At 33.0% G+C, this 57671-nt stretch carries 41 protein-coding genes and 2 CRISPR repeat arrays; of the genes, 35 read left to right on the top strand and 6 right to left on the bottom strand.

Annotated features, from left to right (window positions below; genetic code table 11):
- The first annotated feature begins 76 nt into the window (after positions 1–76).
- The 4 genes from ald to BLV68_RS00455 all read left to right on the top strand — a co-directional run bounded on the left by ald (position 77) and on the right by BLV68_RS00455 (position 4511).
- A complete protein-coding gene (ald, locus tag BLV68_RS00470; RefSeq protein ID WP_093749774.1) occupies positions 77–1198 on the top strand; it encodes an alanine dehydrogenase in 1122 nt (373 codons plus the stop codon).
- 156 nt (positions 1199–1354) lie between these two features.
- A complete protein-coding gene (locus BLV68_RS00465; RefSeq protein ID WP_093749772.1) occupies positions 1355–2518 on the top strand; it encodes an AI-2E family transporter in 1164 nt (387 codons plus the stop codon).
- 157 nt (positions 2519–2675) lie between these two features.
- Complete coding sequence (locus BLV68_RS00460; protein WP_200773577.1) at positions 2676–3134, top strand: hypothetical protein; 459 nt, start codon at positions 2676–2678, stop codon at positions 3132–3134.
- On the top strand, positions 3135–4511 hold the full coding sequence (locus BLV68_RS00455) for a tripartite tricarboxylate transporter permease (RefSeq protein ID WP_093749770.1): 1377 nt from the start codon (positions 3135–3137) through the stop codon (positions 4509–4511).
- 31 nt (positions 4512–4542) lie between these two features.
- Here BLV68_RS00455 and nfsA read toward each other — a convergent pair whose 3' ends face one another.
- Positions 4543–5319, bottom strand: coding sequence for an oxygen-insensitive NADPH nitroreductase (gene nfsA / locus BLV68_RS00450; protein ID WP_143035227.1), 777 nt, complete (start codon positions 5317–5319; stop codon positions 4543–4545).
- A gap of 223 nt (positions 5320–5542) precedes the next feature.
- Here nfsA and BLV68_RS00445 point away from each other — a divergent pair, with 223 nt between their 5' ends.
- The 6 genes from BLV68_RS00445 (at position 5543) to BLV68_RS00420 (ending at position 20245) form a co-directional block, all read left to right on the top strand.
- Positions 5543–6241: a M48 family metallopeptidase gene (locus tag BLV68_RS00445; RefSeq protein WP_093749766.1), complete on the top strand. Its 699-nt coding sequence runs from the start codon at positions 5543–5545 to the stop codon at positions 6239–6241.
- 402 nt (positions 6242–6643) lie between these two features.
- Positions 6644–7441 carry an S-layer homology domain-containing protein gene (locus tag BLV68_RS00440; RefSeq protein ID WP_159428565.1) on the top strand — a complete coding sequence of 266 codons (798 nt, stop codon included), beginning with the start codon at positions 6644–6646 and terminating at the stop codon, positions 7439–7441.
- 24 nt (positions 7442–7465) lie between these two features.
- Positions 7466–8731, top strand: coding sequence for a hypothetical protein (locus BLV68_RS00435; protein WP_093749762.1), 1266 nt, complete (start codon positions 7466–7468; stop codon positions 8729–8731).
- An 89-nt stretch (positions 8732–8820) separates the two neighbouring features.
- The gene (locus BLV68_RS00430) at positions 8821–13080 is read left to right on the top strand and encodes a S8 family serine peptidase (protein ID WP_093749760.1); all 4260 of its coding nucleotides are present in this window, start codon (positions 8821–8823) and stop codon (positions 13078–13080) included.
- Between the two features lie 114 nt (positions 13081–13194).
- The gene (locus BLV68_RS00425; protein ID WP_093749758.1) at positions 13195–19359 is read left to right on the top strand and encodes a S8 family serine peptidase; all 6165 of its coding nucleotides are present in this window, start codon (positions 13195–13197) and stop codon (positions 19357–19359) included.
- A 115-nt stretch (positions 19360–19474) separates the two neighbouring features.
- Complete coding sequence (locus BLV68_RS00420; protein ID WP_093749756.1) at positions 19475–20245, top strand: alpha/beta hydrolase family protein; 771 nt, start codon at positions 19475–19477, stop codon at positions 20243–20245.
- Positions 20246–20271: 26 nt separating this feature from the next.
- Here BLV68_RS00420 and BLV68_RS00415 read toward each other — a convergent pair whose 3' ends face one another.
- Positions 20272–21132 (bottom strand): MurR/RpiR family transcriptional regulator, encoded by an 861-nt coding sequence (locus BLV68_RS00415; protein ID WP_093749754.1) that lies wholly within the window; start codon positions 21130–21132, stop codon positions 20272–20274.
- 140 nt (positions 21133–21272) lie between these two features.
- On the opposite strand from BLV68_RS00415, the gene BLV68_RS00410 reads away from it, so the two are divergent.
- The 3 genes from BLV68_RS00410 (at position 21273) to BLV68_RS00400 (ending at position 24734) form a co-directional block, all read left to right on the top strand.
- On the top strand, positions 21273–21968 hold the full coding sequence (locus tag BLV68_RS00410; RefSeq protein ID WP_093749752.1) for an N-acetylmannosamine-6-phosphate 2-epimerase: 696 nt from the start codon (positions 21273–21275) through the stop codon (positions 21966–21968).
- Positions 21969–21991: 23 nt separating this feature from the next.
- A complete protein-coding gene (locus tag BLV68_RS00405) occupies positions 21992–23590 on the top strand; it encodes a PTS transporter subunit EIIC (protein WP_093749750.1) in 1599 nt (532 codons plus the stop codon).
- Positions 23591–23795: 205 nt separating this feature from the next.
- Positions 23796–24734: a linear amide C-N hydrolase gene (locus tag BLV68_RS00400; protein WP_093749748.1), complete on the top strand. Its 939-nt coding sequence runs from the start codon at positions 23796–23798 to the stop codon at positions 24732–24734.
- Between the two features lie 70 nt (positions 24735–24804).
- Here BLV68_RS00400 and BLV68_RS00395 read toward each other — a convergent pair whose 3' ends face one another.
- Both BLV68_RS00395 and BLV68_RS00390 read right to left on the bottom strand, forming a co-directional pair.
- Positions 24805–26190, bottom strand: a complete 1386-nt coding sequence (locus BLV68_RS00395) for a methyl-accepting chemotaxis protein (protein ID WP_093749746.1) — start codon at positions 26188–26190, stop codon at positions 24805–24807.
- Positions 26191–26347: 157 nt separating this feature from the next.
- On the bottom strand, positions 26348–27205 hold the full coding sequence (locus BLV68_RS00390) for a VOC family protein (protein ID WP_093749744.1): 858 nt from the start codon (positions 27203–27205) through the stop codon (positions 26348–26350).
- Positions 27206–27526: 321 nt separating this feature from the next.
- Between BLV68_RS00390 and guaB the strand changes: the two genes are divergently transcribed.
- The gene (gene guaB, locus BLV68_RS00385) at positions 27527–28978 is read left to right on the top strand and encodes an IMP dehydrogenase (protein WP_200773576.1); all 1452 of its coding nucleotides are present in this window, start codon (positions 27527–27529) and stop codon (positions 28976–28978) included.
- 11 nt (positions 28979–28989) lie between these two features.
- Positions 28990–30495, top strand: coding sequence for a glutamine-hydrolyzing GMP synthase (guaA, locus tag BLV68_RS00380; RefSeq protein ID WP_093749740.1), 1506 nt, complete (start codon positions 28990–28992; stop codon positions 30493–30495).
- A 644-nt stretch (positions 30496–31139) separates the two neighbouring features.
- Positions 31140–32037: a CRISPR direct-repeat array (repeat unit 30 nt; unit sequence GTTATTAGATTACCTATAAGGAATTGAAAC).
- Positions 32038–32296: 259 nt separating this feature from the next.
- Here the strand turns inward: guaA and BLV68_RS16205 are convergent.
- A complete protein-coding gene (locus tag BLV68_RS16205; protein ID WP_093749738.1) occupies positions 32297–32566 on the bottom strand; it encodes a GNAT family N-acetyltransferase in 270 nt (89 codons plus the stop codon).
- A gap of 20 nt (positions 32567–32586) precedes the next feature.
- The gene (locus tag BLV68_RS15340; protein ID WP_159428564.1) at positions 32587–32724 is read right to left on the bottom strand and encodes a hypothetical protein; all 138 of its coding nucleotides are present in this window, start codon (positions 32722–32724) and stop codon (positions 32587–32589) included.
- Between the two features lie 336 nt (positions 32725–33060).
- On the opposite strand from BLV68_RS15340, the gene BLV68_RS00370 reads away from it, so the two are divergent.
- The 20 genes from BLV68_RS00370 to BLV68_RS00275 all read left to right on the top strand — a co-directional run bounded on the left by BLV68_RS00370 (position 33061) and on the right by BLV68_RS00275 (position 56366).
- Positions 33061–34032, top strand: a complete 972-nt coding sequence (locus tag BLV68_RS00370) for a methionine ABC transporter ATP-binding protein (RefSeq protein ID WP_093749736.1) — start codon at positions 33061–33063, stop codon at positions 34030–34032.
- A complete protein-coding gene (locus BLV68_RS00365) occupies positions 34025–34684 on the top strand; it encodes a methionine ABC transporter permease (protein WP_093749734.1) in 660 nt (219 codons plus the stop codon). Before BLV68_RS00370 ends, BLV68_RS00365 begins: the two co-directional genes overlap by 8 nt.
- Positions 34685–34704: 20 nt before the next feature.
- Positions 34705–35520, top strand: a complete 816-nt coding sequence (locus BLV68_RS00360) for a MetQ/NlpA family ABC transporter substrate-binding protein (RefSeq protein WP_093749732.1) — start codon at positions 34705–34707, stop codon at positions 35518–35520.
- Between the two features lie 260 nt (positions 35521–35780).
- A complete protein-coding gene (locus BLV68_RS00355; protein WP_093749730.1) occupies positions 35781–36893 on the top strand; it encodes a uroporphyrinogen decarboxylase family protein in 1113 nt (370 codons plus the stop codon).
- A 53-nt stretch (positions 36894–36946) separates the two neighbouring features.
- Positions 36947–37618: a corrinoid protein gene (locus tag BLV68_RS00350; RefSeq protein ID WP_093749728.1), complete on the top strand. Its 672-nt coding sequence runs from the start codon at positions 36947–36949 to the stop codon at positions 37616–37618.
- Positions 37619–37633: 15 nt separating this feature from the next.
- Positions 37634–38653 carry an MtaA/CmuA family methyltransferase gene (locus BLV68_RS00345; RefSeq protein WP_200773575.1) on the top strand — a complete coding sequence of 340 codons (1020 nt, stop codon included), beginning with the start codon at positions 37634–37636 and terminating at the stop codon, positions 38651–38653.
- A 14-nt stretch (positions 38654–38667) separates the two neighbouring features.
- Positions 38668–39618, top strand: a complete 951-nt coding sequence (locus tag BLV68_RS00340) for a CobW family GTP-binding protein (RefSeq protein ID WP_093749726.1) — start codon at positions 38668–38670, stop codon at positions 39616–39618.
- A gap of 21 nt (positions 39619–39639) precedes the next feature.
- Positions 39640–40494 carry a uroporphyrinogen decarboxylase family protein gene (locus tag BLV68_RS00335; RefSeq protein ID WP_093749724.1) on the top strand — a complete coding sequence of 285 codons (855 nt, stop codon included), beginning with the start codon at positions 39640–39642 and terminating at the stop codon, positions 40492–40494.
- Positions 40495–40514: 20 nt separating this feature from the next.
- Positions 40515–42239: an ASKHA domain-containing protein gene (locus tag BLV68_RS00330; RefSeq protein WP_093750385.1), complete on the top strand. Its 1725-nt coding sequence runs from the start codon at positions 40515–40517 to the stop codon at positions 42237–42239.
- A gap of 534 nt (positions 42240–42773) precedes the next feature.
- Positions 42774–43967 (top strand): sensor histidine kinase, encoded by a 1194-nt coding sequence (locus tag BLV68_RS00325; protein ID WP_234949792.1) that lies wholly within the window; start codon positions 42774–42776, stop codon positions 43965–43967.
- Complete coding sequence (locus tag BLV68_RS00320; RefSeq protein WP_093749722.1) at positions 43936–44583, top strand: response regulator transcription factor; 648 nt, start codon at positions 43936–43938, stop codon at positions 44581–44583. The genes BLV68_RS00325 and BLV68_RS00320 overlap by 32 nt, the downstream gene beginning before the upstream one ends.
- A 95-nt stretch (positions 44584–44678) precedes the next feature.
- The gene (locus BLV68_RS00315; RefSeq protein WP_093749720.1) at positions 44679–45617 is read left to right on the top strand and encodes an ABC transporter ATP-binding protein; all 939 of its coding nucleotides are present in this window, start codon (positions 44679–44681) and stop codon (positions 45615–45617) included.
- 12 nt (positions 45618–45629) lie between these two features.
- Positions 45630–46799 (top strand): ABC transporter permease, encoded by a 1170-nt coding sequence (locus BLV68_RS00310; RefSeq protein ID WP_093749718.1) that lies wholly within the window; start codon positions 45630–45632, stop codon positions 46797–46799.
- Complete coding sequence (locus tag BLV68_RS00305) at positions 46796–47896, top strand: ABC transporter permease (protein WP_159428563.1); 1101 nt, start codon at positions 46796–46798, stop codon at positions 47894–47896. The genes BLV68_RS00310 and BLV68_RS00305 overlap by 4 nt, the downstream gene beginning before the upstream one ends.
- Before the next feature lie 319 nt (positions 47897–48215).
- Positions 48216–49298 (top strand): RAMP superfamily CRISPR-associated protein, encoded by a 1083-nt coding sequence (locus BLV68_RS00300; RefSeq protein WP_093749714.1) that lies wholly within the window; start codon positions 48216–48218, stop codon positions 49296–49298.
- A gap of 4 nt (positions 49299–49302) precedes the next feature.
- The gene (locus BLV68_RS00295; RefSeq protein ID WP_093749712.1) at positions 49303–50562 is read left to right on the top strand and encodes an RAMP superfamily CRISPR-associated protein; all 1260 of its coding nucleotides are present in this window, start codon (positions 49303–49305) and stop codon (positions 50560–50562) included.
- A complete protein-coding gene (locus BLV68_RS00290; RefSeq protein ID WP_093749710.1) occupies positions 50555–53815 on the top strand; it encodes a CRISPR-associated protein Csx11 in 3261 nt (1086 codons plus the stop codon). The genes BLV68_RS00295 and BLV68_RS00290 overlap by 8 nt, the downstream gene beginning before the upstream one ends.
- Before the next feature lie 12 nt (positions 53816–53827).
- The gene (locus BLV68_RS00285) at positions 53828–55021 is read left to right on the top strand and encodes an RAMP superfamily CRISPR-associated protein (RefSeq protein WP_093749708.1); all 1194 of its coding nucleotides are present in this window, start codon (positions 53828–53830) and stop codon (positions 55019–55021) included.
- Positions 55022–55048: 27 nt separating this feature from the next.
- Positions 55049–55492: a hypothetical protein gene (locus BLV68_RS00280; protein WP_093749706.1), complete on the top strand. Its 444-nt coding sequence runs from the start codon at positions 55049–55051 to the stop codon at positions 55490–55492.
- Entirely contained in the window at positions 55485–56366 is an 882-nt protein-coding gene (locus tag BLV68_RS00275; RefSeq protein ID WP_093749704.1) for an RAMP superfamily CRISPR-associated protein, read from the top strand. The genes BLV68_RS00280 and BLV68_RS00275 overlap by 8 nt, the downstream gene beginning before the upstream one ends.
- Positions 56367–56570: 204 nt before the next feature.
- A CRISPR array of direct repeats spans positions 56571–57606; the repeat unit is 30 nt; unit sequence GTTATTAGATTACCTATAAGGAATTGAAAC.
- Positions 57607–57671 lie beyond the last annotated feature (65 nt).

The following is a 57671-nucleotide window of genomic DNA, read 5'->3' as shown; positions in this document are numbered from 1 at the left end:
AAGGGCTATGCAAACATTTTCTTATTATGATAGAATATAGTTTGATAGTACAATTATTTAAGGAGGACTGATAGTAATGATTATTGGTGTTCCAAAGGAAATTAAGGAACAGGAAAACCGAGTGGCCCTAACACCTGCTGGCGTAGATGCTTTCGTTAGAGCTGGACATAAAGTATTAGTAGAAACAAATGCAGGGATGGGTTCAGGTTTTACAGATGAAGAGTATGCTGCCTTAGGTGCTGAAATCATGCCTGATGCTTCTAAGGTTTGGGAACAGGCGGATATGATATTAAAAGTTAAAGAACCCCTTAAATCAGAATACAAATACTTCAGAAAAGACCTTATAATATTCACTTACTTACATTTGGCTGCAGAAGAAGAATTGACAAAGGCTTTAATGGATTCTGGTGCTGTAGCTATTGCTTATGAGACTGTACAAAATCCAGATGGTTCATTACCATTACTTACCCCTATGAGTGAAGTTGCTGGACGTATGGCAGTTCAACAGGGCTCAATTTATTTAGAAAAGACCCGTGGCGGAAAAGGTGTATTAATTGATGGCGTTCCAGGAGTACCTCCAGCCCATGTAGTTGTTGTTGGTGCTGGTGTAGTTGGTACTGGTGCTATTAGAAGAGCCATTGGCTTGGGTGCTAGAGTTACCGTACTTGATGTTAACGTAAATAGGCTTCGTTATCTAGGCGAAGTATTTATGGGAAGATTAGAAACCTTATATTCCAATAATTATAATATTATGCAAGCTGTTAAAACTGCAGATTTAGTAGTAGGTGCTGTTCTAATTCCTGGGGCTAAAGCGCCAAAATTGATTACAGAGGAAATGGTAAAACAAATGGAACCTGGCAGCGTAATAGTGGATGTGGCCATTGATCAAGGTGGTTGTGTTGAAACTATCGAACATCCAACTACTCATGCTGATCCTATTTTTGAAAAACATGGAGTAATTCACTATGCAGTTGCCAACATACCTGGTGCTGTTCCAAGAACATCTACTTTTGCACTAACCAACGTAACTTTACCTTATGCAGTTAAAATAGCTAATAAGGGTTGGAAACAAGCTTTAATAGATGATGAACCATTAAGAAAAGGCGCTAATGTACTAGATGGAAAGATTGTTTATAAGTCTGTAGCTGATGCTTTCAATATGCCATATACACCTGTAGAGGAAGTATTAGGCATTTAAGATATGATTATAACCCCATCTTAGGGAAACCTAAGGTGGGGTTTATTATTTTGTTGAAATTATCATAAAATAGTAGTTGTTATCTGGATTTTTTGTTAATATAATTATATAAACTAAACCTAAACAAAAGATACATAAAGATAAAGAGGTGAATTTATGAAGGTAAACTGGAATACCAAATATACAACAATAGCGGTTTATGCCTTTATCGTAGTCGTATTAAGCATTATTTTTTATTTGATTGTATCTGAGGTAAGTTTATTTAAGATTCAAGTAAACAAATATTTAAGCATATTCCAACCAATTATAATAGGATTTGTAATGGCTTATATATTCAATTTTATATTAGAATTTTTTGAAACAGTCCTATTATCCAAGATATTTACCGCTGAGAAACACAGAAAGATAAAGAGGATTGTAGGAATCGTATTAACCTATTTAGTTGTTGCTTTATTATTCTACCTATTTTTAAAATTTGTGCTGCCCCAGCTAATATCCTCTATTATGGGATTAGTCAATGATATACCTGGCTACTTTACAGCTATAACCAATAAAATTGGAGAAATTACTAATGATTTCTATATAGGGGAAGAGTACTACGATATTATTCTCGCCAAATGGAATGAGTTTGTTGAATATATATTAAGATTTGCGACTGATTTAGTGCCAAAGCTTGGCTATTTAACTAAGGCAATAATTTCCAGCATATGGAATATAGCGTTGGGGATAATCATTTCCATATATCTATTATTAGACAAGGAAAGGTTTAAGGCTTTAAGCAAAAAGATGATACTTTCCATTTTTTCAGAGAAGAATGCAAATAGAATAATGGTGCTGGTAAATAGAATTGATCATATATTTGGCAGATTTTTAAGCGGCAAGATATTGGATTCATTAATAATAGGGGTGTTGACCTTTATAGTATTGAAAATAGTAAAGATGCCTTACGTTATTTTAGTATCCTTTATAGTTGGAATAACTAATATAATTCCTTTTTTTGGACCTTTTATTGGAGCCATACCTTCCTTCTTCATAATATTTTTTGTTTCACCTGTGAAGGGGTTTTGGTTTTTACTCATAATATTAATAATACAACAGATCGATGGTAATATTATAGGTCCGAAAATATTAGGAGATTCCCTTGGTATTTCAGCATTTTGGATCCTCTTTTCCCTTCTAGTGGCAGGAAAGATATTAGGATTTGTTGGAATGATAATAGGTGTACCGTTATTTGTATTCATTTATTCCATAATAAAGGATATAGTAGAATATAGATTAGAAAAAAAGGAGCTACCTAGGGATACAAAGGAATATTACTAAAATAAACCGTCTATTGGATTGATCCATTAGACGGTTTATTTAATAAATTTGAATCAAAAAGGGTATATTTATATAGAATTTTCCTTAAAGGTATCATAAGGGTTAATAGAAAACCTTTATTAACACAAGATTTTTTCTTTATAAAGGAGGAAGTTAAGTGGAACATAAAAGAATGGATAAGAAATATATTGAGGTTTGGGGAGATACGGTAGACTTAAAGGAGCTGGTCTATGCAAGTATTATAGGTATAGTACTGACTATGGGTATGTTTTTAATTGGAAGAAAAATCTTTCTAAATATGAATAATATTAATCTAGACCTTGTAAATGGATATTCCCTATTATTCGGGGTTCTAGGCTGTATTTTATCAGGTATAATATCTGCCAGACTGTTTAAACCTAAGAGAATAATAGAAGTAAGGCACAGTAAAGAGAATACAGAAGAGGTTATTTCTGCAGCAGGTATGACTGTGGAAGAAGAGATAGAGGCTTTATCCAATATAGATTCCCAAATTATTAAAGAACTTGAAGGGTTAAAGTTGTACGGGTTATTGGCTTTAATTCCAGAGGATTCAAAGAATTATAAGCCAGAATATAGATTTAGGGAGGATATATAGATGACTATAGAATTAATAATACAAGGCTTTGTAGTGGCCTTTTTAGGAGGACTTATATTTTCAATCATAGGCATAATTCCTGGTACTGATGAAACAGCTACTATGGTCCCGATTACATTGGTATTGGTTTTACTGGGCTTAAATCCTTTGGTGTTATTCTCCTGGACCATTGGAGTAATTGTAGCTATGCAAATCACCCATACTATACCAACCTCCATGGCAGCCTTGCCCGGTAGTACCATAGCCGTCCCCATGGTATACTATAGTTCAATTGCAAAAAGGTTAGGAATTCCTCATATAGGAATGAGAAAGATGGCAGCTGGATCATTAATAGGTTCTTTTATTGCACTGCCGATATCAATAATATTTGCATATTTTCTCGCACCCTTAGGAGATGTTGTAAAGCCCTATATTGGACTAATCTTCACTATAGGAGCAATTATAATAGCCTATATGTCAAGTGCTAAATGGGCAGCGATTATTTCACTAATACCATATTCTTTCTTAATACAAGGACTGCAGCGTATAGCTGTGGAAACAGTAGATAAGACTTTATTCATATCCATCTTTATGGGCATAACCATAGGTCCCATGATTTCAGAACTGTTCAATGTATTTGTACCTAAGGTGAGAAGCAAACAAAGGAAAGATAAGCCCAATGAGATTTGGCTTGCTCCCGATATTAAAGAGAATTATGGATATTATCCAAATCCATTAAGATTCTTTACAAGGAAACAGAGAAGAAGCGTAATTCTTGCATCGCTAGTAAGTTCGTGTATGTTTACCTTTTCACCAGTAGGTACCACCGTATTGTTTGGAGAATTAATTTCCGGTAGGAAGAAAGAATTATATGATAAGATAACTACCACTTTAGGGGTACAAGATGCAGTAAGCAATGCCACCTACATTGGAGGTTTGATAATCCCTCTATTAGCCTTTGGACTACCATTAAGTCCTGTAGCCTTAGGGCCAGCAGCCCCCTTATTCAATGCACCACCAGTTTTCACAATAGAGCCTATCCACAACCTTCATAACTATTTAAGCTTTAGGGATTATATTGTTTTTGGTCTTATAGGTATAATTGGTGGTTCTTTATTAGCCTATCCAATATCTATACGAAAGGCCCGAGTTTGGACGGAGATAATGTTAAAAAAAATCAGTCATGAAGCATTAATAGGTTCATTTTTGGGATTAATATTCATGCTTGCATTTTACGAAGCAGGAATAATGGGGATAATAATTGCTTTATCCATTGGATTATTTGGTGGAATACTACACAATCTATTCGATATTCATACTGGAGTTCAATTCATGGCCTATTATGCTTCCAGTTGGATAGTAAGCCAATTAATATCCCTATCTGTGCTGATAAAATAGATAAAGTAGAACTCACTAAAGGAGTTCTACTTTATCTATTTAGAAATCCTATACTTCTTAAGAATATTCCAGTGGAATTCCTGCTACTTTTAGAGAAGGCTTTTTCACAACTTGTTGTCCAACTTTCCCTAACTTGATTACTTGATCTTTTACTATAGTATTCTTTCATTATCTCATCATATTCTTCTATTAATTTGCTATCCTTATGTTCATCGTAATAATCTATTTTATGAATTATGTCCTTTGGCAGCCTTGGTTTTAATTCTGGGCTTTGGTCTGGATATCCTAAGCATAGTAGGAATAATGGTGCAACTAAATTTGGCAATTTAAACATATCATGAACTGCCTTCATATCATTTCTTATACCTCCTACAATAACTCCACCTAATCCTAAACTTTGAGCAGCTATTAAAGCTTTCTGGGTTGCCAATGCTGTATCCATAACAGCTACCGTATATAATTCAGCATTACTAAATATTCCCGGGTCGTCAACCTGGATATACTTTTTACTCCTATGTAAATCAGCACAGAACAACAAAACTACTGGTGCTTCAGCTACCCAAGGCTGGTTTCCAGCTATTTTAGATAAATCTTCTTTTTTCTTCTTATCTCTAACTTCGATTATTGTATAGGTTTGAAGATTATTAGATGTAGGTGCCATCTGCGCACATTCGATTATGGTATCAATCATATTTTTGTCTATATCCTTATCTTTAAATTTCCTAATAGAAACGTGATTTTTAAGCAATTCTATGGTAGTATTGCTAATTGTAATCAACTCCTTTGCAAAATTTTTACACAGTTTCATTATACCCAAATTTAATATGCCCAAACTATTCTGGCTTATTGATGAATTATAATTTTTAATATTATTTCCTTACTTTGGACAATAGGAATAAAATATTGTAAAATATAGATTATATAAATGCTTAAATGGTACATATTGGCTTTAAAGAAGAGCGATTTATACTTTCTCTTGTTAGATATATAGATAAGATTAAGGAAGTAGTATAAGGTTAGGAAGGATATCAATGGAAAAGATAATTATAAACGATGTAGAAATTGAATTGACAAAGAAAAATATAAAGAATCTCTATCTGTCAGTCCATCCTCCCAATGGGGAGGTGAAAATTTCTGCACCAAAATGGATGGATGAGGATGCCATTCGGTTATTTGCCATTTCTAAACTATCTTGGATTAAAAGACATCAGAAAAAATTTAAAGACCAGCAAAAGTTCCCAGAAAAGGAGTATATATCGGGAGAAAAACATCATTTTCTAGGCCAGTGCTACCTATTAAATGTAGTTTATACTAATAAAAGGAATCAAGGGGTGGAGATTAGGAATAAAGAATATATTGATCTATTTGTTAGAGAAAATGCTCCTAAACATATTAGAGAAAGGATTATGACTGAATGGTATCGCAGTGAATTAAAAAAATTGATTTCTCCCTTAATAGAAAAATGGGAGCTAATTATGGGGGTAAAGGTTAATGAATTTGGGGTTAAACGTATGAAAACCCGTTGGGGGACCTGTAATCCTACTGCCAAGAGGGTATGGATTAATTTAGAATTGGTAAAAATGAATCCTAAATGTTTGGAATATGTATTAGTTCATGAGATGGTACACTTATTGGAAAGAGGCCATAATAAAAGATTTATAGCCTATATGGATGAGTTTATTCCCAATTGGAGGACAGTAAAGGAGGAATTAAATAGTTCTGGGTTATAGAGATTATTTAAAGCAGATTGAGTCTGCTTTTTATTTTTGCGTAAAATTTAAAAAATTCGGACGACAATTAGTAAATCGGTTCATTTTAATTCGCCAAGAAATTGAAGTCAATTAGAACACAAGATAACTGAAAATTCAAATAATTGCTAGCAAATCCATTTATATTATCAAGCGCTGTCGGAAAAAAAATCGAGGCCATTAACAGAAAATGACAAATATATTAACAGCTTGTATTTACAATATAAAGAAAGCAACTACAAAAGTACAAGCTGCTATTTTTATGAAGCAATAAATATTGAGAAGAATATTCAAATCGAAAGGAAAGGAGGGGTTTGTATAAACATTAAAGGAGGCAAAATTAAAAGATTTTTAATAGCTTTACTAGTGATCATTTTATTATCTATGTCGACCTTAATAGTTTATGCAGCAGTAAATGATATAACTGGCCATTGGGCCCAGGAAGTAATTCAAAAGTGGTTGGATAAAAGACTAGCCAGTGGATATACCGATGGGACTTTTAGACCTAATAATCCGATTACAAGGGCTGAATTTATGATATTGGTAAACAATGTTTTTGGTTTTACTAATGAGAAGGATATAGCTTTTACCGATGTAAATGAAGGCCAATGGTTTTATGATACGGTAAGAAAAGCCGTAGCGGCAGGATATATAGAGGGTTATAGCGATGGAAGTTTAAAACCAAATAATTCAATTACCAGAGAGGAAGTGGCCACTATTATTGCTAAAATAATGAAGCTAGAATTAAATAGTTCTAAAACGGAGATTTTTGCAGATAAGGAAAAGATTAATTGGAGCAAAGGATATATTGGGGCTGTAGTAAATAAAGGGCTAATGAAAGGCTATCCCGATGGAACTTTTAGGCCGCAGAACAATATAACTCGTGCTGAAGCATTATATGCACTAAACAACATAATGAAAGTGGGAGAATCAGAAGGAATAAAGGTAATTGCCAAGCAAGACTTATTTGGAATTACCTATATGCACGTAATCGTAGATGAAAAAATTAAGCCAATAGAGGTAAGGGCAGATGAGCAAGTTTTAGAATATGATGTAAAGGATGGCAGATGGAAGGGTACTAGGCTAGATCTGGAGATTGGAGATATTATTCAAATAATAATTAAAGGGGAATCTGGGGAAGAAAGATTATTTATTTCAATAAAGGCTATGGAGGAAGATTAAATTATAAATAAAGGGGGGCCTGAAATGAAGAAATTAGGCTTTAAAAGTTTGATATCTATCATACTTATTTTATCTTTAATGATTCCAACGGTAATATTCGCATCTACCAATACTGACGTTACTATTAAAAATGTGTATTTTCAGGATGAAAATGGGAATATGGTGTTTGTTGATTATGCTAGGGCAATTCAAGATGCAATGGATGGCGATTATATTCTTTACAATGCTATCAAAGAATATGTAGGAATCGCAGAGGAAAAAGGTAGACCACTGTTCATCGAAACAAATACCGGGCTAATATTAGATTATAAAACTGCTCTAATAGATAATCTTTTTAGATTTGAAGACATTATAGGGAATTCAAAATATCAAGTAGCAGGACCAATAGCATATACCCATATACTAAAGAAGGTAGACGGAGTGGCTAGAATAGTTGAAGTAGAGGAAGAGGAGGACGAAGAAGCAGTAGACATAGTTAGAATCGACCCTGTAGATGGTATTATAGTTGAGATTGGTACTTCATTAGAAGTGGCTATTTCAAGGCTGCCAAAGAGAACAACTATTTTGGATAGTATAGGTAGAATCCATACTGTAGACCTATACTGGACTATTAAAGACTATAATCCAAATGTTGAAGGTGATTATACAGCAATAGGTACTTTTGAATTACCAGAAGGTATTGAAAATAATAGAGGTTTAGACTTAGAAGTTAGAACAACTGTTACAGTAGAAAAGACAGAAGAAGAGGAGGAATTCCCAGAGGAAGTTGAATCGGTAACGGTTGGAAAGAGTTCCATTACTGAAAAAACTTACGCTAACATAAATATTATGCCTGAGTATGTAGATAAGGTTGAGGGGGTTTATGTGGATGGAAGTCCAGCTACCCAGATAGAAGATGCGCCCTTTCAATGGAGAATCCAGGTAGCAGATGGGACAAATTCAGATGATTTAAAGGGAAAGATAAGGGTTGAGTTAGTAGATGCACCAGTTAAAGATCCACTTATAAGAGCAACTTTCCACCCACATTCAATGTTACCTACCTTTGGTTATGTTACAGTGGTAGTTGAAAATTTAGAAGATGCTTCTAAGTTCTCAGTAGTTTACCATCTTTCAGATAACGAGGATGGGACTCAAAACATAGTTGAAACAACAATATTTAACATAGGCGAGCAAGCTGGATTGATATTTTACGATTCCAATCAATATGATACGGTAGATATTAAAATATATGATGTTGAAGAAAATTTAATTTATACCTTCTATGATGTACACCTTGTGAGAGTAAATTAGTTGCTTTCTGACCCGAGTTTTATTCAGCCCAAGGGAAATCTTCCTTTGGGCTTGTTGACTAAAATATAAAACTAAAAGGGGGAGAAAAATTGAAAAGAACCATTAAACTGTTATCCATCCTGTTAATACTTTCTTTACTTTTACCGGGTTTTACCTTCGCACGAGAATATAAACAGGTAGAATTAAATGATGTGCAAAAGAAACTGTACGATGATATAAATAAAAAATTTAGATCTGAATCTGATGCCAATATAAATATCCCATCTGATGCCCAGTTTTTTAAAGATGAGGATGAGGTTAGGATAATTGTTGAATTAGAATCTGAACCATCCATAGTATATGCAACTAAAAACAAGCTAAGTTATGAAAATTTTAGCTCAGCTAAAAGCATAGAAGCTAAAATTGAAGCAGAACAGGAAGCGGTGAAGAAAGAGATTCAAATCAATAAAGTGGACATGAAGTTTATCCACAGCTTTAAGACAGCCTTTAATGGATTCAGCGGAAAAGTTAAATTTGGCGATATTAAATTAATAGAGAAAATTCCATCAGTTAAAAAGGTATATATAGCTAATGAATATGAAAGGCCAGATCCTGAAATGATTTCTTCTAATGATATGGTTGGTACTAGGGCTACCTGGGAAACAGGATATAAAGGGGAAGGCACTGTAATAGCCATCATCGACAGTGGTATAGATCCAAATCATAGGGATATGAAGCTTAGCGAAGGCATTGATCCTAAACTAACTAGGGAAATTGTTCAAGACTTGATTACAAGCAAAGGATTACTAGGCCGTTACTATACTGAAAAGATTCCTTATGGATATAACTATTATGACTTGAATCATCAAATAAAAGACGTGGGTCCAGCACCTTCAGAACATGGAATGCACGTGGCTGGCATTGCAGGAGCTAATGGAGATGTAGAGAATGGAGGAATAAAAGGAGTTGCTCCAGAGGCTCAATTGCTTGCTATGAAGGTGTTTTCCAATGACCCAGTGTATAGTTCTACTTTTTCCGATATTTACTTACTTGCCATAGATGAAGCGGTAAGGTTAGGAGCAGATGTGCTTAATATGAGTTTGGGTTCACCAGCGGGTTTCTATTTACCAGATTCTGCGGAAGCTGTGGCTTTGAAGAATGCTACTGATAATGGTATAGTTTGCTCAGTATCAGCAGGTAATGCAGGACAATTTACTTGGGGATGGACTGATACCCATTTAGGCTATCCAATTAAGGAAAATCCTGATATAGGAGTAGTAGGGGTTCCAGGATTAAACAAGGATACAATACAAGTGGCTTCCATAGAGAATACAAATCAGCTAGTAAATACATTGACTTATGAGGTGGATGGGGAAGTTCGTACAGCTCCTATATTGGTAGCAGGAAATATAGAACCTTGGAAAGTATTGCAAGGGCCTCAGAAATTCGCAGATGGCGGAGCAGGTCATCCGTCAGAACTGACTCAGGTGGAAGGCAAAGTAGCTTTAATAGTTCGTGGTGGAGATCCTGCACCCTTCGTAGAAAAAATAAAGAATGCACAGGAGGCAGGAGCCATTGGTGTAATAGTTAGAAACCACGAAGCAGGTGGAGAAGGTTTAGTCAATATGCAAACTCCCGATGATGTGAAGATTCCTGCAGTATTTGTAGGCTATAAAGCAGGATTGGAATTATTAGAATTGGAGGAGAAATATGTAACCTTTACCGATGAATTAATATCCGTACCTAATCCGACGGGAGGATTGATGTCCGATTTCACTTCTTGGGGAACTACAGCTTCCTTTGAATTAAAACCAGAAATTACTGCCCCTGGTGGAAAAATCTATTCTACCTTGAATGATGATAGGTATGGTATAGCCAGCGGAACTTCCATGGCAGCACCCCATGTGGCAGGCGGGTCAGCGTTAGTTATGGAATATATTAAAGAACATACTTTATATAGGAACTTACCTTTATCAGAACAATCAAGGCTTACTAAAGTATTGTTGATGAATACTGCTAACATAGTATTAGATGATTATGGGTGTGAGTATTCGCCTAGAAGGCAAGGAGCTGGGCTAATGGATATTTATGGCGCAGTTACTACCCCAGTCCGAGTAGTGGATGCCGATACCAAAGAAGCTAAGGTGGAACTAAAGGATTTTGAATCTACAGCATTTACCATGCGATTTTTAGCTATAAATGATTCAGGTACAGATGCCACCTATAATGTAAATGTAGTGGTATTGAAAGATTATATCTACTCCTATGGAGATGCAGAACTTAATCTACTATCTTCCGATTACATTGATGCCATTGTGGATAGTCCAGATACCATTACTGTTCCCGCCAATGACCAAATAGAATTTGAAGTAAGGGTAGATATTGGATCTGATCCAACCATCTATAGGAATATGTTTGTGGAAGGATTTGTAGTTTTATCGGATGTAAATGGAAATAATCCAAATCTTTCCGTTCCTTATGTTGGATTTTATGGCAATTGGGGAGAACCAAAAATTATAGATGGAATGAGATTTATTGATCCAGTAGATTCATCTTATTTCCAATTATCAGGAATGCTTTATGCAGATCTATTTGGCACTGCATATTACTATAACACACCTAATAGAATCTATATGAGTCCTGGAACGATAGATGGACTCATATTTGGAACCGATAATGTACTACCCTATATGTCGTTCTTAAGAAATGCCGAATTCGTAAATTATAGGATATTAGATGGAGAAGGAAATAATTTAAGGAATTTATATACTAGCCAATATCAAAGAAAGAACCTAATAGATAACGGTAGAAGAAGTCCAACTACCTTGGTTATGGATGCTTGGTGGTTTGGCGATATTAATGGGGAGATAGTCCCAGATGGAGATTATATATATGAAATAGAAGCAAAGATTCACTATGATAATGCGTCAGTACAGTCAAAACAGATTCCAATAATTGTAGATACCGTTGTACCAGAAATAGTGGATCTGGTCTTTGACAGGGAAAACAATAAAGTTAGATTTAAGGTAGTTGAGGAAAGTTCCGGTGTCATGGGATTCTTAGTATATCTAAATGATGAACTATTAGATGAAGAACCAGTATTAATAGATGAAAAGGAATCCTTGTATGAAATAGGCCTAGATAAATTAATAGGAGTTAATGAGGTAGAAGTAGTCGTAATTGATAAAGCATTTAATATAGGTTCTGGAAGTATAACCATAGCTGTTGATAATGAACATCCATATATTTTCTTATTGAAACCATTATTACTCGAGACATTTACAGATAATAATGTACTATTTGAAGGTTATGTGGCAAACTTCCATCTACTAGACAAAGTCCTTGTAGATGGTCAAGAAGCTGAAATTGAGTATGTAGAAAATGCAACTATCACCAACCCAGAAGATCCAACTCAGTTATTGTATAAAGGTCCTGCATATAAGTTTAAAAAGGTGTTGGTATTAGAAGACGGCTATCATGAAATAAAAGTAGAAGCCATATCCAAATCAGGAACCAATGGTGGCATTGCAAGAATGTTCTATGTTGATACAAAAGCTCCAGAGTTGGAAGTAGTTGTTACCAACATAGATACAGAAGATTTAAAGGCAGAGCTTAATATTAGGATGTTTGATGAACTTGGAAACTTTGTATTATATCTAGGTGATAGTGAAATTTACAGATACGAATACCCATTATTAAAGGTGGAGCCTACGGAGATGATCACTGATTATACCGTAAATCTTAAAGAAGGAGAAAATGTATTTAATTTCACTCTAGTAGACCTAGGAGGTCATGAAACGAAGGTTCAATTGGCAATTGACCCTACTAACCTTATTTCAAATGTTCAACCATCTGAAGATGTAATATTAAAGGCTGGAGACACATTAAATATCAGTTTCAATGCTCCTAGTGGAGGGAAAGGATATTATAAGATAATGCTGCCATTTGGATTAGAAAACTCATTGGGAACTCCTATGGTTGAGGAAAAAGGCCTATATTCAGGGACTTGGATTGTACCGGAAGGATTAGCAGTTTCTAACCTAACGGTAGAAGTAGTATATGTAGACATTAATGAAAGAACTCATTCTAAGATGGCAGAGGGTAAAATTACTGTTGTAAGAGACTTGCGTGATTTACCAGGAGATACGACAATAGTAGGTGATGAGGCATACCATGTGGATTATCTGAATAGCAATCCAAAAGCACAAAGAAGGTTAATAGAATGGATCAATGGTGGGAAGGAAGTTTACATTAAGCCTGTTGATGGCAGAATGGTTAATTTACAAGGAAAGGATGTAAGCATAGAAGTATTACCAGAAAGGATAATCTACTACGATGTTAAGGGCAATATCACCTATTATGAAAAATAATTTCCAGAGAAAATTAAATAGGTCCTCTTTTATTGGAGGACCTATTTAGTAAATATTCCAAAGGCTAAAGGTTGGTTTAGCCAGGAGGATAAAAAATAAAGGGGGTATTGGCGAATGCCGAAGAACAGAAGAACTGTAAAGATATTGTCCCTGCTTATTGCCATGATTTTGGTATTGGGCAATGTGACATCTTTAGTCCATGCAAAAGAACAAAATTTATCTACAGTCAAGGAGGATTTAAAACTAGAAGCAGCAAATAAGGTGACTAAGGAAGTAAGGGAAGACTTTAAAAAGGGAGATCTAGTTGAAGTATTGGTGTATATGAAAGATCAGGCTGATGTGATGAATGTGGCTAAGGCTACAGAAGTTTCATTGTTATCTAAGATGACTCCTTATAGCACAAAGATGGAAGTAAGAAAAGCGGTTACGGAAGCTCTAAGGGATAAAGCAGATATGACTCAATCCAAATTAATCAAATATTTAGAACAGGAAAAGGAAAAGGGTAATGTAGAAGAATTTAAATCATTCCATATTGTGAACATGGTATTTGTAAAAGCCACACCAGAAGTAGTAGAGAATATTTCCTTCATGAATGAAGTAGGAAAGATTTACAAAAATAAAATTCATAAGCTAGAGTATATTAAGGAAACTAGAGCAGATGGAAAAATCAATCTAGATTACACAGAACCTCAATGGAATATAATAAGAGTTGGTGCAGATCAGGTTTGGAATATGGGAATTGATGGTACAGGTACTGTAGTAGGTTTAATAGATTCAGGAGCGGATTGGACTCATCCAGCCCTTCGTAATAAATGGAGGGGATATGACCCTAATACAGGTAAAGTAGTAGAGCCAGAGAAGAGCTGGATAGACCTACAATACAGAGCTAGTTTACCAGAGGATTCAGATACCCATGGAACTCACGTATTGGGTACCATATTAGGACGAGAACCAAATGGCTCTAATCCAATAGGGGTAGCACCTGGGGCCAGATGGATAGCTGCCAGGGTATTCGATAGATCTGGATATACAACGGATCGAATTTTGCTTGATGCAGCCGAATGGATGCTACATCCAGGTGGAGATCCAACTGCAGCTCCAGATGTAGTGAACAATTCCTGGGGAGGACCAGGAGGGATTGACGACTGGTACAGGGATGCTGTAAGAGCATGGCGCGCAGCTAAAATATTCCCAGTATTTTCAGCAGGGAATCAAAGACCTGGAGAACCATTGCCATGGCCAGGTTCAATTTCAAATCCAGCAAATTATCCCGAATCCTATGCAGTAGCAGCAGTAGATAGATATGATAAAAGGGCAAGCTTCTCTAAATTAGGACCATCTCCTTATGATGAAATTTTGATTAAACCAAATATATCTGCTCCGGGAGTAAATATTTATTCATCTATACCAGGAGGATACACTGGAGGTTATTCGGGAACATCTATGTCAGCTCCACATGTTAGTGGAACGGTGGCTCTATTATTATCTGCAAACAATTCATTGAATTTAGGGGATATTGAAAACATCTTAGCTAATACAGCAGACCCACTAACAGACAATACCTATCGCAAGTCGCCTAACTTTGGATATGGATATGGTATGGTAAATGCTTTCAAAGCTGTATCTGAAGTGGTAACAGGAATAGGAGTAGTAGAAGGTAAAGTATTAAAAGAAGGTGAAGATTTAGAAGATGTAAGTATTATCCACGAACAGGAAATTACTGAAGCTTTTGTTGGTTCTGAGATAGAAATAGAAGCTCGATTAATAGACGATGTAGCTGTAACAGAAGCAGAACTATTGGTGAAACCTGCAGGCAAATCCTATTGGTTCATGATACCAATGAATAGGATATCAGGTGACCATAAAGATGGAATATATAAAGGGATAATAAGTTCTGACATGTTGATAGGTGATAGCATAACATACAAGATAAAGGCTGTAGATTATGCTGGAGTAGCAGTAGTATCCGAGGATTATGGAATAGATATAAGATTTGGAGTAGTTCCAGATGAATACGTCCAAGGATTTGAAAAGAACGCATTAGGCTGGAAGTTTAATGGTAGCTGGCAATGGGGTAAAGCCACAGGTTCAGACCCAACACCCTATGAGGGAGAAGGTCTAGCGGGTACAGTCTTGGGTGGAAATTATAGTAACAATGCAGATGATTGGTTAATTACTCCTCCAATAGATTTAAGGGATACTTCTCTGCCATCTGCGTCCTTAAGATTTCATCACTGGTATCGATTGGAAAATAATTATGATAAAGGCTATGTATATGTATCTAACGACTATGGTGAGAACTGGAATCAAGTTACCACTATTACTGGATCTTCCGCTAGCTGGAAGGAGCTAGTTATAAATCTAAATGATTATATTGGATCCACAAATCCAGTGTTTGTAGGATTCAGGCTTACAAGTGATGGTTCATCAAATTATGAGGGCTGGTACATTGACAATGTGAGATTATTAGGTCCCGATTCAGAAGCTCCTCAAGTTCCAACAGATTTCAAAGCTAAAGCAGGCATGGCAGGTATTGAATTGACATGGATTCCTTCTCCAGATGGAGATATGTCTCACTATAATGTTTATAGGGCAGAAGAAGCTGATGGGGAATATGTAAAAATAGGAGAAACTGTTGCAACTACCTATTTGGATATGGATGTAGTTGGAAATAAGACCTATTACTATAAGATCAATGCAGAAGATACCTCGGGCAATGTTAGCGATTTTACTGGAGCAGTACAAGCTACTGCTCTAGAAATTACCATATTATATAGCTCAGATTTTGAAGAAGATGATGGCGGATTTGTTATAGGCGGAACTAATAGCTGTTGGGAGTGGGGAATACCAACATCTGGACCAAATTCAGCAGCATCTGGTGAAAAGGTATGGGCTACCAATCTTTCAGGGGATTATTATACTAATAGTGATGCTTATATAGAAAGTCCAGAAATAGTTATTCCAGAAGATCAAATGCCATATTTATCCTTCAAACATTGGTATCATACTGAGAACAACTATGATTACGGCTATGTCCAAATTTCAAAGGATGATGGAGCTACTTGGACCAATTTAACAGGTAAGATTACCAACGTAAGCAATGGCTGGGTAGCAGAAGAAATACCGTTAACAGAATACCGGGGCGATACTATAAAGATTAGATTCAAATTCTACTCGGATTATTCAATAGTCCGCAGTGGTTGGTATATAGACGATGTAATCGTATCAGGAGTAAATTATGAACCTCCAACTGAAGAAGTGATTGCCTATGATGATGGAATAGCAGACGATGCTTTGGTATTGGTTTCAGCGGGTAATGGCTGTGCGGTAAGATTTACTCCAAGTCAAAATGGGAAATTGATGGGAGCAAGCATTTACTTATGGGATGATGATTGGCCAACACCTGGTGGCAATAGATTAGGCTTTGAAGTTTATGAAGTCAATGATGATGGAAGTATATCCAAGTTTGGAGAAACATTGTACATTGATAATTTAATTAGGGGAGATTGGAACTATATAGACCTCTCGAATTATGACTTCTTTACAGATAAGGATTTCTTTATTTCCACAATGCAAGATACTATAGGAGATTATGTACCCGGCACTGGATTAGATACCAATTCTCTTCATGGAAATAGAGCTTATTTAAACGTTGGTGGAGAAATGTACCCACTTGCTGATGAAGGATTTGAAGGAGTATTCATGATTAGGGCTCATATAGACTATACTCAAACTCCATCAGAGACTGGTAAAGTTAAAACTGTTAAAGCGATTTCAAGGAATGCATCCAAATCGGTTGAAAGCAATAATAAAGGCATAATGAATGTTTTTTCAAAGGAATTGGTTAAAGAAGTAGATCCAAGCTTTAGAATTGGAAGTAGAGTATCGTCTGTAATTAAGCATGAGAAAGTAGAAGATAAAGTTATAAACAAAATACCACAGGCTAGAGGTGGAGGAATTCCAATAGAGGATGCAGTAGTAACGGTACTAGAAACTGGAAAGAGCATAAAAGTCGATCCTATAACTGGCGAGTTTTCCATGAGATTACCAACAGGGCAATATACTCTAAGGGCAGAAGCCTATGGGTACTATTCACAGGATAGCCAAATGACGGTAGTAGAAGATGAAATAGCAAGGCAAACCTTCATTCTAGAGGAAAAGCCAAGAGGAAGTATAACTGGTAGGGTAATAGATAGATATTACAAAAATCCTGCTTCCTATGCATTGATAAGAGTTGTTGAGGATCCTAGGATAGAAAAGGTAGCTGCAGATGAAGATGGGTACTTTACAATACCAGATGTACTAGTAGGTACCTATACCCTAAAGGTAGTAGCTGATGGATTTACATCAGGAGAATTTACAGTAACAGTTGAAGCAGACCAAGTAACTGAAGTGGAATTAGGTTTACAAAGATTTGTCGGATATGATGATGAAATAGCTTATGATGATGGTACAGCAGAAAATGCTTTGGTATTAAACAATGCACCAAATGGATTGGCAGTAAGATTCACCCCGTCCCAGTATGGAAAGGTTAAGGGAGTAAATATATTCTTCTGGGGTAATGACTGGCCAACGCCAGGAGGCAATAGAATAGGGTTTGCCATATACGATATAAATGAGAATGGAGAGCCAATTAAAGTTGGAGACACCATATTTGTAGATGATGTGGTAAGGGGACAATGGAACTATATAGACCTATCTAGCATCGGATTTTCTACAGATAGGGATTACTTCATATCGACAATACAGGATCAAGCAGGTAGTTACTGTCCAGGAACGGGAGTAGATACCAGCTCACCTCATGGAGATAGGTCCTATATGAACATAGATGGAGAATTCCAGCTTATATCCAGTGAAGGGGTAGAAGGAGCTCTAATGATAAGAGCTATAATGGAATACTCTGTATCAACACCAGTAATAACCAATTTAGAGGAGATTAACTACACTAATAAAGATAGTATAACAGTAGAAGGAATGTTATCATCAGAAGGAAAGATAAACATATATGTGAATGATGAAAAGGTAGCAAGCAGCAACACAGAGAACAATCGATTTGCAATAGAAGTGGAACTACCACTGGAAAGCAACCAAATTATGGCGACAGCTGAAATGGATGGAATAGAAACTGAACCATCTAAGCTGGTAACAGTAATAAAAGACAAGGTAGTACCAGTATTAGAAGTAGTTGAACCGGAAGATAATAAGAAGATTAATGCAGAAGTAGTCCATATAAGGGGAAATGTCCGAGATAATATAGGAATTAAAAAATTATTGATAAATGATAAAGAAATAACAATAGATGAAGATGGCAACTTCCATGAAAGATCACTAGTAGAACAAGGTGAAAATATAATAGTTGTGAAAGCGGTGGATTTAGCTGGAAATGAAACTGTAGTTGAAAGAAGAGTAATAGTAGATTTGGGATTGCCTGTTATTACAAATATAGAACCATCTGAAGATATAGAATTGATGGCTGGGGATGTACTAACCGTAAGCTTCAATGCACCAACAGGAGGTTCTGGATACTTTAGGCTATTGCTGCCAACATTAAGCATGACCGAAACCACAGGAATACCAATGATAGAAGTAGATGGACTATATACTGGAACTTGGACTATACCTGAGGGAGTAATTGCCAAAGGAATAGAAATCCAAGTAGTCTATATTAGCCCCTTTGGAACTGAGGTGACAGCAATAGCTGAAGGTAAGCTGAACATTATACCAGAGCCAGAAGAAATAACTATCACAAATATAGAGCCATCAGAAGATGTGGAATTAAAAGCTGGAGATGTACTAACTGTAAGCTTCAATGCACCAATAGGAGGTTCTGGATACTTTAGACTATTAGTACCATCTTTGAATACAGCCGAAGATATTGGCATACCGATGGTGGAAGAGAATGGATTATATACTGGTACCTGGACTGTGCCAGAAGGTGTAGTTGCTAAGGACTTACAGGTAGAAGTAATATACATTAGTAGCGAGGGTATTAGGATAAATGGAATAGCTGAAGGAAGGGTAACTATACTAGGAAATATGGGAGATCTTCCAAACAACTCAGTAATTGCAGACAATAATGCATATGATAGTGATTATCTAAATAGTAATGCTGAAGCCCAATTAGTCTTAATAGAATGGTTAAATGCAGGCAATGAAACATATATGAAAGTTGATGGGAATATAGTAAATGAATATGGTGAGATAGTAGGAGAAGGGGTGCTGCCTAATACTATAATCTATTATGATAGGGATGGTAATACTAAAGTCTATATAAAATAAATAGGTAACCAAGGTGGAGTTTTCCACCTTGGTTTTTTCGTATTATATAGTTTTTATTTTATCCATTTTGTAGTATCATATTATTAGTTTATAATAATTTAAGAGGGGTAATAGGATGACTAGCTATTTGAAATCCAGTTATATTTTAGAAGACAAAATTACAATTGAAGGAATTCCAGCGATTTTATTTAGACCTAAAGAGTGGGAAAAACCACTGCCAACAGTTATCCTTTACCATGGCTGGAGTTCAAATAAGGAATTGCAGAGGATGAGGGGTTTCATTCTATCTACAGTAGGCTATCAGGTAATAATTCCTGATGCTATCCACCATGGAGAAAGGGGAGCATTATCAAAATACGATTTAGAAGATGCAAAACAATATTTTTGGGATACGATACTAACCAATATCAAGGAATCTAATACCATAATAGACCAAATAATATCTAAGTATGACGCAGATCCAAACAGGATTGGAGTCTTAGGCCATTCCATGGGAGGATTTACTGCGGCTGGAATATTTACTCATAATCCCAATGTAAAGGCTTCAGTAATATTCAATGGTTCCTGTGGATGGGAGAATTTCAACAAATGGTTAAGAAAAAACCATGAAATATCCAATGCTTTTGAGTTTAAAGAGATAGATCAAGTGAAAAGATTAGATCCGCAAAACAATCTGAATCTATTGATAGATAGACCTATTCTGTTATTACATGGAGATAGGGATAATGTAGTACCCATTGAAAGCCAGCGCATTTTCTATCATAAAATTAGACATAAATACAGTTATCGCGATAGGATAAAATTAATAGAATATCCAAATCTAAACCATTTTGTTACTACCAATATGATGGAGGAGTGTATTGCATGGTTTGATAGATTTTTATAGGGAGATTTTAATCTCCCTATAAAAATCTATATCATGGTTTCGGTTATGGCCCTTGAAGTTATTGCATTGTGTTTAGATACTTTTTCACTAACTTCTCTATAGACGGCATGGTACAGAATATCTAAAATGGACATTTGAGCAATTTTAGATGAAAAATTACCTCCTTGCAGCGGGTCTTCCTTTGCTCCGTGTAGTAATGTGATATCAGCAATTTTTGTTATTGGAGAATTAGCATGGTGGGTTATGCATAAAATCTTTGCGCCAGCTTTTTTTGCTATATTTAAAACTTTATTAGTATCTTTGGAGCTGCCCGAAAAGGAGATACCTATAGCTAAATCTTTTTCATTTAACAATGCTGCATACATCATCTGAGCATGTAATTCGATATGACAGCTTACACTAAAGCCTATTCTCATAAACTTTAATGCCACATCTAAGCCCGTTAGTGCTGAAGCACCTACCCCAAATATTGCAATCCTATTGGCATTTATAACCGCATCTTTAGCTTGTGAAAGCTCTTCAAAATCTATTAATTCAAGGGTTTCTTCTAAAATTCCCATATCATATCCAATAACTTTCTTTGCCAGCTCTTCTAAAGAATCTTCCTTAGTAATCTTGAAATCATCAATATTATTATTCAACTCTTTACTAGTAATGTCTTGTACTAAGGAAAGTTTAAAATCTTGGTAAGTATTAAATCCCAATTTCTTACAGAATCTTAATACAGTAGTATCCCCTACTGATGAATTGGTTGATACTTCTGATATAGGCATATAAACCACATCCTGGGGATTTGCCAATATAAAGTCTGCTACCTTTTTTTCCGATTTGGTTAAGGAATTATAAGTACTTTTTATAAAAGACAGAACAGATATAACTTCATTCATGATTATCACCTTTCTAATAGTCTGATTATATTATATCATAAAAGAAATGGAACAACACTCCAAAAAAAGATAAAAAAATGGTGGACAAATCCAACTTTCTGTAATATTATATACTTAAGAAATAGGAAGGAAGTGAATTGATGAACAAAGATGAAATTTTGCAACGCATTAAAGGGGGATTAATAGTATCTTGTCAAGCTCTAGAAGAAGAACCTCTTCATAGCTCTTACATAATGTCCAAAATGGCCTATGCAGCCATGCTTGGTGGAGCTGTAGGAATTAGAGCAAATAGTGGGCAGGACATTAGAGCTATAAAGGAAACTGTAGATCTTCCGATAATTGGAATATCAAAGGTAGTCTACGGAGATTGTCCCGTTTTTATAACTCCAACTATAAGAGAAGTAAAAGAAGTTGTTGAAGCAGGAGCTCATATCGTAGCCCTTGATGCCACTGACAGACTAAGACCTGATAGGCTTACACTAGGAGAATTTGTCAATGAGATAAGAAAACAATTTCCCAACATTATATTGATGGGAGATGTTTCTAAACTCTCGGAAGGTATCGAGTGCGAAAAACTTGGTTTCGATTTAATTGGAACTACTTTAAGTGGATACACTGAAGATACAAAAGGGAAAAAATTACCCGATTTTACGTTAATGAAAGAATTAAATGAAAAACTCAGTACCCCTATAATTGCAGAAGGGGGTATTTGGACACCTGAGGACCTTAAAAGAGCTTTTGATACTGGAGTATATGCAGCAGTAGTTGGTACTGCTATAACTAGACCAATGGAAATTACTAAAAGGTTTGTAAAAGCAATAAATAATTTTGATTAAATTAATATAAAGGAGGTCTTTATATGTTTGAAAAACTTCAGCGTTTAGGTAAAGCATTTATGATTCCCATAGCTGTATTACCAATAGCTGGTATTATGCTAGGGGTTGGTGCAGCCTTTACTAATCCATTAATGGTAGAAACTTATGGTTTAACTAAAATACTAGGACAAGGGACTTTTCTTTATTATGTATTAACTGTTATGTCTAATTTGGGTTCAGCAGTTTTCAATAACCTACCATTAATCTTTGCAGTAGGTATTGCTGGAGGATTAGCATTACAGGAAAAAGGAGCAGCAGCTCTTTCAGCAGCAATATCCTTTATAGTAATGCACACTGTAATAAGTGTAATATTAGGATTTCAAGGATATACTCCAGAAACCACATCTGTTGATTATTTCATGTCCCAAGGTTTATCAGCTTTGGAAGCAACAAAACAATCTAATGTATTTGGATATGAATTAGGAATATTTACCGTAAAAATAGGAGTATTAGGTGGAATTATAGTAGGGGTTATAGTGTCTATTTTAACTAACAGATATTATGATAAGAAGCTTCCAGATTCTCTATCATTCTTCTCAGGAGTTAGGTTTGTGCCAATAATCTCTGTATTAACAGTTGCATTAGTTGGAGCCATAATACCATTTATATGGCCTACTGTACATCTGGGTATATCAACATTTTCAGAGTTCTTTGGAAGAACTGGTGGAATCGGAATGTTCTTCTATGGGTCTTTGATGAGGTTGTTGAATATTTTTGGACTACATCATGCTATTTATCCATTGTTCTGGTATACACCTCTTGGTGGAGAATTGGAGGTAGCAGGGAAATTAATCCAAGGTGGACAGAATATTTTCTTTGCTCAACTTGCAGATCCTAATACCGTTAGGTTTTCAGCAGAAGCTACCAAATACTTTACAGGTGGTTTCCTACCTATGATGTTTGGTCTACCAGCAGCAGCTTTGGCCATGTATAGAGTAGCTGATGATAAGAATAAAAAAGCAGTAGGAAGCTTGTTATTCTCTGCAGCTCTTACTTCATTCTTAACGGGAATAACTGAGCCTATAGAGTTTACCTTCTTGTTTGTGGCACCTGTACTCTATGGTATACATGCTGTACTTGAAGGTCTATCTTATGCAATTCTCTATGTGTTAGATGTAGCAGTAGGGGTAACTTTCTCAAGAGGTATAATAGACTTTACCCTATTTGGATTGTTACAAGGAAATGCAAAGACAAATTATATTTGGATTCTGATACTTGGTATCCCAACAGCTTTGATTTACTACTATGTATTTAAAATCCTAATAGTTAAATTGGATTTAAAGACTCCTGGTAGAGGAGACAGCGAAGAAGTAAAATTATATACTAGAAAGGATACTTTATTAAAAGAAGTTGATGTATCTAAAGTAATAGAAGCATTAGGGGGTAAGGAAAACTTAGAAGAGGTTGATGCATGTATAACTAGATTAAGGGTTACGGTTAGCGATGTATCTAAAGTGGCAGATTCAGATGTTTGGACTAAAGAGCTTAAGGCTAAGGGAGTATTTAAAAAAGGAAATGGAGTACAGATAGTATATGGTGCTCTTGCTGAAATATTAAAGAATGAAATAAATAAACAGTTATAAAAACGTAGATATCAGTTATAATATACAATGTAATTACCATGACAAGTTAAGATAGTAGCAGCATTCTATCTTAACTTGTTTTTTATATTTTGAAAAAATAGACTATATGGCATTATTTTTAATACTGTATTAATTTTGATATAATTGATAATAGTGAAATCTGCATAAAGTATTATAGATGAAAATATGACAAAAGAGGGATAATATGTGTACAGGTATTAAAATAGATTACGAAGATGGGTGTGTTATGGGAAGGACTATGGATTATGAAGTTCCCTTAAACTATAATGTAATCTACTTACCAAGGAACTACAATTTTTGCAATGATTTAATGGGAAATCCTCTATATTCAAAATATAAGACCTTAGGGGTATGTTTTGAAAATAGAGATCCATTGAAAGATGGAATAAATGAACATGGACTAATGGGCATAACCAATGCCTTTGCTGGATTTAACCTCTATGATAATGAGGTAGAATTTGGGAAAGTTAATATTTCCAGTTTAGATTACTTTACCTATGCCCTTGCAAATTATAAGTCGGTAGCTGAATTGGTTGATGATTTGCCCAATATCCATATATCCACCAAGAACCATAGAGGGGAAAATGTAATATCGCCAGATTTCCATTTCATGTTTGCTGATTTGACTAAGAAATGCGTTGTAATAGAACCTAAGGGGAAGAAACTGGTCTTGTACGAAAATCCATTTGATGTAATGACCAATTCCCCCAGCTTTGAATCCCAGGTTAGGAAGTTAAAGAAGCTGATAGATTTGGATAATCTAGATGAGTTTAACTCTGCTAAAGACCTGCCGGGAGGGTATGACCCTGTTTCCAGATTCATCAAAGCCTTTTACCTAACCAAAACTCATGTTAAACCTAAAAACTATAAGGAGGCCATTGCCTATGCATATAATATAATGGGTGCAATGGCTATGCCCAATGGATTCGTAAAGAATAAAAAGTATAATTATACTACTTATACCAGATATATTTGTGTCTATGATTCAAAACATAAACTGCTAACTGTAAAATCCATGACCAATCCAATAGTCTATAGATTGACATTTGAAGACATAGAAGAGGAGAATAAGAGACAGGCTTTTTTCATTGATTCAGATTTTTTAACCGAAAGGATAAAGTAAAAGGCTCCTTAGATAAAAGTTTATCTAAGGAGTTTAGCATTAAATCTATAGATAAGAATTATGTATGGTATTATAATATTTTTTTTATTTCATCTAATAAATGGAAGATCTTCTCCGATTCTTTATCCATTCTTTTAAGTGCTTCTTCGGCTTCCTTTATATTTCCATTTTCATATGCAATGGTAGCGTCTTTTGCAGCCTCATGTAAAGCCAAATGAGGAATTTCCAATTCCTTAAAAATATCATGGTCTTTATATTTTTCAAAAGCTTTTCCATAATACCATCTTCCAAGTCTACAGTGGTTATAATCTCCAACTTCCTCTGAGTCCAAACTTTGGTAGCCAAGAAGCATATTATATACTCTCCATCTCCAATGTAAGTGGTCAATCTTATAAATATCTATCATTTCTAAATCCGTTAAGCAATATCTATTTTTTAGCAACTCCTTCCTAATTGAATCTATTTTATTGCTTATTTCGTATATGCTTTTACCTGTAGTTTCACAGCTGTTATTTAGCAAATCTGCTTCTTGGGATAAGTCTACTATATGGCTTGTAAAGGTTTCAGTTGCTGCTGTTTGTTCCTCTGTATTTGCTGCCACCTGCATTATGGATTCATTGACATTTTGAATCGAAAAGCTAATTTTTTGAAGGGATTTTAATGCATTATCAACTAATTCTTTTCCTGTATTCAATTGTTCTGATGTTTCATTAACCTTTTCAACGGCTGAATCTACATCCTGCAATAATTTTGCTATGTTTTCCCGTATATCCGATACTGAGTTTTTAGTATGTTCTGCAAGTTTTTTCACTTCTTCTGCAACAACGGTAAAGCCCTTACCTTGATCTCCTGCTCTTGCTGCTTCTATTGCCGCGTTTAGTGCAAGTAAATTAGTTTGGTTGGCAATTTCTTCTACGATTTTTACTATTTCATTTATTACATTAGTTTTTTCTTTTACCTTTTGCATTTGTTCATTTACAGTATTAATCTGTTCAAAAGATTTTTTTACAAATTCTACTGATTCAGATATGTCCTTTATGCCCTTTTCAGAAATTTGGGATGCTTCATTTGAACTCTCGGATACCATCTGGGTCATGTTAGCCACATCTTCTAAGGATGCACTCATCTGTTCACTATGTGCAGACATGGAATGTAAAGCTTTTGTTTGCTGGTGTACGCTGCTAATCATATCCTTTATTGAATCCAGCTTTGTTACCATTTGCAATAAATCATTTATATCCATAATATTTTTTCTTCTGTTTTCACATAATACGTCTATCATTTGGTTCCATTTATCTACTACGCTTTTGTCATCAATAATATTTGTATCTATTTTTGTCATTTTTCCTTCAATAATATCAGATAAAATATTAATGAGAATATCTTTATGTATGTACTCAGTCTTTTTTTCGTCTAATCCTGTGGAATTGGGCTTCTTGGGAAAAAGTTTTAACATATTGCAACCCCCTCAATAATTGGTTATTAAAAGAAATAGGGAAGGAATTAAAGATTTTTAAGGCTATAAACATATTATAACATAATTTTGTGAATATCAGTATATTTTGACAAAATAGGACCATTCCTTCTCAACTAGAGGGAATGGTTTTAATAGATTATTTTAATACTAAATGGATTTTATTGTTAGAAGGATCGGAAGTGATAAATGTATCATTCTCATTAGTTACCTCATAACCTAACTCTTCTAATCTATTTATGGTTTTAATTCTAGTTCCTTGATCTGGAAATTTTATTTGGTAGTATTTCATACCTACGCTGTTTTCATCGGGAGCTGGAATGCCTTTTCCATTCCAAATATTGAAAGCTATATGATGATGGTAAGCACCTGTAGAGGTAAAAGTAGCTTGTTTGGGTATTTTATTAACTATATTGAAACCTAATCCATCTACATAAAACCTTTCTGCTTCATCTAAATCGGATACATGAAGATGTATATGACCTATAATAGTTTCTTTAGGCATACCTTCCCAATTTTCATCCTTTCCTTCATCTATAAGGCTTTGTAAATCTAACCTAGTAGTTATCATTTCAAGAGAATCATCGATCCACTTCCATTTATTAATGGGAGTATCTGTATATATTTCGATGCCATTATCATCAATATCCTGTAAATATATGGCTTCGCTAATCCCATGATGGGATGCACCCATTAAAGGATATCTTATGTTCATTATATGGTTTAAGAATTTTCCAAGTTCCTTCCTATTTGGTAATAGCAATGCAAAATGGTACAATCCTGTTCTTCTCATCTCTTTAGGTTTAACATTTTCTGGTTGTTCCAATACAATTAGTGGATCTACTCCATTTGCTGAAACTAATGCTTTCCTTTCCTTCCTATTGATGTGCTTGAATCCCAATATTTTACTATAGAATTCAATAGAAGCGTCTATATCTTTTACCTTTAAGGATATCATATTAACATATATATTGGGACTCTTATGAAATCTTGACATATTTAAACCACCTTTAAACTTAAATTATTCATCTATATTATACCCAAAGCAATATCCCTAAACCCTTATAGGAGAATTGGAATGATTTTTATTTTTATAATATTAGGTTTTTTTCAAATCTATTTTTTGCTGCCCTAAAGCTTAAGATTTTGCAATTTTCTTTTAATTTCCCAATTAGAATAAATTTCTTGACATGGAGGATAAACTCTGTTAATTTTAAAAGAAAATATTTATTCAATATTTATAAAAAGCGATTATGGGGTAAGGAACTATTATTATTGTGGTATACTATAATTAAATAAATTGAAGGAGGAATTGAAAGTGGAAATTGTAGGAGAAGGCTTAACTTTTGATGATGTTTTGCTATTGCCAGGGAAATCGGACGTATTGCCAAGGGAAACCAAGGTAAACACTTATCTAACTAGAAATATTGAATTAAATATACCATTAATGAGTGCCGGGATGGATACTGTAACAGAGTCTAGAATGGCCATAGCTATTGCCAGAGAAGGTGGAATTGGTATAATTCATAAAAATATGAGTATTGAACAACAAGCTTTAGAAGTAGATCGAGTAAAAAGATCTGAGCACGGTATTATTACAGATCCTTTTCATCTTACCAGATATCATGATGTTTCTGATGCTTTAGAATTAATGGAAAGATATCATATTTCAGGAGTGCCCATAGTAGAAGAGGACGGTATTTTAGTTGGAATCATTACCAATAGGGATATTAGATTTGAAACGGATACTAGTAAAAAAATCGATGAAGTCATGACTAAGGATAATCTTGTAACGGGAACTAAAGAAACTACTATGGAAGAAGCTTTAGAAATTATGAAGCAACATAAGATTGAAAAATTGCCTCTAGTGGATGAAAATTATAAATTGGCTGGATTGATAACGATTAAGGATATTGAAAAGTCTATTGAATATCCAAACTCAGCTAGAGATGAATCGGGAAGGCTGTTGGCAGGAGCTGCAGTAGGAGTAACGCATGATATTATGGATAGAGTTGCTGCGTTAGTAAAGGTTAAAGTAGATGTGGTAGTGGTAGATACTGCTCATGGTCATTCTAAAGGAGTAATCGAAGCGGTAAAGAGGATAAAGTTGGAATATCCCAATCTTCAAGTAATTGCAGGTAATGTGGCTACAGCTGAAGCTACTGTAGAATTGATAAAAGCTGGAGCTGATGCTGTTAAAGTTGGAATTGGGCCTGGTTCAATTTGTACAACTAGAGTCGTAACTGGCGTTGGAGTACCTCAACTAACTGCTATAATGGAATGTGCTAAAGCTGCAAGAGAATATGAAATATCAATTATAGCTGATGGAGGTATTAAGTATTCAGGCGATATTACTAAGGCTTTAGCAGCTGGGGCTAATGTAGTCATGATAGGTTCATTATTTGCTGGAACAGACGAAAGCCCAGGAGAAGAAGAACTATACGAAGGTAGAAGATTTAAAGTATATAGAGGCATGGGCTCCATTGGGGCAATGCAATCGGGAAGTAAGGACAGATATTTCCAAGAAGATACCAAAAAATTAGTACCAGAGGGAGTAGAAGGCCGAGTTCCCTATAGAGGGCCTTTAGGGGATGTAGTATTTCAACTAATTGGTGGTGTAAGATCTGGAATGGGTTATGTTGGAGCCAGAACCATTAAGGAATTGCAAGAAAAAGCCAGATTTATAAAAATAACAGGAGCTTCTCTGATAGAAAATCACCCTCACGATATAAGTATTACAAAGGAAGCACCAAATTACAGCAGAAGATAGGAGGGCTAAATTTGATTTTAATATTGGATTTAGGCTCAAAATTTAGCCGATTTTTAGGTAGAAGAATAAGGGAATCCAAGGTATATTGCGAGATAGTTCCTTATAACTATCCTATGGAAAAGATAAAAGGCAAAAATCCAGAAGGAATTATCATCTCTGGTGAGATGCCAATAGATATAGGTGCAATAAATGGAAGTATATTTGAGCTAGGGGTTCCTGTTCTATCCATTGGATATGGAGCAGATTTATTAGTTCAAACTTTTAGAGGAAGCTCAATAAAACCTAATACTTTTAATTATAAATTTGAAACCATTAATGCAGACAAAGAAAGTTTATTGTTTAATGGATTATATGAAAGCTTGTCTTTATGGTTAGATAAAGAATATGTATTTGACAATATTCCTGAAGGATTTGAAACCATAGGATATATAGATGGGAAGACAGTAGCAATTGAAAACAGGGATAAAAAAATATATGCAGTTATGTTCCATCCAGAAATTGAAACATCTAATGAAGGGAAATATATTATAGATAATTTCCTATTCAAAGTTTGTAATGCTGCTCCAAACTGGAATATGGAAGAATTCATTGAAAACACTATAGAAGAAATAAGGAAAGAAATAGGGGACAGAAAAGCTCTTTGTGCTTTATCTGGTGGGGTGGATTCTTCTGTTGCAGCAGTACTGGTTCATAATGCAATTGGCGATAACCTCATATGTGTATTTGTGGATCATGGATTATTGAGGAAAAATGAAAAGGAACAGGTAGAGAAGGTATTTAGAGACCAATTCCATATGAATCTTATAACTGTTGATGCAAAGGATAGGTTTTTGAAAAAGCTGAAAGGAGTTACCGATCCAGAAAAAAAGAGAAAGATCATCGGAGAGGAATTTATTAGAGTATTTGAAGAAGAACAGAAGAAACTTGATGATATAGGTTACCTTGTTCAAGGAACCATATATCCGGATGTTATAGAATCGGGTTTGAGTGGAGATGTAGCTGTAAAGAGCCACCATAATGTAGGAGGCCTCCCTGATGATTATGATTTTGAATTGGTAGAACCTTTAAGACAATTGTTTAAGGACGAGGTTAGGAAAGTAGGTAGATTATTGGGAATTTCCGAAGAAATAGTGGAAAGGCAGCCCTTCCCAGGGCCAGGATTGGGAGTTAGAGTTTTAGGTGAAGTAACAGAAGAAAAGTTAAACATAGTTAGAGAAGCTGATTATATATTTAGAGACGAAATAAAAAAAGCTAAATGGGATAAAAAGATTTGGCAGTACTTTGCGGTTCTTCCTGATATTAAAACAGTAGGTATAAAAGATGGAGAAAGAACTTATACCTACACTATAGCTTTAAGGGCAATAAATAGTGTAGATGGTATGACAGCTCAATGGGTAAGGCTTCCATTAGAACTATTAGAAAAAATTTCAAATAGAATAACAGAGGAAATACCACAGGTAAATAGGGTGGTATACGATATAACCAATAAACCACCAGCAACAATTGAATGGGAGTAGTGCCTTGAATTGGTACTACTCCTAGGATACTTGACTAGAACTTTTCATCCCATATCAATTAATATAGAAAATTTCCTTTGACAAGGGAATAGTAACATAGTAATATCAAATTAAAGGACTATAAATAGATTACCCTATAAGGGATTAAAACTCTATACAGACTTGCCCAGTAATTGTATATATGCAACCTTTATAGACTACCTATAAGGAATTGATATATTGATATAATTAATAAAACTTTTTGATTATAATTGTTTTTTCATCCGTTATTAGATTACATATAAGGAATCGAAATAATGCAATGTCAGCGATTTTCATAGAATATTAGCTTATCTGTCATTTTTTGTTGAGCTATTCAATACATAGTGACCGAATAAAAGCTATATAATTTGTTTCCTCTTTATTTATTAGTGTTTTTCTATCATATAGAGAACCATTAATAATTTTAGATTTTAAGAAAATAATTGTCGTCGACCTCCAATAGTGCAGAAACCCCTGGAGATCGACGACAAACTTATTTTTTTGAAAAAACATGATAATTTCAATGATTACAGCTAAATCCATATAAAAAATATTACATTATTGTAATAATTAAATCGATTGACAAAAAATGTGAAATTAGGTAATATCAAAGTAAGTAATGAGTTATTAGATTACCTATAAGGAATTGAAACGTAGGCAATTGCTCGAAAACTTGGCTTCTCTACAAAGTTATTAGATTACCTATAAGGAATTGAAACGCGGGGGAGAGTATAGAAGGTAAGTTTATTTCTTATTGTTATTAGATTACCTATAAGGAATTGAAACGTCCAATGTATATTCCCTGGATAACTCCAATTTTAAGTTATTAGATTACCTATAAGGAATTGAAACAGGGGTGGTAAATTGATACGAGCATGGAGAAGATGGGTTATTAGATTACCTATAAGGAATTGAAACATGAATATCTATCTAACATCACTAAACGCTGAAACCCGTTATTAGATTACCTATAAGGAATTGAAACATAGTTACTCTTACCCACCTAGGAAATCTAACATATAGTTATTAGATTACCTATAAGGAATTGAAACGGGACTACAGTAGGTGGCTTTACAAGTGAAACATTAGTTATTAGATTACCTATAAGGAATTGAAACTAAAAGTATATAGTACCTATAGCTTTTCTGAATGATGTGTTATTAGATTACCTATAAGGAATTGAAACCTCATAACTTATCACCCTCCTTAGACAGTAGTGGTAAGTTATTAGATTACCTATAAGGAATTGAAACATAGAATCAATTACTGTTTCAGGCACTTGTTTGTCTAGTTATTAGATTACCTATAAGGAATTGAAACACAATACTTATCAAGCTATGACCCTTACTCATGATAGGTTATTAGATTACCTATAAGGAATTGAAACATAGAATCAATTACTGTTTCAGGCACTTGTTTGTCTAGTTATTAGATTACCTATAAGGAATTGAAACACAATACTTATCAAGCTATGACCCTTACTCATGATAGGTTATTAGATTACCTATAAGGAATTGAAACAAAAAGTCCAACCCTTCAACTTTAATTTGTTTTATTTGTTATTAGATTTACCTATAAGGTATTTGTATTTATGAATTAATGTTTAGTTTTTTTTGATTAACAGTTTTTTATTTTTATTTAAAAAAAGAAAAGTAGCACTGAGTATTTGTGCTACTTTTTGAATTAGATAGAGTTTAAGATAGTCTTCCTATATATTTATGGCAACTGTTTAAATATATTAAATTTCTTTTTTATAACTACTATTTTTACTGCATAACCATTAGAATGTGTAACGATTTTTTTCCTTATAAACAGTGTATCCAACAGATTGGTATAATTGTATATTCTGTGGAATGGACATTTGAACCCTGTACCAAATTTCTGTTATCCTATGTTCTTTGGCGTAATTTTCAAGCCATGATAGAATAGATTTGGCTATTCCTCTTCTTCTTGCTTCAGGACAGACTGAAAGTCGAAAGAAGTATAGAGATTTTTCACCAAATTTAAATCTTACAGTATCATGGGGAACATTTATCAGAAAGTAAAGCAATGCTTTTTTAGAACCATTTCCTAATACGCCTTTTCTATGGAGCTTATAATTTCATTAAGTGTACCTGATGGAACATCAATATTTCTATACTCCTCAAAGACTGATAACATTATTTCATGAATTAAAAGAGCATCTTCTACATTTGCTAATCGAATCACGAAATCCTACCCCTAAATTTTTGTGACGAGTTGTGGATTGATTAATTTTATAATATCTGACTTTAGTATATAAAATATTAATTTGAATGGAAATATTAGCAATGTTATAATTTCAAGTGTTGTCGAACATTGTCATATTTATAAATTACTTAAGTTAGAGAGGAGGAGATTTTTTATTCAATTAAATTTAGTAGTCACCTGGAGTAAAACTGATTCTACCCATAACGTTGAATATATCAAAATGATTAACATAGCAAATGATATATTTATTGATGGAATGAAGACTTAGAAAAGTAATAAAATTGAAAACTAGTTTTATCATTTGGAGGAATAAAATTGATAGAAATCAAAGGATTATCTAAGTTTTATGGAGACATAAAAGTATTAGATGACATAAGTTTAGAAATAAAAGAGGGAGAGATTTATGGACTTGTAGGTAGAAGTGGTGCTGGTAAATCAACTCTTTTGAGATGTATTAATAGATTAGAAGATTTTCAATCAGGAAGTCTTAAAGTTGATGGAGTTGAAGTAAGAGATTTAGAGGGTACTAAATTAAGAGAATTTAGGAAAAATATCGGGATGATTTTTCAGAATTTTTCATTGATGCAACGAAGAAGTGTTTATGAAAATATAGCCCTTCCAATGGAGTGCTGGGGATATAATAAGGATGAAATTGATAAGAGAGTTAGAGAGTTGGCTGAAGTAGTAGAAATTACAGATAAGTTAAGTTCAAAACCTAGGGAACTTAGTGGTGGGCAGCAGCAGAGAGTGGCTATTGCAAGAGCATTATCATTAAATCCTAAAATTCTTCTATCAGATGAAGCAACTTCTGCATTAGACCCTAAGACTACGGACTCAATTTTATCATTATTAAAAAGGATTAATAGAAATCTTGGTATTACAATAGTAATTGTTGCACATCAAATGTCAGTAATAAAACGAGTTTGTGACAAGGTATCAGTGTTGGATCAAGGGAAAATAGCATTGGATGGAAAAGTAGTAGATGTATTTTTACATAAACAAGATGAGATAAGAGAAATTTTTGGGGGAGCAAATAAAATAGCACTTCCAAGTACTGGGATTAATATTAGAATTATTGTCCCTGAAGAGGGGGAATCCAATAGAATAATTTCAAGAATGGCGCAAATATTGAACGTTGCTTTCTCTATCCCTGTCGCTAATATTGAGCAATTTAAAGAACGTACAATGGCACTATTTGTAATAAATGTTGAATGTGAAAACTTTAATAAAGTAGCTGAATTTCTTGATTATCAAAATGTTACTTGGGAGGTTGTAGAAAATGAATAGAGATCCTCTACAACTAATTGTGAAAATTGTAATGCCTGCATTTTTAGATACTTTATATATGGTAGTAATAGCTACTACTATTTCTACTATAATTGGGTTTTTCATTGGAATCATTCTTTATGTGACAGATAAAGATGGACTAAGACCAAATGCGAGCATATATAAGGTTTTAGATGCAGTTGTAAATATGATAAGGTCATTTCCATTTATAATACTTGTTGTTTCAATAATACCAATTACTAGAGCAATAGTTGGAACTTCCATAGGGAAAAATGCAGCGATTGTTCCTTTGGTATTTGCAGGCTCACCTTTTATTGCAAGATTGATTGAAGGTAGTTTAAAAGATGTTGATAAGGGTTTGGTAGAAGTTGGAAAATCTTTTGGGTTATCTCATACTCAAATAATTTTCAAAATCGCAGTTAAAGAAGCTGTTCCTACTATTATAAACAATATAACTTTTGCTACAGTTGCAATTTTAGGTACTACAGCTATGGCTGGTACAGTTGGAGCAGGAGGACTGGGAGCAACAGCAATAACTTATGGTTATCAAAATTTCAATGATACTATAATGTATGGAATAGTAGTTATTTTGATTATCTTAGTACAACTAATTCAATTGGTTGGGTGTAAAATTTATAGGAAAAAAATATAAGGTTTTAGGAGGAAGAAAAAATGAAGAAAGTTATTAAGATTATTTTATTAGCATTGATGAGTTTGATGCTTTTATCAGCTTGTAGTACAAATTCAAAGAAGGTTGATGAAAAAGACAAAGGTGAAAAGAATAAAATAATGTTAGGTGTTAGAGCAGATGGCCTCGATATGGCTGAAGCAATAAGAAAAGATGTTGAAGAAGCTGGGTATGAACTAGAAGTTATTACATTTGAAGATAGTATTCAACCAAATGTTGCACTTGGAGAAGGAGGTATAGATGTGAACTGGTTTCAACATAAGCCATATTTAGATAGTTATAACGCTAGTAATGGGACAGATTTTGTAATGGCAGAACCATACACTCATTACCCTATTTTTGGGATGTATTCTGAAAAATATGATTCAGTAGAAGAGATTCCCGATGGTGCAAAAATAGGTTTATGTAATGACAGAGCAAACCAGACTAGAGGATTACTAATGCTTCAGGATTTAGGATTAATTACATTAGATGAATCTGTTGATGAACCCACTATTTATGATATAGTAGAGAATCCACATGATTTTGAATTTATAGAAGTTGAGATGAGTGTGTTACCTAGATCTCTACCTGATTTAGATGCGATAATACTTGCAGGTGCACATATGAATAATGCAGGATTTGATGCTTCGACCTACATAGCAGAATCTAAAGATGGGCCAAGCTATCCATTAGGATTTGTAACCAGAAAAGAAGATGCTGACGCACAATGGCTAAAGGATTTGGTAGAATGTGCTACTAATAGCGATAGTTTGAGGAATTATTACAAAGAGGAAGGGTCACTTATTCCTTTGTTATAGCAAACGAAAATCTAAAAAGATAGAATGCTGTTGCACCTAATGAAATCATATATTTTGCATAAAACAATATCAGTTCAAATTTTTGAACTGATATTGTTTTATAAAGCAAGTTTATTAACATATATAAATTTTATCAATAAGAATTATTCTGTTATTTACATATTCAATTTTATTAAAAATACCGTTGTGATAAAATTTTAACGGAAGGAAGAAAAATTGAGAACTAGGAACGGGATATAAGAGTGAATGGGGGTATTATTATGGATTATAGTGAACTAAAGCTTAAAATGAAAGAAGTAAAATCAGAAATGACACCATCTGAAAGGATGAAGAAGTATTTAGCAGGGGAAGAAGTAGACCATATTCCATATGGCTTGATTTCATTATATGAGGCCTTGTCTGAAATATACGGATATACTACCAGCCAATTGAACTCTGATTTTAATATATTTGCGGAAATTATTGAGAGAGCGAGAGAAGATTTTGGTTTAGAAGGTGTCAATATAGGCTTAAGACTTCGGGCCATGGGAGCAGCTATGGGGTCAACCCTTAACTATCCAGAGCATGGTATTGATCGTATAGAAGAACATATTTTGCAGGATTACAATGATTGGGACAAAATGGTTGAAATAGACCCATATAATAACAGAGTTTTGACACCAATGCTGGAAAAAGCAGCTAAGGTGAGAGAAAGATTTCCTGACATGTCCATAAGTACAGGTGTTGCAGGTCCAATATCTACTGCAATCGCTATCCGTCCTATTGAGAAAGTTCTAAGAGATACAAGAAAGAATCCAGAGAAACTAAAAGAGTTAATTGCCCTTGCTGTAGATAATTCCTTAAAATGGGTTGAAGCTTTCACTAAAGAATTTGGGCCAGGTATAGTTTCCATATCAGATCCTGTTACATGTACAGATATTTTAAGTCTAAAGCAATTTGAGGAGTTCTCTTTTCCAGAGCTTAAGCGACTTATATTAGGAATTAAAGAGATTACAGGTTTGAAACCTTCTTTACACATTTGTGGACATACTAAAGGTATATGGAATTATTTAAAAGGATTAGAAATATCTTCTTTCAGTGTAGACAACTGTGAAGACCTCGGAGAAACAAGTGAAATTTTAGGAGATACAATGACTATTGTGGGAAATGTTCCACCAGTAGATATTTTAAGAAATGGGACAATTGATGATGTCATAGAAAGTGTGAAAGAATGTATCCAGAAGGCTGCTAAATCACCAAAGGGATATATTATTTCTAGCGGATGCCAAGTGCCTTTAGGGACACCAAAGGAAAACCTAGAAGCATATGTTTATGCAGTAAGAACATATGGCAGAGGCGCTAAAATTGGTGAAATGCCTTTGGGAATGATGTAAAGAATTAATAATTTTCTAGATTAAATTTATTAGAAAATTAGGAGGTATAATAAATGGCAAGATTAAAGGAAGAATTATTAAAAGAATTATCAGATTGTGTTTTTGAAATGGAAGATGAAAAGGTTATAAGTGTAGCACAAGAATATATAGATATCGGATATGATCCGCTAGAAGGTATTACAGAGGGATTAGTTGATGGAATGAATAGGGCTGGAGTAATGTATGAAGAAGAGGAATACTTTATAACTGATTTATTAATCTGTTCAGATGCCATGTATAATGGATTAAATATATTAAGGCCCCATTTACCTCAAAATAAACTTGAAGGAGAAAAGACTTATAAATGTGTCATAGGAGTTGTTGAAGGCGATACCCATGATATAGGGAAGAATCTAGTAAAAATCATGTTGGAAACTGCTGGTTTTGAAATTTATGATTTAGGACGAGATGTACCTTTAAGAAATTTCATTGATAAAGCCAAAGAAGTAGATGCTGACCTTATCTGTTTATCAACTTTAATGACGACTACTATGCCTGGCATGAAAAAAGTAGTTGAGATGCTTAAAGAAGAGAATATGTATGGAAAAGTAAAAGTAATGATAGGCGGTGGCCCTGTATCCCAAGCATACTGCGATAAAATCGAAGCTCATGGTTATTCACCCAATGCAGTAGAAGCTGTTAAACTAGCAAAGTCATTAGTCGGTATGGGTATTCCAGCGAAATAAAAGGAGGTTTTGATATTGAACTCAAGAGAAAGGCTTCTTTCTGCATTGAAGGGAAATAAAGTAGATAGACTACCTTGTATTTGCCCTGGTGGAATGATGAATATGATTATAACTGAATTAATGGAAAGAACAGGGATCATGTGGCCAGATGCTCATATAGATGCGAATAAAATGGCAGACCTTGCAGCAGCTGTATATGAATATGGGATGTTTGAAAACTATGGAGTTCCATTCTGCATGACTATTGAAGCAGAAGCTATGGGTGCAGGTATTGATATGGGTTCAAAAATATTCGAACCCCATGTTGTCGATTATGTTATTGATTCTGTGTCTGAATATAATAAACTAAAGGCATTAGATGTAAATAGTGGAAGGGCTAAGGTAACTATAGATGCCATTTCAATTTTAAATAATAAGGGAGGTGGAGTACCTATAGTTGGAAACCTTTCAGGGCCAATAAGTGTGGCTTCCTCATTAATGGAGCCGGTTACATATTATAAAGAACTAAGAAGGAAAAGAGAAGATTCACATAAATTTATGGAGTTTGTTACAGAGCAAATTATTAAATTTGGCCAAGCTCAAGTAGAAGCAGGAGCAGATTTAATCACTATATCGGATCCTAGTGGTACTGGAGAAATATTGGGGCCTAAATACTTTGAGGAATATGCGGTAAAATATCTCAATATGTTAATAGATGGCATTAGAGAAGTTGATAAAGACTTCCCAATAATTGTTCATATATGTGGTCAAATGCGCAGTGTATATTCTCAAATAAATGAGTTAAAAGCGGATGCCTTTAGCTTTGATGCAGTGGTTAACATAAAGGAAATACGAAAGCATATGGAAGACAAAATTTTAATGGGTAATATAAGTTCATTTGCCCTTCAATCTGCTAATGAAGAAAAGATTAAGAGGATGACAGAAAATTCAATCAATAGTGGTATAAATATTGTTTCGCCAGCTTGTGGACTTGGAACACAATCGCCAATGAAAAATATCCAAGCTATACTAAAAACCGTCAGGGGCGAAAATTGAATAGGGAGGCAAAAATGACTGTAAAAATAGATATTGTTTCTGGCTTTTTAGGAGCAGGGAAAACAACTATGATAAAAAAGCTATTAGGTGGAGAGGTATTAGGAAATGGAATTGCCATAATAGAAAATGAATTTGGAGATATTAGTATAGATTCTAATAGACTAGAGGAATCGGGTATTGAAATAAAAGAAATATCCTCAGGGTGTATTTGTTGTACACTTTCGGGAGATTTTCAAAAAGCAATTAAGGAACTGATTAAGGAACATAATCCCAATAGAATTATAATTGAACCAACTGGTGTAGGAAGATTGACTGACATAATCTCTATAATTAATGTGATTAAAGAATCTGAGGATATTGAATTAAATATGGTCATGACAATAGTGGATGTATTGGAATTTGAAGATTTTATTGATGTTTTTGGGGATTTCTTTATAGATCAAATCCAATATGCAAATATTATTGCTATTAGTAAAACTCAATTAACTGATGAACTTAGAGTTAATAGTGTAATAGGGTCTATTAGGAAAATAAACTCTAATGCTAATATAATTGCCACACCATGGGATGAATTGGAAGCTAGGGATATTTTAGATGTTGTAAAATCAAGTATATTAAATGAGGATACTTGTTTGTATGATGGTCATTGTTGTAATCATGGCCATCATCATGACCATAACCATGAAGATGATTCAGCTAATACTTTTGACTATTATTCTTTTGAAACAATGAAAATATATAGTCATGAAGAGTTAGCTTATATTTTAAGTTCCTTAAAGAATCCAATTTATGGGAAGGTTTTAAGGGCTAAAGGTTTTCTTTTAGATGCTGATAGGAAGTGGGTTGATTTTGATTTTACACCTAGTAATTATGATATTCGAAAAGGAAGAGTGAAAACCATAGGTCAAGTTGCAGTTATAGGAAAGGATTTAAATATAAATTCCATTAGGAATTTATTTGATTAAACTTCTAGAAAGGTTGATAAGATGGCAGATATATTTAAATGTATAGGAAATGAAGTAGAAGCGTTACCTGATAGTGTTTTACAAGGTTTAAATCTCTCCTTTGAAGAATTAAATAGGTATGATTCTAACATTGCTACTTTGTCAAAAACTTTAAAAGAGTATAAAGGTAGTCAATTTTGCAGATTACCCTTTTGTCATACTTTAGAAGCTGAAACCTTTGGATCTAAAGTGGTTTTTGACCATATATATGGTAATAGAATTGGAGAATATGCTATAAATGATATAGATTCAATATGTGATTTAAAGGATTTTGACTTAAAGAAAGGAAGAATTGCCGAAGTTTTAAAGGCTATAAGCATATTAAAGGATGAGGGAGAAAATGTATTTCTTGAAATAACTGGTCCTTTCACCATAGGAACATCAATTATTAATAGTGAACTGTTTTTTAAGGCCATTAGAAAGGATAGAGAAAAGGTTTTAGAATTATTAAAAATAATTGAGGATAATGTAGTGGACTTCATTCTGGAAGGGATAAATTCAGGAGCAGACATAATTTCTTTTGCTGATCCTGCGGGAACTTTAGATATAGTTGGGCCAAAGATTTATAAGGACTTATCTGGGAAATCAGCTTATAATATTTTAAAGAGAGTTGAAGATAAATTAGGTGATTCAATGGTTCATCTATGCGGTAAAACCTCTTCTTCTCTTGAATCTATAGGACTTTTAGAAACTGAAAAGGTAATGGTGGAAGGGCAAGATTATTTTGGAAAGATATTGAACATAAAAAATAAAAGAAAAGATATAAAAATCTTAGGTCATTGGTGCTTAAAAACAAAGGCAATAACTAATGAGTTGACAATTTGCAAACTTATTTAAAAAACGAAAGGAAGTATGCAATGCCAAAAGTAAGTTTTGCTAAAGAAAATATATGTATTGAAGTTGAAAAAAATACAATTTTACTGGATGCTATTAGAAAAGCTAATCTAAACATTGAAACACCTTGTAATGGCATGGGATTTTGCGGAAAATGTAAGGTAATAGCTAAAGGACAATTATCTGAACCAACGGATAGGGAAGAAAAGATTATCAATGGGGAAAAGAATGAACGACTATCATGTATGGCAGAAATTTTAGGTGATGTAGAAGTAGAATTAATAGAAAAACAAAAAGTGTTAAAGACAATTAATAAGGGTTTTAGTATTGACGTAGAAATTGATGGTCCTGTTAAACTAGTAAAGCTTCCTGAGATAAACAGGTTAAGTCCTGTTCCATATGTAGACGATATAGGGTATAAAGTTAGCTCACCAGATTTATATAGAAAGATTGCTTTTATTGAAGAAGGTAGTTTTAAAGAAATTTGGGGTGTAGTTTTTGAGGATAAGCTATTAGATATTTGTACTTATAAGAAGGATATATTAGGCTTAGCCATAGATATTGGAACTACAGGCGTTTCATATTATCTAGTTGATTTATCTAACGGAGAAATAGTTAAGAACCTATCCTCTTTAAATCCTCAGACCCAGTATGGCGGAGATGTACTAACAAGGATTACATATTGTATGGAAAACTCATCAGGCGCTGTTAAACTTCAGGAGTTAATAATAGATGAAATAAATAATTCAATTAATAAAATCGTTGATGATTATTATAGTATTAGTGATATTTATCATATTGCTATTGCGGCAAATACCACAATGATACATTTATTATTGGGAATAAACCCTAGATCATTAGCAGTATCACCATATAGATCAGTATTTTTAGATTGTCAAAGTATTAAAGCAAGGGATATATCAATTAAGGCCAATGATGAAGCATTGCTAACCATAATTCCATCTGCTTCATCCTATGTTGGTGGGGACATAGTATCAGGTATTATGGCTTCAGGTTTTCAAAATAATAAAAAAGCTGTGTATATAGATATTGGTACAAATGGTGAACTTGCAGCATTAAGGGATGGAAAGATAATATGTACTTCTACTGCTGCAGGACCAGCATTGGAAGGTATGAATATTGAGTGTGGATGCCGTGCAGAAGATGGAGCTATAGAAAGATTTGATATTGATGAAGAATATAATATTCATTATTCAACAATAGGAAATTCTAAAGCAATAGGAATTTGTGGTAGTGGCCTTATAGATATAGCTGGAGCATTGGTAAGAAGAGGCATTATAATGAAATCTGGCAGATGGAATAAGGATATACATCCTAAGTTAGCTGAAAGACTAGTGGATAAGAAATTCTATATAACTGATGATGTGTATATTTCTCAAAAGGATATAAGACAAATTCAATTAGCAAAGGGAGCTATAGCAGCTGGTGTAACAATGATGTTAGACCAAATAGGATTAGGTATTGAAGATATACCATTGATTTACATAGCTGGAGCTTTTGGTTATCATATAAATCCAAATAATATAAAGGAAATAGGATTGATACCTAAAGGCTTTAACGGAGATATAAAGTTCTTAGGAAATACTTCACTAGAAGGTGCAAGGCTTGCTTTGATTAATGCTGACTGCTATAAAATGGTGTATGATATAAAGGAAAACATGGAAGTACTAGAGTTGTCCTTAAAAGAGAATTTTCAGGATGTTTTCGTATCTCATCTAAATTTCTAGAATAGGTGGTAAAATGGCGGTAAATAAGTTGAAATGTATCGGTGAGGACGAAAAATCAATAATTGTTGGAATTCTAAAAGATTTAAACTTGCTTTCTGTCATACTATAGAAGCTGAAGCTTTTAGTTAAAAAGTTATTTTTGAACTATAGGCTTGGTAATAGAATTACAGGATATGTAATTAATGATATAAATTTGTTTGAGTATATGGAGTTATATTTTAGAGCCTATAAAAAAGGGTCTTGATATAATCTCCTGTGCAGATTCTGCTGAGCTAATAGATATAGTTGAGTAGAGCTTTTTTAAAGAATTTACTCTAAACTTACACCTGTAAATTCATCATGGTTATTAGAATAGTTGCAAGGATTTCTTTTTTATGATATTCAATATGTAATAACCAATTATTGAAGCTATGTAATTAGCTTCTTTTTTATTTAATAGATTCTTAGTTGAGGGTGTTAAAAAGAAATTACTGGTAGAATTTCTAGTAAACATGGGGTAAAATAGACGTAAAGCAAATGGATAGGTGAACTTTAGTGGATAATAGGTTGATGTCTATATTCAGATACATAATATTTGGGTTGCTGATATTGGGTTTGATAACCTTCGGCAAAAGTGATATAGATGCACGTGGCATAATACTTCTCCTTCTCTTCATCATAAATAGCAATTTAAGGTTTTTTGCTTTTAGAAATAGGAGTGCTTTTGTGTTTATTTCATTAATCTTAGAGATACTTCTATCAAACATTATCTATGAACATTATGGTGGAATAGCTTTATTCTATTTTATACCAAGTATATTTGATGGAGTTTTATACTTAAAGGATAAACGAGCCCTTATTATTGGCTTAATAATATATTTAATCATAATTTTCATGACTAAGGATATAAGCCTTGAAATATTAACTTTGAACATAGGGGTAGTAACCATACTCTTTTTCATATCCTACTATATAAAATATGAATATCGTCAAAAGATAGCTGCAGAAAAGTTATATTTTAGATTAAAGGCTTCAGAGGAAAAGCTTAAAAAGGCAAATATGGAGTTGGAAATGTATGCAGACTCCATAAAGGAATTAACAGCCATGAGGGAAAGAAACAGGATTTCAAGAGAGATTCACGACAGCGTAGGCCATTGTCTTTCTACAATCATAATCCAGTTGGGAGCCATAGGGAAAATGGCTAAAAAAGATGGTGAAATTGCATCTAGTATGGCAGAAAACTTAAGGGAATTTGCTAAAGCTGGACTAGAAGAAATAAGGATGGCTATCAGAGAATTAAAGCCAGTGGAAATGGAAAAATACGAGCCCATAATTGCTATTGAAAACTTGACCAAGCAGTTCAGTAAACTTACAGGTATTGACGTAAATCTAGGATTTTCAAAAGAAACAAAACCTTTAACCAATGAGCAATTCACTGTAGTTTATAGGGTTATGCAGGAATTCCTTTCTAATTCAGTTCGCCATGGGAAGGCAACTAAGGTGAAGGTTTTCATGAACTTTAATGATGACCAGCTCATTATTACCTTAAAGGACAATGGTATAGGTACGGATAACCTTAAAAAGGGAATGGGTTTAACCAATATATGGGAAAGAGTGGGGGAATTAGGTGGAGAAGTTGAGTACAGCACTGCCAAGGGGAAAGGATTCCTATTGAGGGTAGTAATATCTTTGAAAAAGGAATATATAGGTGAGCAATATGAATATAATCAAGGTTTTAATAGTAGATGATGAAAAGCTTATAAGGGAAGGGCTAAAGATAATTCTATCTACCCATGAGGATATAGACGTAGTAGGTATGTGTAGTAATGGACAGGAAGCTCTGGAATTCATAAGAAAGAATAGAGTGGACATAATTTTAATGGATATCAGAATGCCTATATGCGATGGAGTTTTAGGTACTAGAATTATCAAAGAGGAATTTGAGGATATAAAGGTACTTATTCTAACGACCTTTGATGATAGGGAATACATACATGAAGCATTAAAATACGGAGCATCAGGCTATCTTTTAAAGGATAGCTCCTACGATCTCATATATGAAGGAATTAAGGTTGCTGTAAAGGGAAGCTTAGTAGTCCATCCAAAGGTGGCTAATACTATTATATCCAGCGTTTCTAAGGAAGAAGATTATTCCAAAGAAATAGAAAAATACTGTTTAACAGATAGGGAATTAACTATCATAAAGGAGATAGCAAATGGCCTTTCCAATAGGGAAATAGCAGAAAAACTTTATCTATCAGAAGGGACTATTAAAAACAATATAAGCAATATATTAACTAAACTGGATTTAAGGGATAGGACTCAAATTGCTATATTTGCTTTTAAGATTGGATTAGCTAAATAAAGTGACTTTAGTCACTATATTCAGTTACTGAGGATAGTAGTGAAACCTCCTTAAATTTTCTATTATATTAGTAGAAAATTTAAGGAGGTTTTTATATGGGTTTAATTGAAGTAAAAAATATTACTAAGCGTTTTGATGAAAATATAGTTCTTGACAATATAAGCCTATCCATAGATGAAGGGGATATATTTGGATTAATAGGGCCTAATGGAGCGGGAAAATCAACTCTCATTAAGATAATGACAGGGCTATGGGATAGTAATGGTGGAGAAGTGATAATTGACGGATATAGTATTAAAGAGGAACCTTTAAAGGTAAAGGAGCAAATCGGTCTTGTCCCTCAGGAAATTGCCTTATTTGAAGGTATATCCGCTTATGATAATCTGGAGTTTTTTGGCTATCTATATGGTTTAAAGGGGAAATTGCTAAAGAAAAGGATAGATGAGGCATTAGAGTTAGTTGGATTGGAGGAGAAGAGGAAGGAAAAGATGGAAAAATTCTCAGGAGGAATGAAAAGAAGGCTTAACATAGCCTGTGCCCTACTACATGAACCCAGAATCCTTATCATGGATGAGCCTACAGTGGGAATAGACCCCCAATCCAGAAACCACATATTTGAGTTTACAAAGAAAATTAATAAAGAAAACAACACTACAATTATATATACCTCTCATTATATGGAGGAGGTAGAGATGCTCTGCAACAGTATTTTTATCATCGATCAAGGTCAAGAAGTGGCTTATGGAAGTAAAAAGACTATAAAATCCATGATAAGTAATAACGATAGAATTTTATTAGAAGTATTAGATTATAAGGGAGAAATGATACTGGCTATTAAATCCTTAACTGGTGTTAATGAATGTATTGATGAAAATGGATTAATAAAGCTTTTAGTGGATAAGAAGGATTTTAGGTTAGAGCCTCTTTTGAAAGTTATCGAAAGCCATGGTGGGCAAATAAAGAGTATCAATTTTGAAGAGCCATCCTTGGAAGAGGTTTTTTTGGCCTTAACAGGAAGAAGATTAAGGGATTAAAGGGGGGATATAATGAAACTTTTTGCTTTTGTCAAATCGGCATTTAAATCTATTATAAAAAACTTTCTGCCTTTAATTTTTACCTTTTCCATATTCCCTATAATATTGGGATTGGTAACTGGATATTTTAATGAGGACATGTTTGTCCCATCGGCTGATATGCCTGTTATGGCTATAAGCATAATAGATGGGGACAATTCAGAGGAATCGAAAAATCTCATAGCCTTTTTGGAAAGCGATGAGATGAAAAAATTAGTAGAAACAAGGGACGAAGAGGAAGGGGAATATATAATTACCATTCCAAGTGGCTATGGGGATAGCTTTTTAGGTAATGAAAATATACCAATAAAGATAGATGTAACTGATAAAGGTTCTACAAGGCAAGGAAGTGTTCTGGCTGAAATAATTGATAAATTCAACGAGGAAATGTATTTAGGCCTTTGTATTCAAGAGAATATAGAGAGGAAATTTAATTTAGAAGAAAAAGAAACACTTTATCAGAAGATTTATGGCAAATTTTCTAATATATACGGCAATGATTTGATTGAAAATGTTATAGTTACTACAAAGAAGAGTTTAACCAGTTATGAACATTTTTCCATAACATTTTTAAGCTATATGCTTTTTATGGTTATATCATCTTTAACAAATGGAGAATATGTGGTACGGGAAAATGATTTATATTCGAGGATTATGGCAGCACCCATTACAGAAACACAGTACTTTAACTATAACTTGGTATCCAGCTATTTGTTTGTATTATTATTCAATTTACTCTATGTATTTGCCTATAGAATATTAGGCTTATCTTTTACAGGTTCTTTTACTCTACTTGTGATGATCCTTATTGTACAAAGCTTGCTAGGTACTATGTTGTCTGCACTGCTATCATTATTTTTAAACAAAAGAATCGCTATTGGAGTTTTGAATATATTAATTATAGTTCAGCTTATTTCTGGTGTTACCTATAGGTCGTTAAGTAAGATAGGAAATGGAATATTAGCTAATATGATTGATAGATATTCGCCAGATGCTTTAATTGTAAATACCTATAAGAATTATCTAATATATGGTGATTTCAATTCAATTAAGACAGGGCTATTATCTATGTTTCTGGTATCTATAATCATATATGCCATAAGCCTATTTGGATTTAAGAGGAAGAGGGGTGTGGCATGGTGAAAATATTAAGATTAACCTATATTAACTTTAAATTATCCATAAAGGACTTTGCAAGCATTTTAACCATGATAATTGCACCATTAGCACTAATATTGGGATTAAACTTTATAGGAAATAAGGGTGGATATGTAGTAGATACTAACATCGCATTTAACATACAGGATAAAGGTGTATATGGCGAAGAGATTCTAAAGGATATGAACATTGGGGATTATATATTTTATGATGAAGAGGATAAAGCCTTGGAGCTTCTTCATAGAAATGAGGTAATAGCAGTATATCAAATTCCTGAAGACTTTACTGAAAAAATTACAAATGGGGAAAAGCCCAATATAAAAGCCTTTAAAAGACAAGAAGGAAACACCACTTTAGCCTTTGAGTTAAGGTTGGAAGAGGAGATAAACAACAAAGTAAAAAGGCAAATATTAATTAAAGAAGGAATTATCAATAATGATGAATTATTAGATTATGGAGCAAAAGCAGAAGTTTATACATCTAAGGGTAGTAAACTTGACAAGGGATTTATATTGGCAATGACAATGTCCATTTATTTTATAATACTTTCATCTAGTGTTATTGGTGAAAAGATGGTAAGCATGAAAAAACAAAATATATTATCAAGGGCAATGTCCACAGCCAATAGGGGCTATGAGATATTAGGGAGCTTATGCTTATCCATTCTAGCATTGCATGTTATTGCAAATTTAATAGTAGTAATCATAAGCAAATTCATAATAAACTTTACTATCCCTAGTTTTTCTATAGTGATAGTCAATATAGTATTAGCAAGCCTATTTTCCATTACTTTTACCATGTTCATGACAAGAATATTTGAAAATCAAGGTGTTGTATCCTTTGTAGCAGTTATATTCAGCATGGCCAACATATTTTTAAGCTTAATAGCCTCAGAGTCCAGTTCTTTTTCTAAAATACCTTTTGCAGTTAGAAACTTAGGGAAATTTACTCCTTTTTATTGGCTGATGGATAGTGTGGAGAATTTAAAACTATTTCCAAATGCACTGGTAGTTTTACTCATGATATTGGCACTTTTCAGTGGTGGAAACTATAAGTTTAAGAATTTTATAAACAAAGCTTAGAAAGTAGCTTACAAGCTACTTTTTTGTTATATAAATTTATAGAATTTTCGTTGGGAGGAAGATGAGAAATTGAATAATTTCAATTTAGAAAATGTTGGGAGATTACTTATAAGAAATTGAAAATTAACTTTTTATGTGAATTTGTCAATCATAAAATAAGAATCCAGAATAGAATTGCTTTTTCCATAAAAAACTGAGTTTTAAATAGTTTTTGAATCGACAAAACAAACCATATTTCAACAAAGGACTTTGCTTTGTTATGTAGAAGTATATATTAAAAAATATATTATTTTTCAAATATCAAAGGAGGTGAAAAAAGTTGTCAAACATTGAAGTTAAAATGATAACTCAAACTCCATTATGTACAGGTGATGCGTTTAGTGAAAGTCATAATTTAAAACCTCAATCTTTATTAGGTTCTTTAAGATTTTGGCTTGAAGTTATTTGCTATGCAGCAGGAGAACTTGATATAAATTGTAAGAATGAAGTAAAGCAAAGTACATTCTTTTCTAAAGTAAATGAAATCCTAGAAAGGCAGGAAATTTCATTACCCGAAGCAAAGAAAGAAGCATTAAAAGAACTTGCTATATCTATTCCATCACAGCTATTTGGGTGTAATGGCTGGGAAGGTTTTGTTAGGATAAAAGAAATTGATTTTTGTAATAAACAGATAGAATTACCTTGTGTCATATATAAAGAAAAGGAAAAACAAGATGGTTGGAAGGAAGAATATCCAGTAATTAAGAATGGAATAAAAAAGTGTCCAGGAAATATTGATAAAGAAAAAGAACATGCATGGTACTTTCCTGACCCCTGTTTATTTGGTGAAGCGAAAATTAAATTAGAATTAGCAGATAAAAAAGTTGGTCAGGATATAATATTTCCACTTTTAAATTTTATTCAAAAATATGGTTTTGTTGGTGGAAAAAACAATTTAGGATTTGGAAGAGTTAAATTTGATTTAGAGAATACTAATCTTTCAGAGAGGACTAATCTATCAGAATTTAATCAATTTAGTTTTTATAATAAAACTGTAAAAATTGATGATGTTATTAAGGAAAAGGAGGAATTTGACCATTTAATTAATGATGATTTAGTAAATGAAAGAAAGATTGGATTTTATAGGCCTGGTTTTTATGAATCTAAAAACAAGGAAAAACCAGAAAAAATATATTTAGATATGATAAAAATACTTCTTAGTGAAAAGAGTAGTTTAAGATATTTATGTAAACGAAAAGCAAAACGACATTTTGTATTTGGGTCTACGGAAAGAGATAAATATGGAGAAATTGAAGGGCCAAATGCTACTAAAATAATACCTTGGATTAATCATGTTGAAGATAATAAATATGAATACGGTTTTATTTCTTTGATTTTACTAGAAAAGTTTCCTAGGGGGTGAAATAGTGAATTTTGAGGTTATATTGGAAGATTTAAATAAAGTAAACATAAATAAAAGCCAAATAAATAATGAGGCTAATCAATATGATGAAATATTTCATTTTCTAAAGTATTCATATAAATACAAAGCTCATAAAGATGCAGATAGGAAAGCAAGAGAAATAAGAGATTTTAATAAATTATTCAGGTTTGTGAACAATAGATGTGATGGGAATTTAAAGAGAACTAAAGTAAAAGAATTTTGTTTAGAATGGTTTAAGAAAGAAATTCTTTCTGAAAAACAAAGATTTAATCAGGAAATATTTCCTAAAAGTCAAAAAAAGGTAAAATTGCAAATACCAAATTTAAATGAAACTGATAATATTAAGGTTTTAGATGTTCTAATGGGTATATTTCCCACCGAAAATGATTTAGAAGATTACATAAAAAAACTTATTCCCGGTTCTTTTGGCTTTAAATATAGGTTTAAACTTGATTCTCCCTATTTTTCTAAAGATGATGATGAGTTTTATATAATAGACAATCCAGTTATGAAGGAAAAGGTTTGGAAAGTACCAATAATTAGGGGAAGTACCTGGAAAGGAATGCTATTAAAAGCTGCTAGAGAAAAATTGAAAGGTTTAATTGAAAATAATAACATAAAAGAAATACTTGAATACTATTTTAGCATTACGAGAATTTTTGGGACAGGCTCTAAAGAATACAGGGAAATAGAAGAAGAAATAAAAAAGTTTATTGATGAGAAAGAAAATAAAGATGAAGACCTTTTAATAAAGCAGCTTATCAAATATGCATTAAGCGATTTAGGCTTAAATTTAAATATTAAAAGGGATGGTAGAAGAGTAGCAGAACAAATCTTTGAACAGATAACTAAACATAATGAAGAGTTGTGTAATAATGGAAATATTTTTACAGTGAAAAGAGGACGAGCAGTATTCTATCCTACCTATTTTGAGGAAGTATCTTTGGAAGTTATAAATCCGCACAATAGAAACACAAAGGCTGGAAGTAGCCCTATCTATTATGAAGTAGTACCAAGTGGTAGTGAAGGATTTGTTCAAATTGTCTATATTCCTTATGATGCCATTGTCCTTTCAAAGGAGGAACTAGAAAAACAAGTTGAACTTGACCGTAGGATTTTAGAGGGGCTTATAAGATATGCAATTGAAGAAATAGGTATAGGAGCTAAGACTAAATTAGGATGGGGCAAAGCTACTATTATTAAAAGTTCAGAAGATAATATGGAGGGAGTAGGGGATGAATGATGAAAGATTAGAAAATCTAAAACAGAAAAATATAGAAATACTTAAAGCTGAAATAGGAGCACTGCTTTTCAATTTAGGAAAAACCCATGTTGGGTTTAGTGGTTGGAGGAAGCATTTTTGTACAGTTGAGAATAATTTTACAGAGGAAGATTTTATAGAAGAGTATGGATATAAAACTTTTACAAGATATAAAGGTTATTATACTATCAAAAACCAAAATAAAGAAACACCATTTAAAATAGATTTAAAATCTATAGATGATAAGTTATTGGAATTTTTTAATGTGAAAATTAATTTAAATAAAATTAAAGATACGAAAATAGTAAACATTATTTATGGTAATGCAATTGAAGAAATAGCCAAAGAAGAAAATATTAATAATGATGTGATAGAATTGGTTAATGGTATTTTTTTCAGAGGATGCGAAAATATAAATTCGGGAATAGATAAAGGACAACCTCCTGAAAAAAATGAATTAGAAAAACTTTGGATTTCTAATGCATTCGGAAGTTTTAAAGAAGACGTTAGTATTTATATGTTAGACAGACAACGAATTTGTTTTTTCAATAAATTAGCTAATAAAATAAATAGATTAAATAAAGAAATTAAAGATTTTTCAGAAGAAGATTGGATAAATTTAAGAAATTTTGTAATTAATGAAATAAAGAGTTGGTATTCTCATTTGTTAAGCGATTCAAGATTTCCAATTAATGATGTAACATTGTGGGATCAAGCTTATATGACAGCATCTTTATTTAAAGCAAGTCTTGCAGCTATGGTTTTGGAAGATTCTAATGTAAATGAATATAAAAACAATCCACAAAAGATAAAATGGAGCATACTAGGAGTTCAATACGATAAGCTTGGTTTAGCAGAAAAAGCCTTAAAGCCATATTTCGTAGATTGGTATAGGGTAGCTGTGAAAAAAATTGATGCTAAAATTAAAGAGATAGTTGAAATAGATTATGCATTGGGAAATGAAATATACAGAGATGAAACAGGAATATATTTTATCGTACCTGAAAATATAGGAGAGAAAAGCGGAGATGGCTATAATTTAGAATTGAGTGCCGACTTTTGTGAATTAAAAGAAAAAATAGTGAATGCCTTTAAAGAAATCGAATTAGATGAAGACAAACATGAAATTTTTGAAAACGAATTTATGCCTTCCATATTCGTTACAAAGCCTTCGAGAGGTACTATGAACATAGCTTATTTGTTAGAAAATAGCAGAGACAATTTCTTAAAATCTGTTTATTCTAAAAATTTTATTGACAAATGTAAAGAGGAAAGTAATAATGCTAAAAATTATGATGGTTTATGTCAAATATGCAGATTGAAATTAGGTATAAAGAAAGAAGATTTTGTCATATGTGATCAATGTGACAAAAGAAGAATTTCAAGATTTCACAATTGGATTGAGAATATTAATGGAGAAACCATATGGACAGGAGAATTGCAAGACAAAAATGGAAGAATTGCTTTAGTAACAGTTAAATTTGAGCTAAAAGAATGGTTAAATGGAAATATGCTAAATACAATATTAGCAATAATTGATGATTGGAATAGCAAAAAAGAAGAATTAGAGAAAAACCTTAGAATAAAGAAAGGAAATGTTTTAAATAAAACAATGTTAAAAAATTTAATTAGTACTGAAGGTATAAAATATACATTACAGAATTATACTGATATTTTATTAACAGAACGAACAATTGGAGATAGATGGGAAAAATTTATGAAGAATAAATTAGAAAACAACATTAATTTTAATGAAAATAAAATTGAATGGAAACAGTTAAAAAATAATCAGCAGCATTATAAGGATATTGCAGAAATACTACTCCAATTTTTACTACGTAAAAATCCTTCACCAGCAAGGCTTAGAAGGATATGGGAAACAACTGAAGAATTTTTTATAGAAATTAAAAATGATCTCAAAAAGTTGATTGGCATAGAAGATTGGAGAGCAAAAAGGATTGTATGGGAAAACGTAGTTAACGATGAAAGATACAAAAGCAAGGAATATACCTATAAAGGTCTTGATTTCTGGGTGGATGAAAAAGGAAATGTACATCTCATTTCATCCATTGAACAAGCAATTCCAATTATAGGGAATATAAAAGGAAAAGATGACTTTGCAGAAATTACAAAAAAGATTGAAAAGGATAATAAAGAAGGTAGCAAAGACTGGATTAAGGAGTTTATACTTGAAGAATATGATACTAAGAAAGCAACTAACATAAAATTAGACAATTCAAAAGTAAAATATGAATCATACTTACCTTATTTATCAATAATTGATCCAACTCCAATTTCATGGCAATTTATTATACCAGCAGAGTATTTACCAAATGTAATAGATAAAATCCAAGAAAAATATAAAAATAATTTCAAATATGTAATAGGCAAGCTTCCATTACACATAGGAATTGTAATACAAGATTACAAAAAGCCTTTGTATATAGGATTAAAGGCTTTAAGAAAGATAAGAAGAGATATTACAAGTTGGGAAGATATAAAGAAAGTAATAAACTATCAAGGCTTTAAAGAAATTCAAAGGAAGTATTTTAAAGATCAAAGTATAGAAGAAACGAATGAACCTCAAAACTATTACAGCCTTTACCTAATAAAAATGAAGAATGAAACTAACGAAAATGAATATAGCAATGCATATGAATTCTATATTCAACCACACGAGAAAATGAAAAGAAAACTTATAGTGATAGATGGTATGTCTGATTTACAAGGTGAAGAGTATAAAGAAGTTAAATTAGAAATATATCCGAATACGATAGACTTTGAATTTTTGGATACCAATATTAGAAGAAATGATATCTATTATGAAAAGGGAAAGCGAATTTTAGGAGAAAAGCATAACAGACCTTATACATGGGAAGAATGGGAAAATTTCAAGGTATTTAAAGATTATTTTTTTGATGACAAAGATACTAAAAAGCAAAAAATAAATAAACTTAATAATATGGTTAGCTTAATTTATTCAAAAATAAAAGACTGGGAAGGAAATGATGAAAGTCTAAAGAAACTTATGCTATCAGCTTTTGTTAATACATTTGAATTGAATGAGAAGGATGAACGAACTGGCCAAGAAAAAAGAGATTGTTTTGCAAGACTATTTGGAGAAGGAATGACTTGGGAAAAACTTGAGAGTATGAAGAAAGATGAGTTTAATAAATTGTTGTGGAGATTTATAGATATGTATGAATTCTGGCATAAGGCTTTGAAAAAGTTTTAAGGGGGTATTTAAATGTCGGTTTGCAAAGGGTTTAACATTTATGCTATTTCAACAGACCCTATATATATAGGGACTGGAGGATATACAATTGGTAGGGTAGATAATACAATTGTAAGAGATCCTATAACTAGAATACCAAAAATACCAGGATCATCACTGGCTGGAACATGGAGGTATTATACAGCTCTTACTTTGCAAGGATTTTATAGAGAGAATTTCGATAAAATACGTGATATTTTAAATAAAGAATATAATAAAGATAATAAAGACATTGATGCTAAAGATGTTAGAAAATTAGTAAATACGCTAGCAAATAATAATCTTAGTAATGATGAAGAAAAGTTCAGTAGGAGAAAAGAAGAATTTATAAAATATGCAGAAACAATTAAAAATAAATCTGAAGAATTAAAAGGCAAAAATAAGCAATCACAAAATGAAAAATCAGATAATATTCAATGGGAATTCTACTGGGGAAATTTAATTTCATCAATAAAATGTGCAGGTCAAGATGATAAGCCTAGTGATGATACAGAAAACTCAGCATATAAAGGATTGGATGATACAGGGCACTGCGGTCACTGTATAATTTGTAAGACCTTTGGATTTTCTAAAAAGCAATCGCAGCAAGGATTAGCATATTTTTCAGATTTAAACATACTATTTTTCCCTGTAAGCACTCGATTTGGCGTTAGGTGGATAACTTCACCATCTATTCTAAGAGAAGCGGGATTAGGAGAAATAGAAGATTTTTCAGATAATAAAATAAAAGTTGTAAATAATGCTGGTAATTATGAATTTTTGAATTTAGGGTGGCTTAATTTTAAAGTAGATAGATTAGATGGTAGTATTGTTATAAGTACGTTAGGTAATGAAATAGAGAATATAATAAAAAACAAAATAATAGTAGTATCGGACAGTATTATTTCTCAAATAATTAATGCAAATTTAGAAGTTAGGACTTCTGTTTCTATAGATCCTCTTACTGGAGCAGCAAAAGAGGGTGCATTATTTACATCGGAAGCTATTCCAAGAGGTACTGTATTTTATGGTAATGTTAGGATAATGGACAAACTAGAAGATAAAGGATTAAATTCTGATTTAATCATACAAGCTTTGAAAGAGAGCAGGATGTACTATGAAAGCTTTGGTATTGGAGGACTTGTAACCAGAGGATTTGGTAGATTAAAAGTTTATTTTGAAGATTAACAACAAGGTAAGTAGGAGGTGGAAGCTGTGGCCAACCTAAATATAGATAGCTTTGTTAATTTATTGGGATTTAATATTAATAAAGGATGTAACAACGATGAAAAAAGAGGGTTTATAGATAAGGCATTGGGTGTTTTAGTAAATGATGGTGTTTACGCTTATTATGTATTCTGCAAAGCAAAATCAAAAGATAATAACAAGAAAAGTGAGGAGACAGAAAAAAATGATAGTTCAATAGAAAAAATTTTTATAGAATACGTAGTAAATGAAATAAATAATACAAAAGACTTGAAAGAATACTTTAAAAATGAACTTAAAGAAAACAATGGAAAAATTAATTATGAACTGTTTTTTAGAAATTTATCAAAAGACCTTCACAAACTGCTTTTCTTTAGAGATATTTTAGAAAGAGCTTTAATTTATGCTAGGTATCATGCTAAAGCAGCAAAAAAAGGTGGTAGCAATGGCTAAAATATGGTACAAGCTTATTTTTAAACAAATTAGCCCTATTCATATAGGCATTTTCAATTATGGTGTATTATCTGAAACTAGAATTTTTATACCTGGATGGACAATATGGGGAGCTTTAGTCAATAAATACGGTCAGCACAAAGGAAAAGAAGAGTATTTTGAAGAAGGAAAGAAAATTTTTGAATCAATTACATGCTTCTATCCTAAATTGGGAAAAAAAAATAAGGTACTATTTCCTGAATATAAAAATGGAGAATTTTACTTAGGAGACTATTCAGAAAATAAATTTCGGGCTAAATTTACCGATGTGTATGTATCAACATCTATACAACCATTATCTTTAACCGCAAAAGATGAATCATTACATGAAATAGAAGTTATTTTACCTAAATCCAAATTTGTAAATGAAAATAAAGAAAATCTTTATTGGATTGGATTATTAGGAATTGACGAGGACAAAAAAGAAGAAATAGAAACTTTTTTAGAGAAAAATTCGAATATAATCGTTGGAGGAGATAATAGATATGGTCTAGGAAATATGAAATTAGATGAATTAGTCCAATTAAATGAGGCAACTAATGATGAGTTAAGTAATTGTTGGGGCATAACAAAGGAAGGAAAACCAATATTTGAAAAAGATAAGTTTCTTAAAAACTACTTTTCAATAACAGATGGATTCTATGATGAAATAAGAGAAGGAGAAAGGATTTTTCATGTTGGAACAATCGAACATGTAATAATTGACTATGATTTTTCTTCAGCACGATTAAAAGCAGAGAAGAGTAAGATTTGTGTAATCCCTGGTAGTAAAATAAAAGTAGATAGAGATTGTAATTATAAATTAATAAGAGGAATATTCCAGATGAGAAGTTAAAAATGCAAGCTATGGTTTAAATATTATTGTCGTCGACCTCCAGTAGTGTAAAAACCCCTGGAGATCGACGACATTTTATGCTTTTTAACAAATGGCTATAATTCAATCTTATAGAGGATTTAGCAAGCAATTAGCTACCCAAAATTAAAAAAATTCCAATTTGACAAAAAATGAAAAACATAGTAATATCAATGTAGAGAATGGGTTATTAGATTACCTATAAGGAATTGAAACCTTATACAACAAATAGATAAAGAGGGGTACATAAATCCTGTTATTAGATTACCTATAAGGAATTGAAACCTCTAAGCCTTTCAGCATTAGATAACGCCTCAGGCGTGTTATTAGATTACCTATAAGGAATTGAAACAAAGAAAAAGCTCTGAAATGTAAACACTGTGGTGGGTTATTAGATTACCTATAAGGAATTGAAACTTTCCTTGAGCATTTTGAGCCTTTTCTAGCTTTTCCCGTTATTAGATTACCTATAAGGAATTGAAACGAGGGTATGACCAAGTCCCAGTTAGTCGAACATGGACAGTTATTAGATTACCTATAAGGAATTGAAACGCTTATAGTGGTGATAACGACGATAGTTTCAGCAACGTTATTAGATTACCTATAAGGAATTGAAACCTGTTGATGTAGGGCTACCAGCGTTGTCATTTGTATATCGTTATTAGATTACCTATAAGGAATTGAAACCTTTTCCATCACCATACAGTTGACCTGCTGCAATTTGGTTATTAGATTACCTATAAGGAATTGAAACTAACGTACTGCTAAAGGTCGTCTATGTTTGTTTAACGTTATTAGATTACCTATAAGGAATTGAAACTTCGGCAGTAACTTTGGATTTCATAAAAAACAATAAGGTTATTAGATTACCTATAAGGAATTGAAACTTTCTTCAATTCCTGAAATTTCATCTACTTCAAACGCGTTATTAGATTACCTATAAGGAATTGAAACCCTTCTGCATTTCTATTAAGCTGTGATAAAATAATAAGTTATTAGATTACCTATAAGGAATTGAAACTGTAAATGAGGGATTTAACATGAAAACAATAATTAGGTTATTAGATTACCTATAAGGAATTGAAACTGTGTCATGGGGAGGGATAAATGTGAATTTAAAAGAAGGTTATTAGATTACCTATAAGGAATTGAAACCTAGGAGAACTGGAGATGGGATAAACCCATCTGCATAGTTATTAGATTACCTATAAGGAATTGAAACATGCCCTCTTGTTTGAAGGATGCTTCAATGTATTATAGTTATTAGATTACCTATAAGGAATTGAA

Origin of the sequence: Tepidimicrobium xylanilyticum (assembly GCF_900106765.1) — a bacterium.
Classification (GTDB): domain Bacteria; phylum Bacillota; class Clostridia; order Tissierellales; family Tepidimicrobiaceae; genus Tepidimicrobium; species Tepidimicrobium xylanilyticum.
The sequence above is the reverse complement of the archived record's forward strand: the minus strand, read 5'-3'. Positions and strand labels throughout refer to the sequence as shown.

What these genes read in the sequence shown, in the direction of transcription:
- BLV68_RS00315 (WP_093749720.1), top strand. Translation starts at nt 44,679, where the DNA reads ATGGGTTTAATTGAAGTAAAAAATATTACTAAGCGTTTTGATGAAAAT.
- BLV68_RS00340 (WP_093749726.1), top strand. Translation starts at nt 38,668, where the DNA reads ATGACTGTAAAAATAGATATTGTTTCTGGCTTTTTAGGAGCAGGGAAA.
- BLV68_RS00360 (WP_093749732.1), top strand. Translation starts at nt 34,705, where the DNA reads ATGAAGAAAGTTATTAAGATTATTTTATTAGCATTGATGAGTTTGATG.
- BLV68_RS00465 (WP_093749772.1), top strand. Translation starts at nt 1,355, where the DNA reads ATGAAGGTAAACTGGAATACCAAATATACAACAATAGCGGTTTATGCC.
- ald (WP_093749774.1), top strand. Translation starts at nt 77, where the DNA reads ATGATTATTGGTGTTCCAAAGGAAATTAAGGAACAGGAAAACCGAGTG.
- BLV68_RS00310 (WP_093749718.1), top strand. Translation starts at nt 45,630, where the DNA reads ATGAAACTTTTTGCTTTTGTCAAATCGGCATTTAAATCTATTATAAAA.
- BLV68_RS00290 (WP_093749710.1), top strand. Translation starts at nt 50,555, where the DNA reads ATGAATGATGAAAGATTAGAAAATCTAAAACAGAAAAATATAGAAATA.
- BLV68_RS00400 (WP_093749748.1), top strand. Translation starts at nt 23,796, where the DNA reads ATGTGTACAGGTATTAAAATAGATTACGAAGATGGGTGTGTTATGGGA.
- BLV68_RS00405 (WP_093749750.1), top strand. Translation starts at nt 21,992, where the DNA reads ATGTTTGAAAAACTTCAGCGTTTAGGTAAAGCATTTATGATTCCCATA.
- BLV68_RS00420 (WP_093749756.1), top strand. Translation starts at nt 19,475, where the DNA reads ATGACTAGCTATTTGAAATCCAGTTATATTTTAGAAGACAAAATTACA.
- BLV68_RS00275 (WP_093749704.1), top strand. Translation starts at nt 55,485, where the DNA reads ATGGCTAAAATATGGTACAAGCTTATTTTTAAACAAATTAGCCCTATT.
- BLV68_RS00455 (WP_093749770.1), top strand. Translation starts at nt 3,135, where the DNA reads ATGACTATAGAATTAATAATACAAGGCTTTGTAGTGGCCTTTTTAGGA.
- BLV68_RS00335 (WP_093749724.1), top strand. Translation starts at nt 39,640, where the DNA reads ATGGCAGATATATTTAAATGTATAGGAAATGAAGTAGAAGCGTTACCT.
- BLV68_RS00410 (WP_093749752.1), top strand. Translation starts at nt 21,273, where the DNA reads ATGAACAAAGATGAAATTTTGCAACGCATTAAAGGGGGATTAATAGTA.
- BLV68_RS00395 (WP_093749746.1), bottom strand. Translation starts at nt 26,190, where the DNA reads ATGTTAAAACTTTTTCCCAAGAAGCCCAATTCCACAGGATTAGACGAA.
- BLV68_RS00435 (WP_093749762.1), top strand. Translation starts at nt 7,466, where the DNA reads ATGAAGAAATTAGGCTTTAAAAGTTTGATATCTATCATACTTATTTTA.
- BLV68_RS00440 (WP_159428565.1), top strand. Translation starts at nt 6,644, where the DNA reads ATGTCGACCTTAATAGTTTATGCAGCAGTAAATGATATAACTGGCCAT.
- BLV68_RS00285 (WP_093749708.1), top strand. Translation starts at nt 53,828, where the DNA reads ATGTCGGTTTGCAAAGGGTTTAACATTTATGCTATTTCAACAGACCCT.
- BLV68_RS00320 (WP_093749722.1), top strand. Translation starts at nt 43,936, where the DNA reads ATGAATATAATCAAGGTTTTAATAGTAGATGATGAAAAGCTTATAAGG.
- BLV68_RS00330 (WP_093750385.1), top strand. Translation starts at nt 40,515, where the DNA reads ATGCCAAAAGTAAGTTTTGCTAAAGAAAATATATGTATTGAAGTTGAA.
- BLV68_RS00365 (WP_093749734.1), top strand. Translation starts at nt 34,025, where the DNA reads ATGAATAGAGATCCTCTACAACTAATTGTGAAAATTGTAATGCCTGCA.
- BLV68_RS00355 (WP_093749730.1), top strand. Translation starts at nt 35,781, where the DNA reads ATGGATTATAGTGAACTAAAGCTTAAAATGAAAGAAGTAAAATCAGAA.
- BLV68_RS00415 (WP_093749754.1), bottom strand. Translation starts at nt 21,132, where the DNA reads ATGAATGAAGTTATATCTGTTCTGTCTTTTATAAAAAGTACTTATAAT.
- BLV68_RS00390 (WP_093749744.1), bottom strand. Translation starts at nt 27,205, where the DNA reads ATGTCAAGATTTCATAAGAGTCCCAATATATATGTTAATATGATATCC.
- nfsA (WP_143035227.1), bottom strand. Translation starts at nt 5,319, where the DNA reads ATGAAACTGTGTAAAAATTTTGCAAAGGAGTTGATTACAATTAGCAAT.
- BLV68_RS00425 (WP_093749758.1), top strand. Translation starts at nt 13,195, where the DNA reads ATGCCGAAGAACAGAAGAACTGTAAAGATATTGTCCCTGCTTATTGCC.
- BLV68_RS00350 (WP_093749728.1), top strand. Translation starts at nt 36,947, where the DNA reads ATGGCAAGATTAAAGGAAGAATTATTAAAAGAATTATCAGATTGTGTT.
- BLV68_RS00445 (WP_093749766.1), top strand. Translation starts at nt 5,543, where the DNA reads ATGGAAAAGATAATTATAAACGATGTAGAAATTGAATTGACAAAGAAA.